This is a genomic window from Seohaeicola saemankumensis (genome assembly GCF_021021435.1).
In the GTDB taxonomy this organism is placed as follows: domain Bacteria; phylum Pseudomonadota; class Alphaproteobacteria; order Rhodobacterales; family Rhodobacteraceae; genus Seohaeicola.
Map to the genome: position 1 here is coordinate 1 of NZ_JAINWI010000016.1, position 57,671 is coordinate 57,671.

Below are 57,671 nucleotides of genomic sequence, written 5' to 3' on the forward strand. Positions count from 1 at the left end.
TCCTGACGGAATGGAACGAATTCCGCGCGCTGGATCTGAAAAAACTTGCTGAAGCGATGTCTGTGCCGCGTCTTGCTGACCTGCGGAATGTCTACGCAGCAAAGGATGTTGAACGCGCAGGGTTTGACGCGTATGCGGCCATAGGACGACCAAACCTGGTTTCTAAATTTTCTGCAAGACAATCGTACAATAAGGAGAACTTAAGTTGAAGATAAGCAACCGGAAACGTATTTTGGTTACTGGGGGGGCTGGCTTCTTGGGTTCTCATCTTTGCGAGCGTCTTCTTGCGCAAGGTCATGATGTTATCTGCCTAGATAATTTCTACAGCGGAACGAAAGATAACATTGTTCATTTGATTGGGAATCCACATTTTGAACTAGTCCGCCATGATGTAACTTTCCCTCTCTACATAGAGGTTGACGAGATCTTCAATTTGGCGTGCCCGGCATCACCCGTCCACTATCAACGAGATCCGGTGCAAACGACAAAAACATCCGTTCATGGCGCTATCAACATGCTGGGTTTGGCGAAGCGTACAAAGGCAAAAATTTTTCAAGCCTCAACATCGGAAGTTTATGGCGACCCCGAAATCCATCCTCAACCCGAGAGTTACTGGGGTAGAGTGAACCCGATCGGCATTCGTTCATGCTATGATGAGGGCAAACGCTGCGCCGAGACGTTGTTTTTCGATTACCATCGACAGCACGGCCTGGAAATAAAGGTAGCCCGTATATTTAATACATACGGTCCCAGAATGCATCCTAATGATGGCCGGGTTGTTTCGAACTTCATTGTTCAAGCGCTTCAAGGTGACGATATCACTATATATGGCGACGGTACACAAACACGATCATTCTGCTACGTCGATGATCTTATTGAAGGTTTTATACGCTTGATGGCAAGTCCATCGGATGTGACTGGCCCAATAAATATTGGGAATCCGAGTGAATTTACCATTCTCGAATTAGCAGAGGAAGTGTTGCGTCAAGTCGGCGGACCATCCAGGCTGAAACGTTTGCCATTGCCGCAAGATGATCCACTGCAGCGCAAGCCCGATATTTCGATAGCGAATAAAGTCCTAGAATGGGAGCCGCAGGTCAATCTTCAGGAGGGTCTCAAGCGAACGATAGAGTATTTTAATGGATTGTTAAGCAAATGATCGATTCTGCCCACAGTCTCGTTGTCGTTACGCCGGTATATGAGGACGTAGAGGCGAGCGCGCGCTTGTTCAGAGAGTTGCACAATCATTTTGGAGCATCGGTGTTCGTAGTCGCTGTAGATGACGGTTCAGTGCGTCAACCACTTCCTGTCACAAACTTGTCTGAGGCAGAGACTTCTGGCGTCATTTTAAAACTGCGCCGCAACGTCGGACACCAGCGCGCTATTGCAATTGGTCTTGGCTATGCGGCCGAACACATAGAAGACTCGCAGACAGTGGTGGTCATGGATTCGGACGGTGAAGACGTACCGTCAACCATTCCAAGTTTGTTGCAAGCCCTGAAGGATCCAGAGAGAGATGTCGTAGTCTCGCAGCGGAAAAGCAGAGTTGAAACGCTGAAGTTCAAAGCATTTTATGCTGTTTATAAGACGTTCTTTGGATTTATGACTGGGCGCAAGATCAGCTTTGGAAACTTCATGGCCCTGAAACCCCACGCGGTAAGGCGCTTGGTCGTCATGCAAGAACTTCCAATCCATGTCGCCGGCGCAGTTTTGGCTTCCAAATTACGGGTTGCGCCTGTGCCGATTGACCGTGGCCCTCGCTATGCGGGGCAATCGAAAATGAATTTTGTTGGCCTCGTCTTACATGGCTTCAAAGCGTTGATGGTATTTGCCGAAGACGTTCTGGTTCGGGTGGGAATTGCTTGCACAGGCATCGCTACGCTTGCATTTGGGGGAGCTAGCCTTGCTGTTATCTTGAAGCTCGTGGGTCTGTCGACACCTGGGTGGTTTTCTATCGCCTTGGGCATTCTTGTTTTGATTTTTCTTCAAACTGGCGCATTGGCCCTCATGACATTGATGCTGACGGGTGTGATGCGCAGTGGGTCTCTATCGCCAGTGCAAGGTTACAAAGACTATATAGAACAGATCATCGAAACCGCCCAAACTCGTCTATCGCGGACCAGGTTGGAGAGCCAACGAACATGATAAGGGGTCGGGAAGATGTGCTTCGGTATGTCATCAATGGATTGATAGCGACGGGCGTCCACTATGCGGTCTTGACGATAAACCTAAATTTCTTTGGATTTGCATCAGCAGGATTGGCCAATTTTGTAGCAGCATTTTTTGGTATAACAGCGTCGTTTCTCGGAAGCCGTTATTATGTTTTTCGGAGTACACAGGCCGATATATCCAAGCAGTTTTTCAAGTTTAGTGGTCTTTATGTAAGTATTGCCTTCCTGCATGGGACAATTCTTTGGCTTTGGACAGATAAGCTTGGCCTTGATTTTCGTATTGGCTTTTTGATCGCCACCACTTTTCAAGTGTCGATTTCTTATTTTGGCAACAAACTTTTGGTGTTCAAAACATGAAATTCGTTCGATCTCTTGCTGCGACATTTATTTTCCTAGCTTTGCTTGCCGCGATATATTCCGTGCACATCAATTATTTTCGCATCGACGTCGTTTTCTACGCAGCAATTTTCGATGGGATACTGGCATCAGCCCTCACTGCTCTGCTTCTTTGGACACTGAAATACTTTGACGTCTTTAGCAGTTTTGAGAAACTTCTATTGCTCCTGCTATGGATGATATCCAGCTACGCGGCGGCAATTTCTGTGCCAACCGTCATTGATCGGTCGCTATCCTTTTATATTCTTGAAAAACTTCAGCAACGTGGAGGAGGCATCCAGCAGAGCAGTTTTGCCCAGGTGTTCACACAGGAATATATGGTCGAACACAGATTGGTAGATGTGCGCCTGACGGAACAAATTGAATCAGGGACAATTACTATTAACGAAGCTGGCTGCGTTTTGTTAACTGAAAAGGGGCAGCGGATCGCTAGTTTTGGACGTTACTTCCGTACAAACTGGCTACCCAAAAGACGTCTATTGCTGGGCGAATACAGTGACGATTTAACAGATCCGTTTCGGAATAGTCAAATCGACCCTGGCTATAGTTGCACCGACGAAACCGTATTGGAATCCGGGCAGTGACTAAATTTGCCACAAAACTTTTTTTTCCAATCTTTGTGTTTCTTGTCGCTTTTTTTCTTGTTCCTTGGCAACATTTTGACGGTTTCAACCGTATACCTGGAGATATTGGCGATGCCAGACTAAACAACTATTTTCTAGAGAACATTTACTTGTTCTTAAGCGGTGCTTCATCTTCTTTGTGGCATCCATCTTTCTATTATCCGTTTCCTTGGGTTTTAGGATTCTCTGATAATTTATTTGGATCATCGCCGGCCTATATTTTGGCAAGGTTCTTCGGGGCTCCTGCTGATACTGCTTTCCAAATCTGGTTTATGTTTGGATACGTTGTGAATTTTGGTGCCGCTTATTGGGCGCTAAGACATCTTGGTGGGACTGAAATTGCGGCTTCAGTGGGTGCATTAATTTTTGCGTTTGCCTTGCCATCAATGGCCCATATGGGTCACGCACAACTACATTACCGTGCGGGTATTCCGTTGGCGCTGCTATTTTTTGTTGAATTCCTCGCACTGCATCGCTGGAAAGCCCTTTTAGTATCCTTTGCGTGGCTCGTATCGCAATTCTACGCGGGCGTCTACATGGGCTTTTTTGCGCTGTTGATGATGATGCTCGCGATGATCGTGCACTTTGTCATGGCACGCGTGGCACCTGTACCCATAGCTTTTCGCACAGAGCTCGGGAAATTCTTCGAAAGTTGGAACACGTTGAGTAGTCCGCACAAAAATGGTTTGATTTTTGGTTTCGCGGTGCTTGTTGGGGCATTGTTGCTTCTATTCTGGCCTTACCTCCAGGTTACAAAACTTTATGGAGGCAGTCGCAGTTGGAGCGACATACGGACGATGCTACCGCGCCCACAGAGTTACATCCTGTCTGACCAACACTTTATTTGGTCGGTGTGGGGCGATGGCGCATTTCCCGAACTTCCTATGCGTCATGAACATCAAATGTTTGTTGGAATGGTCCCGCTACTACTGGCAATTGCAGGCTTGATCATTGCAGTCCGGCATAGTGTCCCAAGAGTGATATGGTTGCTCGTTGGTTCTATGGGCGCGATCATCTTAGTGACACTGAATATCGGTGGGTTCAGTTTATGGTATCTTTTTCACGGCCTACCACTCGCTTCAGCCATTCGCGCTATGACGCGCTTCGACCAAGTGATCCTCTTTCCGATCGCGGTGCTAGCAATGATCGCAATAGATTACCTGCGTCAACGTGTTGGCATTCGAGCAACCTTCGCTATCAGTTGTGCGCTGATATCACTCTGCATAGCCGAGATGATGAATTACAATCCCGGAACGAGCGCCAAATCCGAATGGCGAGACCGCTCGGTGGCAGTTGAGGCGTTCTTTTTGGACAAGTTTCCGGAAGGTGTTTCGCCAGAAGCCGTTATCTTCATCGCACAAAGAGACGGACCGTTTTACGCTGATGAGTTAGACGCCATGTGGTTGGGACTCCGAAGGGGTGTAGCCACTATGAATGGCTACACAGGGAACCTACCACCAGGAGCAAGCTGGTCCTTTGGTTCAGACTGTTACGAGATTGCGAAAAGAATTGCCGGCTACCAAAGACTTTTTCCAAGTGAAACATCCGATCAAGACTACAAGACAATGGCGGCTGCGGTAGTTCCAGTTGGTTTCGACACGTGCAATCAAGAAATATTCGATGCTCCTATCACCGTCACTCCCCTTGCAACCGAATATAGTCCAGAAGAGGTTCGAGACTTAACTTACACGGTAACTTGGTTCCAAACCGATAGCAGAGCAGTGGTTACTTTGAAGAACGCCGGACAGCACATGTTCGCGGCGGGAGTTTCACCAGAGGGACGGGCATTGCGGCTATCGTGGCGTTTCCTTGACGCCAATGGACAGCCGCTGTCAGGTTGGGAAAATCGAAAAGATCTGCCTTACGACATTCTTCCGGGAAATAGCGTGGATATCTCAGTGCCGTTGATTGTTCCGACAGGCGCCAGAGAGCTGGAGGTGTCGATGGTCCAAGAAGGGGTATTTTGGTTCCATGACAGTTTTGTAGGTATTGAACCAGCCAAGGCTTATGGTAACTAGTGCTTTGCAGTCTTTTGTGTAAAACATATTCCACATAAACAAAGCATGCTTCCAATTGCCATAGGTCGTAAACATAATACCTTGGAGTTATACATTCTGAAATTTAGCCGTAGAGTGGCTCTTTTAACTTAGTTGAAACGCAAAAACACAGAGAACTTTTTAGTAGTCGAGAAGTGAGGTATAATCTATTTACTTCTAGGGGGCGTTACAGAGAAACCATGAGTCACGGATTAAAGTTGATTTCGCTTCTAAAAGCGCATTTGCGATCTGATATTTTCTACCGTCTTGTCCTGGCTATGCTTTTACCCCTTTTAGCTTTGTCCTTTGTATTGAGCGATATTCGTCAGCCAATGTCGGATGGTTATTTAAGATTTGAAACATTCAAATCGCTTTGGGAAGCACCTATCTATAGCAAGTACTCAACAGTTCAACCAATAATAGCTAAGATACTGGATGACCTGCTCAGGGTCTTTGATCCAAGTATAGCTGTGGATTTTGTTCCCAAATTTTTTGATTTGTTTTTGGTCTTGATTTTCCTCGGCGTTTCCTTAGTGTTTTTTAATCGATCAGTTAATATACTTATGCTGGGATCTCTACTTCCCTTATCGATGATGACTCATTATTTTGGGCAATTTTTCTCAGAAATCACTAGTTCAACGTTAATCGCGCTCGGCTTTGTAATTTTTAATACCCAACCTAATCGTCTAGGAACCATTCTGGGAAGCCTTATAGCAGCAATAGGTTTAGCAAATTGGAGTGTACTTCTAGCCCCCACAAGTATTGTCTTTCTAGCTTCAGTTGTTGGTGTTTTTCTGAGACAGAAGGATAGCATTAATTTTTCAATATTCATTTTTCTTTCTTTGTCTTTTGGTGTTGTGCTCGCTATAGGAGATCTTGTTTTAAAGTCGCAGCTTCTTGATAATCCGTACAATTCATCAAGTGAAGCAGGCTTTACGACAGTAATGCCATATTCTGGGCTGCCTGGTTTTAGTCATCCCGTTTTGCTTGGGCTGTTAGGTAGCCTATTCTCTTTCGGAAAGAGCATTTTCCTATTCAATCCATTCGTTATATTTCTTTTTATTCGTCAATACGATTATAAGATTTTTTCCTTAGCCTTCCTTTTTACAACTCTTATAATATATAGCCAATGGTGGGCATGGTATGGGGGATTCAGCTTTGGAACCCGATTCTATATTTTTACCGTAATCCCTTCTATCTATGTTTTTATAGATGGCCTCCGCGATGAAAATCGTCAATGGAAATGGCTTGAGATATTTGTACTTGGTTGGGCTTTTTGGCTTGCTATTTGTGGAAAATACTTTGGATTGGACGCTACAGCGGGTATTTGTGCTGCAAACGATTACGCACTCGAAGCTTATTGCTGGTATGTTCCTGAATTCACACCGTTAATAAACCCGTTTGTAACTTATGGAATTGGCGGAATTATTGAGTATCTGTCTTGGATAGACTATTTTTATTTTTTGACTATGGTAACTGGCTACCTGCTGCTAACCAAGGTCAGGACAGGGTTGCCCCCTGAAACAAGACACTGACTTAAGCTGCGGTTTACAGTTTGCTGATCTTCAACACGAAGGAGATTAGCCATGGCGAAACGAAAACAGCACGCCCCCGAGTTTAAGCATAGGTGGCGCTGGACGCCCGGAAGGGCGAGGAGACCGCTGCCGAGTTGGCAAGCGGGTTCGAGGTTCATGCAACGATGATTAACCATTGGGGACGCGCCCTGGGCGAGGACGCATGAGGCGTGTTCGAACGAGGTGATTTTCCCTTACTAACTGGTCCGCGCCTATTGTTAGGAAACGGAGGATCAAAGACGGGAATCAAACGATACAGGCCGGAAGAGATTGTCACGAAGTTGAGGCAGGTTGAAGGGCTTTGCGGCCAAGGCATGCCGCGGATTGACGCCATCCGGCAAGTTCAGATTACGCAGCAGACGTTCTACCGCTGGCGCAAGTAGTATGGCGGCATGGGAACCGACCAACTGAAGGAACTCAAACAGCTTCAGAAAGAGAGTGAGCGGCTGCCCAGGGCGGTGTCGGACCTGACGCATCCCTTGGCCAGCATCGGGGCCACGCAGAGACGACGCCCGTTGGCCGTGCCGATGAGGGTCGCCTCGTTACCGACATGATCGAACTGGTCCGGCAATTTGGCCGCTTCGGATATCGGCGGATCGCGGTTTTACTTCGAGATGCTGACTGGCAGGTGAACGACAAGCGTGTCGAACGACTATGGCGACACGAAGGGTTGAAAGTGCCACTGAAACGACTCAGGAAGGGGCGGCTCTGACTGAGTGACGGTTCATGCGTCCGGCGGCGACCGGAGTATCGCGATCACGTCTGGTCCCATGACTTCGTTCATCATCGCACAGATGACGGAAGAGCGTTCAGGACACTCAACATCCTGGACGAACATGGCGGCGAATGCCTGGCCATCAGGGTGAAGCGGAAGCTGAACGCAACCGAAGTGATCGATGCTCTGACGGACCTGTTCATCCTGCGTGGCGTGCCAGTATATATTCGTTTCGGCAACGGCCCCGAGTTCGTTGCTCAGGCCGTGAGGGACCGGATCGCCGCTGTTGGTGTCGGGACTGCCAACATCAAGCCGGGATCATCTTGGGAGAACGGATATTGCGAAAGCTTCAATGCACGCGTCAGGGACGAACAGCTGAACGGCGCAATCTTCTTCGCGCTCTGCGAAGCTCAAATCATCATCGAAAATTCAAGGAAACACTACAACACCAAGCGTCCACACAGCGCACGGCGCTACCGCCCACCGGCCCCGGAAACCATCATCCCGATGGCGCCAAGGCCGATCATGCACTAACAATTGCACCGGACCACTCAAGTAGGGCTGATCATCCCTAAGCCAGAGAGTCTTTCTGGCACTATCAAGGTGTGACTGGTCACCTTCTACACCCACCAAACTTTTTTCCAGTCTGCTTCTTGTGGCAACAACGCCCATATTGTTCAACTAGCAACCCCATCCAAGCTCAACGATCTGATAGACTTTTGAGCCGTGCTCACGCTGAAAAGCGCCGAAGCCCACTCCGCCACATCAGCGTGCCAATTACCTGGGCTTAGAGGAGTCTCTATCGTGCCCACCATGGGCTGCAAAATTGAAGGCATGATTTCTGGCGGTGTCCTGACGCCAGGAAAATGTGATACGATGTCCTCTGACGCGATCAAAGTCGCCCGTGTATACTTGCGGATGAGTTCTTTTGCATCAAATAAACTATAATAGGTCCATAAGAAGTGATGCGGGATGGGCTCAGGACCTGCCAGCATTCGACTGAGCTAGCGTACTATGCGTCTGCGAAGTTTACGGAGCATTCTAAATACACAGTCCAACTTTCGTAGCATTTTTATAGCAACTACAAATACATGATCTACTTGCGACCCTCTGCAGTCCACTTTTCAATAACGGACATCAATTGTTCTGCACTTTGCGCCCAAGTCAACCATGGTAAATGATCGGATTTCACATGAAGGCCATTTTGCCAATTCGAAAGCCAGAGCTCAACCGCAGTAGTAATGTTCTCTGCGTCCTTACCCGAGAAATAACTCGCGTGATCACCTGCAACTTCGCGAAAAACGGGAATGTCACGGGCGATTATAGGTAGCTTGTGCTGCGCAGCTTCAATCAAAGGCAGTCCAAAACCCTCGCCTTCGCTTGCCGCAATAAGACATGTGCTGGCAGCATAAATCTGTTCAAGAAACTCGTCACTCGCCTGATCTGGCCAGAAAAGCCGTTTCCCGCGTTCTGGATGGCTTCGTAATTGCTTCGCCAGATCCGCGACGTTCCATCCCTCTTTGCCAACAATCACCAAGTTGGCATCCGTTCCACGGGACCATAGCAACTCAAATGCTTTCAGTACCTGGCGATGGCCCTTGCGAGGTTCGACTGTTCCTACCATGAGGAAGGTTGGTCTTTTTTCGCAATTCGAAAGGATGTTGTTGGCTTCCGGTGTTTGCCCGCTTGAAGGTGCTGTGCTGCATATATCAGCGCCCAAGTGGAACCAAGAGACCTTAAAAGAAGGCAAAACATCCTTCTTGTTTCGATCAAACCATACGCGTAAATCATCTGCGACAGATTCTGAAATACAGATGGCACCATCATAAGACACGACGTTCTGAATCCACGGTTCGTACCACTTTTTTGCATCAGGAAAAAACTCGGGAAGTTGGATTGGCAGCATATCATAAACAACATGGAAGACTTTTACGCCCCAGCGATGCACGCGATCTAGCTCTCGTTTAGCGGCCTCACTCCTATGGCCGTCGAGGTCGAGGCCAAGAAATATATCGTCATAAACGGGATCAATTGGTAATTTTGATGTCGAAGCTGATTTGTTTTTCGAAAGATTGTCAATTAACTTACATGCAGGCTCGTATCGCCCGTCAGGTCTGTGCCTGACCGGGACAACTTGGAATCGCCCATCGATCCCGTTCAAAAGTTCGACGAGGGTCGCCCGGACGACACGTTGAATTCCGGTTTCCGCATCATGCTGTGCCAAAATACTGACATCAACATACAATGTCCGAACTGGTTTATTGGCGACAAAAGTTTTTGCCAGTGCATCTGCGAGTGAAACGAGTGTATTTTTTGACGCGATGCGGGACAACGCAGAGGCCAAATCATCAATAAGGACTTCGTGCGCGATAGAGAACTGGCTGTCATCTCTTGAAGAAAAGACTCTTTCTAATTCATGAATGGTTTTTTCTGCCGATATATCCCAGCTAAAACTTTTTGATCTCCTTAACCCATGTTCTTCAAGTTCACCACGAAAGACGTGGTCAGTTAGTACTTTCTCTATTTTTTCTGACAAGGATGATTGGTCATTCGGATCGAACATTGCATCTTTCCGTCCCACAACCTCAGGAATACTTGAAGTGTTGGACGCTATGACAGCTTTACCACATTGCATTGCTTCAAGTGCGGGCAAGCCAAATCCTTCATGGAGACTTGGAAAAATGAACGCTGTAGAAAGATTGTAGAGTTGCGTGAGTTCCTGATCATTTACGTAACCAGTTACAACAAGACTTTCTTTTACTAGCCCTTCGTTTTTGGCAATATCAAAGAGGCGCCTTCTGTCTATCTCTGAAGTTTTCCCTACAATAGCAAGCTGAAAATTGTCTCTTACTCGTTCAGGCAAAGCTGCAAAAGCCGCGATCATCACTTTGATGTTTTTTCTAGGATCCAGACCTCCAGTATACATCAAAAAGCTTTTTGATATCCCAAACTTTTTCAAACAATGATCAGCATCAGATTTTGACAGTGACAGAGGTTTGAAGGATGGGTTTGCAGCCGCAGAAATGTTAGAAATTTTGTTTTGGTCCCACGGCAGCATCTCTATAGCTTCTTGACATACAGACTCTGATATTGCCAAAAGGTGATCGGCTTTTTTCAAATATGACAACTTTTCCGCATACCATTGGGCAACATTCTGATCGCCTAGGTAGACCTTCGAGTTCATCAAAGGGATTAGATCATATAATATCACAACGGTAGGCGCGTTTGATATCTTAGTGATACTTGTATGGCCGTTGTCATATGCGCCTTCAAACAGACTTGTCACGAGAACGACATCGGGTTCGAGAGTTGCGATAAAAGTCTCTCGGATCAGTTCCGCTTCCTTCCGTCTTTCTGCGTTTCGAGTATCTGTGCCTTCTACTGGCCCGGGAGCTGTCCAGAGCCTGATAGCGGAATTTGGAAGGACGCCATGAAACTTGGCACGGAGATCCATTATAGTTTCGGGAAACATATCGCTTAGTGCGATGATCACTTCATGGTTGCCGCGATTACGGGCTACGGCCAAAGCCAATTCAAGCGAATATCGTCCTATTCCACGATATCTGCTGAGGCCTTGCGCTCCCTGTAAATCAACGACAATACGCATTATCTACCGCTCATTTTTCGATTTTAGCAAGGACAGGAAATGGAGACCTCGCTCAGTCAAACTAGCCTCGGTCACGACAGTAGACGAAAATGCCACCGCTCTTGGCAAAGCTCTATATTCATCGCTTTCCATCCAGCGCATAAAAGCCGCGCGTGGTCGTCCGTCACTGTGCAATACCCATTTTTTGAACATCCCTCTGGGTTTGCCGCTGGAATGAAACAACAGGCGCCTAATCGGTTTTTTGGGACGTCCTGAGGCACGAAAGAAAAGTCGGTGCCACATCGTGCGAGTTCGGTAAAACTCCAGCTTGTCTTGTAGCACGATAATTTCTCGAGATAACTGAGACAGGTTTGCGTTCACCTTCTCTATCTCACGCCGTGCGGCTTCGCGATCACTAACAAGTTTTTTTTGCAATTCAATAAATGGAGCCAATTGAAAATCGTCAAACACATTGGGAGGCGTCGAAAAAGCCGCCTGTAACTCAGCATGTTCTTTCGCAACGTAAAATCTGTTCAGCCCGTCCCGATATGCCAACAGATAGTTTGCGCCAAGCAGAATATCCTCCCATTCGTCATGGACCTCGCGCTGACTAAGCGGGAAGGTTGCTTCAACGACTACGATCCACGGCCGGCATTCGGTCCAGGACATGCCCCGTAAAACTGCGGCTTCGTTGCCTTCAACATCTACTTTCAAGAAATGAACTGATTGCTCGCTGGGGACGGACTCTTTCCAGATAGTGGATAGAGTTTTAGCTTGAACATCAATTGCTTCAGAGCGCCAACCCGCCGCTTGGTGCGTTTCAGCTATATCATTTTGAAGGGTAGTGAGACCTGTGTCCTCGATTATGTTTAATTTCAAGATCTGATTTGTATCACTAACCGCCAGCCCGAGATTGATATCTTCAGTGCGTCTTTGCTTCAATTCAGAAAGGTATTTCGGATTGGGTTCGATATTTATTCCCCGCCATCCGCGATCGTAGAATGCACGGGTTACACTATGTATTTCCGGTGAAAACGCACCGACATCTATGTAGAAGCCCTTCTCGACATGTTTTAGCGCGCGCCAGAGCATTACGTCTTCGTAGTTCTGGGCGTATGAAATGAAGGTCAAGATAGTCTCCAGATATTGTTGGCAGGCATGAATTGAACGGCGGCAGAGCAACCTTCGCGCATCGTGATCGTTTTACCTGTTACTTTCTTCTGACTTTAACCATGATCCCAGCACGTCAGCGAGAGTTTCTTGTATTGTGCGAGTGGGAACCCAAGCAATCGCTTGCGCCAATGCCGTTGTGCTGCCCACAATTCTTGGCAGATCGCTTGGCCTTTGACGATCAGGGTCCAGCTCTACCCTCACAGGAACGCCCGCCAGTGCGATAAGCTTGTCCAGTATGTCACGCATGCTGTGCCCATGTCCCGATGCAATATTGTAGATGGCCCCTGTTTCAAGATGGTCGCTGCGTTCGACGAGTGTCGTGTAGGCCGCGACAACATCACGGACGTCGAGAAAATCCCTGATAGCGGAAAGGTTTCCAACCCTCAGAACAGGCTCCTGCAGGCCGGCACTGATGCGGGCCAACTGGGCAGCAAAGGCCGGAACGACGAAATCTTCTGTCTGTCCTGGCCCCGTGTGATTGAAGGGGCGCAGACGGATACATTTAAGTCCTTCGCCAGCCAGAACGCCCAAAGCCATATCGCCGGCTGCTTTGGTCATGGAATAGGTATCCATCGGTTCCAGCCGTGTTTTCTCATCGACCAGGTCGACTTCGAGCGCCGCCTTGCCATAGATCAGGCCGGAACTGACATGAAACAACCAGCTTCCAGGCATTTCTTCACGGATCACTTGCCCTAACCGTTCTGGTGCAAGGGCGTGCAACTCCCACGCAAGCGCGGGGTCGCGCCTTGCGGCAACCGGCGAGGCGATACCGACAAGATTGATAACATGTGTCGGCTTTTCACGCAGGATAACAGCCCGAACAGCCTCGGTATCGGTGATATCCAGAGGCAGTAGCGCGGGATCCTGCGGCTTGCGTGAGGTGTTGACGACACGCACCGATGCACCGAAACGATCCAAAAGGGCCTTTTGGAGGTGGGTTCCAACAAACCCACCGCCACCGAGAATGAGGACGCATCTGTCGGTTGACATATGCTTACAGTTTCTCGCGCTGTTTGATGCGTTCCAGATCGGCTTCAAGCATTTCCGACACAAGCTGTTCCAGCGTGCATTCTGCTTCCCAGCCGAGTTTGGCCTTGGCTTTCGAAGCATCCCCCAGAAGCACATCGACTTCGGCGGGGCGCATGAAGCGCGGATCAACCACAACATGGTCTTCCATGGTCAAACCGGCTTGCGAGAATGCGAGAACACAGAAATCGCGGACAGAGGTCGTGCGACCTGTTGCGATCACATAATCATCGGCTTTCTCCTGTTGCAGCATAAGCCACATGGCGCGCACGTAATCACGGGCGTGGCCCCAGTCGCGGGTTGCGTCGAGATTGCCCAAGGCGAGCTTCTCCTGCAGACCAAGCTTGATCCGTGCAACCCCGTCGGTGATTTTGCGTGTGACAAACTCGATGCCGCGCAGCGGGGATTCATGGTTGAACAGAATGCCGGAAGAGGCATGCAGGCCGAAGCTTTCGCGGTAATTGACTGTCATCCAATGCCCGTAAAGCTTGGCAACAGCATAGGGCGATCTTGGATAGAACGGCGTTGTTTCGGATTGGACGGACTCCTGAATGAGACCATACATTTCGGATGATGAAGCCTGATAGAAACGCGCTTCGGGGGCTTCAAGGCGCACGGCCTCTAGCATGTTATGGGCGCCCATGGCCGTCACCGAGCCTGTCAGCAAAGGCTGTTGCCATGATGATTTTACAAAGGATTGTGCCCCAAGATTGTAAATTTCGTCTGGTTTGACATCGCGCAGGATGCGGATGAGGCAGGACAAATCCGTCAGGTTTCCGTCATGAACCTGGATTTGACCGTCAATACCTAGCCACCGCAAACGTGCATCCACAACATCAGCCGATGCGCTGCGCCGCACTATACCGTGCACCTCATAGCCTTTGGATAGTAGAAGCTGTGCAAGATAGGCACCGTCCTGCCCCGTCAAACCGGTGATAAGCGCGCGTTTTGTCATTCTCGTTTTCCTCTGATTTACCAAATCGGCCTGTTCTGTTGTCTGGCCGTAAAGGTCTCACCGCTACGTCATGTTTGACACTTAAAGGGCCGTCAAATTCTTACCGGTGAAACTGCATTCCATACTTGAAGTGTCGTTGTTACAGATTGCTCAACCGCGCGCGTACACATCCTCGTAGCGCACGATGTCATCCTCACCTAGATAGCTGCCGGTTTGCACCTCGATCAAGACCATCGGCACCTTGCCGGGATTCTCCAGACGGTGAACGGCGGCGAGCGGGATGTAGACGGATTCGTTCTCGGTCAGCAGGCGCACGGTGTCGTCTACCGTCACGCGGGCAGTGCCTTGCACGACGATCCAGTGCTCGGACCGATGGAAATGGCTTTGCAGGCTGAGGGCTGCACCGGGATGCACGACGATGCGCTTGACCTGAAAACGGTTGCCCATGGCGATGCTTTCGAAATAGCCCCACGGCCTGTGATCGCTTGAGAATGTCGTCGCCTGTTTCGCCTCGCGTGCTTTCAGCGCCTCGACCGCATCCTTGACGCGCTGGCTGTCAGATTTCCGCGCCACCAGCACGGCGTCGGGCATGGCGATGGCGATCATGTCGTCAAGACCGATCCCGACCAGTTCCAGCCCGTCAACCTCGGACCGCAGCAGGCTATTCGTGCAGTCAATCGCGGTGGCATGGTCGGACACCACATTGCCTGCCGTATCGGGATGGCTTTCCTGATGCACAGCTTCCCAACTGCCAAGGTCGGACCACGTTGACGTATAGGGCATGACAGCCAGATTTCCGGCCTTTTCCATGATGGCATAGTCGATGGACTCGCTGCGGGCGCGGGACCACGGCTCTGCAGCCAGTCGCGAGAAGCCAAGATCGTTCTGTGCCTCTGTGACCGCAGGCTGCACTGCCTCAAGAATATCCGGCGCATGTTGGCGGAAAGCATCCAGCAGGGTCGATACCTTGAACAGGAAGATCCCCGCGTTCCACAGATACTGGCCAGACGCGATCATCTGGGCCGCTTTCGCGCTGTCGGGTTTCTCGACAAAGCGGGCCAGCGGTTGCGGCGACGTGGCGTCTATTGCCGCACCCTTGGCCAGTTCCAGATAGCCATAGCCCGTCTCGGCACGGGTGGGCAGGATGCCGAATGTCACCAGTTGGCCCTCATCCGCAGCCGGAACAGCGGCTGACACCGCGGCCCCGAAAGCGGCTGTATCGGCGATGATATGATCGGAGGGCAACACCAGCATCAGCGCATCAGGGTTGCTTTGCTCAAGCCAGATCGCTGCGGACAGAACGGCGGCAGCGGTATTGCGCGCCTCGGGTTCGATCAGGATACCTGCAGGGGTTACTTCGACAGCGGCGAGTTGTTCGACGACGAGGAAACGGAAAGGTTCACCGGTTACTACAAGCGGAGCCGCAAACTCTGGTCCGGTGCAGCGGGTCGCTGATGACTGGAACAGGCTCTCTTCGCCCATGAGCTTGGAAAACTGCTTGGGAAAGCTTTTGCGGGACAATGGCCAAAGCCGTGTTCCGGCTCCTCCGCACAAAATAACGGGTGTAATGGTCTGGGACACTGTTATGCGATCCTTTGTCTTGCTGGGTGGTGCCGAGCCTAAATTCGAAACTTCTCATCTATTGATACACAGAAAATCCGTGTTGACAGGGGCTTAGACGATCAGTTTCGATGCTTCTAGCAAAAGTTGCGATTTGTTGAGATTTCATACAATTCTTGCCTATCTACAACGCACCCTCACGGCCAGTCGGCATAGGATTGAGACACGCGTGGCCCCTGTTTGTCTTCGGCGCTGCGGGCCTGGCGGCGCCAGGTGCCGGGGGGGAGGCCGCGCAGGGATTTGAAAAAGCTGCTGAAATGCGCGGCCGAGCGGAAGCCCAGAAACTCGGCGATCTGGTCCAGTGTCAAGGAGGAGCGTTCCAGCAGCACCTGCGCCTCGTATCCCAGCCTTTCATGGATCAGCCGCAAAGGTGGCTTGCCAAGGGTGCGCTGACAGATATCGTGCAGGCGGTCGGTCGAGGTGTTCAGCGCGTCGGCATAGCGTGCGACCGTCCAGCGGTCGCGGAAATGGGTTTCAAGCGTCTGGCGGAACTGTTGCAGGATCAGCGAGGTACTGGCCCCTGCCTGACGCAGGTCATCCGGCCGCGCGGCATGACGCCAGAGCATGACCAGCATGACGCGCACCTGCGCTTCGATCACTGTGGCGGAACCCGGCGCATTGCCAGCGGCCTCGCGCAGGATCAGATCGAAACAGGCGGCGATATCGCGGTGCAGGGTGGTGCGTTCTTCTAAGGGCAGATGGATCGCGCGGGAGGCCAGAACGCGCAAATCCGCCGCCTCGGGTTTGACGCCGATCGCGTTGGCAAGGGCGGTTTCGCCCATCACCAGATGCCCGCCTACCGTGCCTGCACGGGCGCGTATCCGTTGGCTGCGATGCCATGGTAGCCACAACAGGGCCGGTCCTGTGACAGTGGTCGATCCATCCTCGCGCGTGATCACCGCCTGCCCGCTATCCAGCAGGATCACCCACCAGCTGCGGACATGCAGATCCACCAGCCCGCCCAAGACCCTGTCCTGTAGCCCGCATTGGATGACCTCGGCGTGGAAAGGGACCGGTTGCGGCCCCTTTCTTGAGGGGAGTTGCGATGGTTTTGCGGAGGCTTGGGTCTGGATCGGGCTCATTTCGCCAGCTTTTCATAATTTTATCCCAGAAATCTACATTTTTATAACCTGAACGGCTGTTACACCTATTGCCAGAGAGAAAGAGGCAGGCGCGCCACATTCAGCCGGGGAGGGCTGTGCGCGTCGGATGCCCTTGGGGAGGATCTAATTTTGGACGCGGAACGGGTCTTTGACAGCCCGTCCGGTGCCGCACCCTTTCGGGTGGTGGAGGCCGGACAGAATGCGGCAGAGGCAGCGGCAAATGCTGCGGCAGCCGCATTCTGGGACTGGTCCGCACGTCCCGCTGACGACCGTGCGGCGCATCTGTTGCGGATGGCGGATGCGCTGGATGCAAACCGCGCGCAACTGGTGGATCTGGCCGCGCAAGAGGTGGGGGCCGCCCCCGCTTGGACCCAGTTCAACATCGACATTGCCCTGCGGATTCTGCGCCATGCCGCGACCCTGCCTGCTTTGCTGGCGGATCGCGAGGTTGCCGCGTCCGAGGCCGGATGTGCCGCGATCCTGCGGCGGCAGGCTGTGGGCGTTGTTCTGGGCATTGCGCCGTGGAATGCGCCTGTGACGCTGGCAGTGCGGGCCATTGCGACGCCCTTGGCCTGCGGCAATACCGTTGTGCTGAAAGGCTCCGAGCATTGTCCCCGCACACATCGGGCCGTGATCGACATTCTGAACGCTTCGGGCTTGCCGGGAGGTGTTGCCAATGTAGTGACGCCCTTCCCGACCAGTCGGAACAGGTGGTCAACCGCCTGATCGCGCATCCAGCTGTGCGGCGGGTGAACTTTACCGGATCGACCCGCGTGGGGCGGCAGGTGGCCATCACAGCAGCGCGGCATCTGAAACGTTGCGTGCTGGAACTCAGCGGCAAGGCCGCGCTGATCGTGCTGGAGGATGCCAATCTGGATGCCGCTGTCGAGGCGGCAGCGCATGGCGCCTTCTTCAATCAGGGCCAGATCTGCATGTCGACCGAACGGATCATCCTTCTGGATACGATTGCGGACGCGTTTGTTGCGAAACTGGTGGCACGTACGCAAGAATTGCGCGCGGCCGATCCGCGCCGCGAAACGGCCGCTTTGGGCACGCTGATCCATGCCGCCGCCGCCGAACGTGTCGCCGCCCTGATCCGCGATGCGCAGGACAAGGGCGCGGAACTGCTTGTCGGTGGCCATGTCGAAGGCGCTGTGATGCAGCCCGCTGTCGTGGATCACGTCGCATCCAACATGGCGATCTATCACGAGGAAAGCTTTGGCCCTGTCGCCTCGATCCTGCGGGTGCGCGACGAGGACGAGGCGCTGTCGATTGCCAATGACACCGAATACGGCCTTGCCTCGGCTATCTTCAGCGGCAACCGCGACCGCGCCCTTGCGCTTGCGGCACGGCTGGAAACGGGGATCTGCCATATCAATGGATCAACCGTCTATGACGATGCAGCCATGCCCTTTGGCGGGATGAAAGCCAGCGGCTATGGCCGTTTCGGGGGCGAGACCGCCTTGGACGAGTTCACTGAATTGCGCTGGATCGCCCTGCATCCCGAAGGCAAGCGCCATCCTTTATGAACAGATGCCGCCAAGAGCATCGACACGCCCACGACAACCCCACACACCTTGGAGGAGGATCACCATGAAACGCAGAACTGCCCTGAAATTCGCAGCCGCCCTTGCGCTGACGACCAGCCTTGCCACGGGCGCTGTCTGCGCCGAGACCATCAAGATCGGCGCGGCTGCCCCCAAGACCGGCCCGCTGGCAGGTGGTGCCGCTGTCAGCCAGTGGCCCAATGTGACCCTTTGGGCCGCGCAGGTGAACGAACGTGGCGGGCTCAATGTTGGCGGCACGATGATGCCCGTCGAGATTATCGAATATGACGACCAGACCAATCCCGGCGAGACCATCAAGGCGATCCAGCGTCTTGCCACGCAGGACGAGGTCAACTTCATCGTCTCGCCCTATGGCACGGGTCTTGTTGTGGCCGCCGCCCCGATCTTTGCGCGCTACGGCTATCCGCTGATTGCGGTGTCGGCCATCACCGACCAGCAGCCGGCGCTGTCCAAGCAGTTCCCCGATATGTTCTTCACGCTGGGCACCACATCGGCGCTGGCCGAGGATACTGTGAAGATCCTGACCGACATGCGTGAAGCCGGTCAGCTTGGCAACAAGATCGCCATGGTCAACGTGGCCGACGCTTTCGGCATCGAGTTGGCAGACGTGGCGCGTGGCAAATTCAACGAAGCAGGGTTCGAGATCGTCTATGACTCCTCCTATCCGCTGGGCACGCAGGATCTGTCGCCGGTGATTAAGGGCGCGAAAGCGGCTGCACCGGACGCGTACGTAGCATGGTCCTATCCGCCGGATACCTTTGCGCTGACCGAACAGGCGGTGATCGAGGATCTGCAGGTGCAGGCCTTCTATACCGCCGTGGCAACCCCCTTCCCCGCCTTTGGCGCGCGCTTTGGTGCGGCGGCCAATGGTGTGATGGGGCCGGGCGGTGTGAACGTGGACGATGCGAGGTTTCAGGAATACGCCAAAGCGCATGAGGCCGTGACAGGCGCCAAGCCGGATTTCTGGGCATCCGCCACAACCTATGCCTCGCTGGAAATCTTTGAACAGTCGATCGAGGCGGTCGGACTGGATCGCAAAGCCGTGGCAGACCATCTGCGGACCGGCACTTTCGATACGGTGCTTGGCCCGATCAGCTTTGACGAGAACAACAACAATCAGGCTTTCTGGACCGTTGGCCAGTGGCAGGACGGTGTGTTCAAGGGCGTCGCCTCGCGCAATCGCGACGGGTCTGTGCCTGTGATCCTCAAGGATGGCTGGCAGTAATCTGTGACAAGGGGTGCTCCGGTAAGGCCGGGGCACCTTTTCAGGCGGTGCAAGACGCAGGAACGGAACGCGGATGGATATTCTGATCACAGGGCTTTTGCTGGGCGGCACCTATGCGCTGATCGCGATGGGGCTGAACCTGCAATATGGCGTGGCCCGCATCATGAACCTTGCCAATGGCGAGATGCTGGTGGCGGGCGGTTTCGCGGCCTTCTGGATGTATACCGCCGGTCAGATCAGCCCCTTTCTGACGATCTTTCTGCTGGCCCCGCTGACCTTTGTGCTGAACTGGCTGATTTACCGCATCATGCTGCAACCGCTGGTGAAACGCGCCAAATCGCGCGGACAGCTTGAAACGGACAGCATCCTGGCCACTTTCGGTTTGTCCTTCGTGATGGTCGGGCTGATGCTGTCTGTCTTCGGCGGCGACTATTTCAACTATTCCTATCTGGCGCGGCCTATCGTGATCGTGGGCGATACTTTTGCCCTGAACCGCGTGGCCGCATTTCTGGCGGCTGTCGTGATCTGCGGCGCGCTTTATCTGTGGCTGAACCACAGCCGTGCGGGACTGTCGATCCGGGCGATTGCCGTGGCCCCCGACAGTGCGCGCCTTGTGGGGATCAACGTGACACATCTGGCAGCCTTGGCCTTTGGACTGGGGGGCGCTGTGACGGCTGTCGGCGGTGCGCTGCTATCGACCTATCTGACGCTGGATGCCTCGACCGGCGTGATCTTTACGCTGAAGGCGCTGATTATCGTGATCATGGGCGGCGTGGGCGATGTGCGCGGCACGATCATCGCGGCGCTGCTTCTGGGGATCGTGGAAACGCTGGTCGCAAGCCTGCTTGATCCCGGCCTGACGCTGGCCGCGGCCTATACGCTGTTCATCCTGATCCTGCTCTTCCGTCCGCAGGGCCTGTGCGGAAAGAAACCAACATGACCGGCACCGATATCCGCAATCTGATCCTGTCCGCCATTGCACTGGGAATTTGCGCGCTGCTGCCGCTTTCCGGCTCGGGCTACTGGCTGTCGATCGGTGTGACCATCGCGATGTTTACCGTGCTGGCCACAAGCTGGGCGCTGTTTTCGGGGCCGACGCATTACATCTCGCTGGCGACGGCGGCGTTCTTTGGGGTGGGCACCTATGTCACCGGTCTGGGGTTCGAGACCCTGCCCTTCTGGTCGCTGATCGGGATTGCCGGGGTCATTGGCGCGGTGCTGGCGGCGCTTGTCGGTCTGGCAACGCTGCGCCTGTCGGGGGTTTATTTCGTGATCTTCACCCTTGGTCTGGCCGAGCTTGTCCGGCAGGTGATTACGTGGTTCCAGAACAAATCCGGCCAGAAAGGTCTCTATGTCCTGACCGATATATCAGAGGCGGGCATCTACTGGATGCTGTTGTCGCTGGCGACCGCCGTGTTCCTGACCGGCTGGCTGATCGGACGCTCGCGTCTTGGTTTCGCGCTGCGGATCATCGGCGATGATGAAACCGTCGCGGTGCATTCCGGCATCAACTCGGCGCTGTCCAAGGTGCTGTTGTTCATGGTGCCGGGGTCGGTGGCCGCGATGACAGGCGCGATCCTTGCGCCGCGCTATGTCTATATCGAACCCAGCCTTGCCTTTGCGCCGATGCTGTCCTTTCAGGTCGTGATCATGGCGCTGCTGGGCGGGGCGGGGCGTTTGTGGGGCCCGCTTGTCGGCGTGATCCCGTTCACCCTGCTGTGGGAATCGATCTCGTCCAACTTCCCGCAGCAGACAACCTTGCTGCTGGGTGTGGCCTTCCTGATCATCGTCTATGCACTGCCGCGCGGCTTCGTGGGGCTGCTGGATGATCTGCGTCACCGCACCCGCGCCCGAATGGCCGAGGGCGTGGCATGAGCAATACAGTCCTTTCCCTGCGCGGTGTCACCAAGCGGTTCGGCGGTCTGGTCGCCGTGAATGCGATGGATTTCGACGTGACCGAGCATCAGGTCATGGGCCTGATCGGGCCGAACGGGTCGGGAAAATCGACCACGCTCAACCTGATATCGGGCGCTCTCAAGGTCTCGGGTGGTGAGATTTCACTGCGCGGCACGCCCATCACCGCCCTGCCCGCCGAACAGATCAACCGGCGCGGAATTGCACGCACTTTCCAGCTTGTGCGCCTGCTGCCGTCCATGTCGGTGCTGGAAAATGTGGTTGCGGGGGCCGTGTTTGGCCACAAGCGCCGTTGGGGTCAGGATGCGCGCCGCCATGCCGAAACCCTGCTGGCCCGAGTCGGACTGGAAGGCAAAGGCCATCTGCGCGTGGGGCAACTGACCTATATCGACACGAAACGCGTCGAACTGGCCCGCGTGCTGGCGAGCGATCCCAAACTTTTGCTGCTGGATGAATGGCTGGCGGGTCTGAACCCCAGCGAATTGCAGATCGGGATTACCCTGATCAAATCGCTGCGCGACGAGGGGCGCACGATCATTCTGGTCGAACATGTCATGGATGCGATCCGGTCGCTTTGCGACACTTGCGTGGTTATGGCCTCGGGCACGAAAATCGCCCAAGGCACGCCGCAGCAGGTGCTGTCCGATCCGGATGTGATCCGTGCCTATCTGGGGGATGACGATGTCTAGAACCGGAGGTCTTGAGGTCCGCAACCTGTCTGTCAGCTATGGCAAGCACCGCGCTTTGGAGGATGTGTCGATCACCGTCCGCCCCGGCGAGATCGTGGTGATTTTGGGCGCGAACGGTGCGGGCAAATCGACATTGCTGAAGGCGGTCAGCGGCATTTGCGAGGGCAAGGTCGCAGGCGCGGTCTTGCTGGAGAACGAGGAACTGACAGGCCTGCCCGCCAACCGTATCCTTGATCACGGGATCGCCCTTGTGCCCGAGGGGCGCGGCGTGTTCGGTGATCTGACCGTGCGCGAGAACCTGACGCTGGGCGCCTATTCCGCCCGTGCGCGCGACGACCAGGCCGCCAATCTGGAACGGGTGCATAGCCTGTTTCCCAAGCTGATCGAACGGCGGGGGCAGGTCGTGCGGACCATGTCGGGCGGCGAGCAGCAGATGGTCGCCATCGGGCGCGCCATGATGTCGAACCCGCAAATCCTGACGCTGGACGAGCCATCGCTGGGCCTGTCGCCACTGCTGTGCAAGGAGCTGTTCCAGAACCTCAAGAAAGTGCGCGATGTCGGTATCGGTATCCTGCTGGTGGAACAGAACGCCAAGCAAAGCCTTGCGATTGCCGACCGTGGCTATCTTCTGGAAAACGCCCATATCGTGCATGAGGACAGCGCCAAGGCGCTGATCAGCGATCCGGCGGTGCAGGCGGCCTATCTGGGCGCGGGTGGTGGTGCGGCGGCCCCGCAGATGCATGATGCAGCGCCAGAGGCTCAAGCCGTGGATGTGCCGACTATGCCGCAAGCAGGCTTTACCGTCAGGCCCCGCCCCTCGCAAACCGTGTCGGCGGATGCCGTGCTGGGCCGGTCCGTTGCCGATCTGGTGGCACAGGCCAGCCAGCGCCAGCAAAAGGCGGTCAGCGACAAACGCAACGCGCCCGCGCCCACCAGCGCAGCGGCGCAGAACGACCGGCTTGCCGCGACGCTGTCGGACATCGAACGCGCCGCCCAAGCCGCCCGCCGCCCGGGCGTGATCGAACGGAGCCACCCGCAGGATCACGCCGCAGCGCAAGCCCAACCGCAACCTGCCCCCGCGCCAAAGACCCCCGATGGCCCGCCCGTGACCATCGAGGTTTACCGCGCCCCCCGTGTCGAAGTCTGGCGCCGCAGGCCCGGTGCCGACCAGTTCGACCACTCCTAGGAGAAACAAGATGCTCGACTCGCACAGCATGAAAACCGTCAAGGGCATGTATATCGGCGGCAACTGGGTTGCCGGCCAAAGCAGCTTTGACGATATCAACCCCTCTGACGGATCGCTTTACGCCCGCATCCCCGATGGTGGCCGTCATGAGACCCGCATGGCGATCGAGGCGGCACAAGCCGCGTTTCCGGCATGGTCGACCCTGATGTTTCAGGAACGCGCCCATTACATGCTGAAAATCGCCGATATCTGGGAAAAGCGCGCCCCCGATTTCGTAGCCGCTGCACAGGTCGAGGGTGGCGGCTGGTTCGGCAAGGGCATGTTCGAGGCGGGTTATGTGTCAGAAGTCTTCCGCGCGGCGGCCGGTGTGCTTTACGGCAATATCGGCGAGGTGCTTCCCTCCGAGCATGGCAAATTCTCGACCGCTGTGCGCTATCCGATGGGTGTGATCAGCGTCATCAGCCCGTGGAACATGCCCGGTATCCTGACCGCGCGCGGCTTTGCCTTTCCCTTGGCGGCAGGCAACACAATCGTTCTGAAACCTTCCGAGGATACGCCCTATGCAGGCGGGCTTTTCTTTGCCGAGGTGCTGGAAGAGGCAGGCATCCCCAAGGGCGTGTTCAACGTCATCACCTGTAGCCGCGACCGCGTGCAGGACATGGGCGACGAGATGATCGAGAACCCGCTGGTCAAGGGCATTTCCTTCACCGGATCAACCCCCGTGGGTCGCCAGATTGCGGCCAAGGCGGGCGCGCATCTGAAAAAATGCTGCGTTGAACTTGGCGGCAAGGACAGCCTGATCGTGCTGGAAGACGCCGATATGGAGCGCGCTACAAGTGCGGCCAGTTTCGGCAGTTTCATGCATCAGGGCCAGATTTGCATGAGCGTGGAAAAGGTGCTGGTGCAGGAAAGCATCTATGCCGATTTCCTGCGGCAATTCGTGGCCCGCGCGTCGAAGCTGAAAACAGGTGATACCAAAGACAAGGCCAATGTGATCGGTCCCCTGATCAACGAACGGCAGGTCGCGCGGGTCAAGCACCAGATCGAGGATGCTTTGGCCAAGGGCGCCAAGGCCGTGTTGGGCGGCCGCGTCTGGGACCGCTACGTGGAGCCTACGATCCTGACCAACGTCACCCCCGACATGGATGTCTGGCGCGATGAAACATTCGGCCCTGTCGCCATCGTCGTGCCGTTCAAGACGGATACCGAGGCGATCGCCATGAACAATGACACCGAATACGGCCTGTCCGCCGGTATCATCACCCGCAACGAGGAACGCGCCCTGCGGATGGCGCGGCATCTGGAAACGGGGATGTGCCACGTCAACTGCTCGTCCATCAATGACGAACCACACGTGCCCTTTGGTGGATCAAAAGCCTCCGGCCTTGGGCGGCATGGTGGCAAGTGGTCGCTTGAGACTTTCACCGAAACGCGCTGGATCACGCTTGACCGTGGCCACCGCCCCTATCCGCCGGTGTTCTGATGGCTGCGTGGGAGAAAAGCCCCCTTCTGAAGGGCAAGGTGATCGTTGTGACCGGATCGGCCAGCGGCATCGGGTTTGAGACTGCGCGCCTGTGCACCGCAATGGGCGCGACCGTGCTGGGCGTCGATGTGACCAAGCGTTTTGACCATGTCGAGGAGTTCTACCGCGCCGATCTGACCGACGGGCGCACGATTGACGCGCTGGTGGATGCGCTGCCACAGGGGATCGACGGGATCGCCAATATCGCGGGCCTGCCGCCGACAGCCCCTGCCGACAAGGTGCTCAAGGTCAACCTGTTCGGGCTGAAACGCCTGACGCTGGGCCTGATCCCCAAGCTGAACGATGGTGCATCCATCGTGAATCTGGCGTCATTGGCGGGGTTCGGCTGGCCGCAAGCGGTGCCCGCGATCCGCGCCAGTGAAAGCGTGGATATCGACGATGTGACCTCCTTCATGGCGCAGCATGACATCACCAATGCCGGCGGGCGCAGCTATTTCTTTTCCAAGGAAGCGCTGATCGCGTGGACGCAGCAAAACCGCTGGACATGGCGGGATCGCGGCATCCGCATGAACAGCGTCAGCCCCGGCCCTGTGGATACGCCGATCCTTGGCGACTTCATCGAAACCCTAGGCACGCGCGCCGAGGAAGACATGCGCGTGATGGACCGCCCCGGACGGGCCGATGACATTGCGCCGGTCGTCGCTTTCCTGCTGTCGGACATGACCACTTGGGTCCGTGGCACCAATATCCCAGTCGACGGGGGCATGTCGTCGAACATCCTGTGCGAAATGCACGGGCTTATCTGAAGGAGAGGCTGATATGTCTGCTTTGGGCTGGATCATTGTCCTGATCATCATTGCCGCAGCGCTGATCGTGCTGGCCGCATGGTTCTATGACCGCGCCACGAACGAGGTGGCCTTGGTGAAAACCGGCATCGGCGGGCGGCGCGTCATCATTGACGGCGGCACATTGGCCCTGCCCTATTTCCACGAGATCACGCGCGTCAACATGCAGACGATCCGCATGACCGTGTCTCGCACGGGCGAGGCCGCACTGATCACCAAGGACCGTCTGCGCGTCGATGTGGGGGCTGATTTCTATGTCTCGGTGACGTCACAGGCCGATACGATCACCCGTGCCGCCCAAACCCTTGGCAAGCGTCTGTTCCAGCCCGACCAGTTGCGCGGGCTGATCGACGGGATGATGATTGACGCGCTGCGCTCGGTCGCGGCCCGTCTGACGATGGACGAGTTGCACGAGAACCGCGCCCAGTTTGTCCGCGAGGTGCGCGAGGGTCTGGCCGAGGCGATGGCGAATTACGGCTTGCAGCTTGATTCAGTCTCGCTGACAGCCCTCGACCAGACGCCGTTTTCCGCGCTGGACGAGAATAACGCCTTCAACGCGGTTGGTATGCGTAAACTGGCCGAGGTGATTGCCAAATCCAAGAAGGAGCGCGCCGAAATCCAGAGCGAAAGCGATGTATCCGTGCGCCGCGCCGCGATGGAAGCGGCCAAGCGCAAGCTGGAGATTGATCTGGAGGAGCGCCGCGCCGAGATCGCGCAAGGCCAAGAGATCGAAACCCTTCTGGCCGCGCAACTGGCCGAAGTGGCGCAGCGCAAGGCCGATAGCGAACGCACCGCAGCACAGGCCCGCATCCGTATGGAGCAGGATATTCAGGCCGCCGATATCGCCCGCGAACAGGCGATCCGCGTGGCCGAGATCGCGCAAAGCCGCGCGTTGGAGGATGCCGAGAGTGACCGTCAGATCCAGATTTCCACCAAAAGTCAGGAAGAAAGCCGCGCGCAGGCGCAGGCTGACACCGCCCGCGCCGAAGCTGTCACCGCGTCCGAGGCCGTGCAGACCGCCCGCGCCATGGCCGAGGCCGAGCGCCGCCGCGCATTGGCCCTGATCACCGCGCAGGAACAGGCCGAAGCCGCCGCGAAACGTGCCGAGATCGCTGCTGCATCCGACAAGGCGACCGCCGCTGACAAGGCCGATGCCCGCCGCGCCGAGGCCGAGGCGACCAAGACCGTGGAACTGGCGAAGGTCGAAGCCGAGCGTGCGCGTATCGATGCCGAGAATTCCCGCTCGGACGCAATCATCGCGATGGAACTGGAAAAAGCGCGACTGGAAGCGATGCCGCGCATTCTGGCCGAGATGGTGCGCCCTGCCGAGAAGATCACCGGCATCAGCATTAACCATCTGACCGGTGTCGGTGGCACGCGCGGCGACGGGTCCGACCGCCCCGCCTCACCCGTCAATGCCACGGTGGATGCGATCATGGATATGGCGGTGCAACTGCCAAGCCTGCAAAAACTGGGCGACCAGATCAGCGCCAATCTGGCCCAAGCCAGCGGCAAACCCAAACCGCACGACTGATCCTGGCAGCATGACAAGCAAAAGCCCTGCCGGATCACGGCGGGGCTTTTTGCATTCAGTCCTCTGCCCACTTGCGAAGTGGCGTTGTAAATGTGTCAAACGACGGCTATATTGTCGTCAAATGACATAAGCTGGTGAGGATACCCCATGAGCGCGCTTGACGCCTATATCAACCCCGAACAACTCCCCAGTTCAGAGGCGGGGCGGATTGGATTGATCCTTGGCCTGACAACCGAGGAGCCGATGACCGATGTCGCGTTGGCAGGCAAGGTCGGCGAAGGGTTGCTCCCTGCCGCGGCTGACAGACTTGCGGACTTTCTGGGTCGCGGGATGGTTGTCGGACAGATCATTCCCGAAGCAACGCTGCGCCGCGCCAGAAAAGACCGCAAGGTTCTGCCGCGCGAAATGAGCGAGCGACTTTATGAGATGAGCCGTGTCGTCGATGCTGTCGCGCGCGCCTATCACGGCGATCAGGATGCCGCGCACCGTTTCCTGACGACGCCACATCCGCTGCTGGATCATCAGGCTCCCTTGGATCTGGCGCGATCAAGTTCCGCTGGGGCCGATGCCGTCCTGAACCTGCTGCGTCGTGCCGAGGCAGGCTTTGCCCTATGAGGCACAGGAAACTTCCCGAAACGTGGAAGACCTACCGGATCGGCGATCCTGACGGGATATGGCCGATCTGGGACTCAGGTGGCGCAAGGCGCGCTTCAGGCCGATGGCACGAGGCAGGGGCCGATGTAATCTATGCCTCACGGACCTATTCCACGGCAATGTTGGAAAAACTGGTGCATTACAACGGCGCTTTGCCGCCCAATCAGCATTTTCTGGAAATCACGGTTCCCGCTGGTCTGTCCTATGAGGTCGTCAACCCCGATACAATTCCCGGCTGGGCCGCTGCTGATGGAAATGTTGCGCGGCGGCTTGGCACGGCGTGGTATAAAGAAACACGCGCGGCGATGCTGGTGGTGCCATCCGTGGTCGCACGCATGGAATTCAACGTTGTTTTCAATGCCGCACATCCGGAATTCCCGATGATCAAGCCGGGGCTTGAAATACCAGTCTGGTGGGACAAGCGGTTGTTTGACATCACGAAACGCTAAACCTGGCCGACTGGCCTATTCCTGCGACAGGCTGGCCAGATAGACCATATCCGGCCCGAAAATCCGGTCGCTATGTTCAGCCAGATAGATCTTCATCCACGGCGTGAAGCGTTCGGGCCAGCGCGCGACCTCGGCTTGCAGGTCCTGATAGTTGACCCAGCGCACCTCCATCACCTCGTCGGAGTTGGGGGTTACACTCAGCCCTTTGTCGGCGCGCGCCAGATAGATATCGACCACCTCGTGCTCGACCATGCCGGCCCCCACATCGGCGCGGTATTCCACGCAATCGCGATGTTCGGGATGCAGGCCGGTGATGCCCAACTCCTCGCGCAGGCGGCGCGTGGCGCAAACCTCCGGTGCTTCGTCCCAGTCGGGATGGGTGCAGCAGGTATTCGCCCACAGGCCCGGCGTGTGATATTTGCCCAGGGCGCGCCGCTGGATCAGCACATCGGTGCCACGGATCACAAAGACCGACACAGCCTTGTGACGCAAACCGCGCTTGTGCACTTCCAGCTTGTCGACGGGGGTCAACTCGTCATTGACCCAGGCGGGGATCATCAGGCTCATACGCGGTTCGCCGGAATAAGACGCGTCAGATGCGCGAGGTTTTTCAGGCCGATCTTGATATGCGCCATCGGCCTTGCACGCACCAATTTCTTGTTCATGTAAGCCTCGAATGTCAGGCGCTGCACATCCACATCATGGCAGAGCGATACAAACCGCTCGCGCCGCTCGTCCGACCTATAATAGGCATTCTGCATCGAGGCCAATACACGGAACACCATCTTGTGATCCTTCATGAACAATTGCCGCGCCAGCCTCAAGTCGCGCGCGCGACCCGTTGTCAGGCAGGCCGCCGCTGCCGTGGCCGCAACACGCCCGCCAACCATGGCATAGAATATCCCCTCGCCCGAAGACGGTGCCACAACACCTGCCGCATCGCCCGCCAGCAGCACATCGCTGCCATTGTCCCAGCGGTCCAGCGGTTTGAGCGGGATCGGCGCGCCCTCGCGCCGGATCGTTTTGCAATCGCTCAGGCCCGCCGCGGCGCGCAGATCGGCGGTTGCCTGCTTCAGATCGACGCTGTCCACCTCGGTGCCCATGCCGATGCTGGCGGATTTGCCATGCGGGAAAATCCAGCCGTAAAAATCGGGCGAAATCGCGCCGTCATAGATCACATCGCAGCGTTCGGGGTCATAGATCGCGGTTTTGGCAGGGGCCTCGATAATCTCGTGATAGGCCAGAACGTATGGGATCTTGTCACCGCCCGGCACTTCGGTGCGCCCCACCTTCGATCGCGCACCATCCGCGCCGATCACCAGCTTGGTGGTCAGGGATATCTCTTCGCCCGTGGCCTTGTCGCGGTAGATGACATGCGTGCCGCCTGCGTCGCGCTTGATCCGCAGATAGGTGCCCGTCAACCGCGTAGCCCCGGCATCTGCCGCGCGCACCCGCAGGAACTCGTCGAAATGTTCGCGGTCCACCATGCCGACAAATCCGTTCTCGATCGGGATATCGACCTTGCGTCCCGTGGGCGAGATCATGCGCGCGGTCGTGATCTTGGCGACGATCTGGCTGTCCGGCACATGAAAATCGGCGATCAGGCGTGGTGGAATGGCCCCGCCGCAGGGCTTGATCCGTCCGGCCCTGTCCAGCATCGCCACCTTGAAACCCGACCGCACCAGATCTTCGGCGGCAGTGGCACCCGAGGGGCCAGCGCCCACAACGACGACATCATACATTCTCATTCTCCCGGAACCAGTTGAGCGCCACCTCGGCGGCTTTCCATTATGCGTGTCGCCATGAACGCGGCGGCCAGAAACAATGCGGCTTCCGCTACGAAAACAGCACCGAATGCAGGCGCATCCTGACCAAGCAGTGCGCGCAGCGCATCGACCAAAGCTGCCCCCAGCAATCCGCCAAAGCCCGCCGCAATCGCTTGCGCGGCCCCCCACAACCCCATCCGCGTGCCCTCGCGCGCGCCGCGCCCCTCACCGGCCAGCGCCATCATCGACCCGATAGCCGCGACCGCAAACATGCCGTTGAAGAAACCCAGCGCCACGACGACCGGCACCAAGGGCGCGCCCGGTCCCATCGGACCAAGCAGCGTCAGCATGCCAAGGCTGGCCGCCGATCCAAGACAGCCCGCCACGACCCATGCGCGCAATGTGCCGATCCGCAGCCCTGTCGCGGCAATGCCCACGATCAGCATACCGATAAACACGCCACCATTCTGCGCGCCCGACAACGAGGTGGATTGCCCCGGTGTGAAACCGAAAACCAGACCGGCATAGGGTTCAAGGATCAGTTCCTGCATGAAATAGGCGGTCATCGACAAAAAGACGAACAGCGTGAACATGCGCGCCTTGGGTTCGCCCCAGACCTCGCGCAGGCCCTGGACAAACGGCATCTCGTCGGGTTCGGGTTGGGCATCCAGACCGCGTTCCACACGCCAGATTGCCAGCGTTGTCAGCACCACGGCTCCGCCTGTGACGATGGCGACAATCCGCATCAGCAACGCATGGCTATAGGGATCAAGATTGGCCCCCACGGTGCCCGCTGTTGCGGCAATGCCGAAAATCATCATCAGCCAAGTGATCGTTGCCGCCGCCGCACGGCGGTGCGGGGCGGTGGCCGTAGCCAGCAGCGCCAGAAGCGAGGTGCCCGAGGCCCCTGCCCCCAGACCGATCATCGCATAGGCCAGCACGGATACGGCAAGACCGGCCATGAAACTCGCCTCAAGCAGCGGTATCGCCATCGCTGCGGTAAAAGCCCCGCCTGCAAGAATCGCCATGCCCCCGATGATCCACCGCGTGCGGTTGCCCGAAGTGTCGGACCGGTAGCCCCAATTGGGCCGCGTGATCTGGATGCCATAGTGCAGCGCCACCAGAAACCCTGGCAGCAGGGCAGGCAGCGCCAGTTCCACCACCATCAGGCGGTTCAGGGTCGATGTCGTCAGAACAACCACCGCACCAAGGCACATCTGCACCAGACCAAGGCGCACAATGGACAGCCAAGAAAGCGTCACGGCAGCACCTCCAGCGTGCGGATGGCAAAGGCGGCAATCATCATGCCGCCCACGTAAAGCATGACGCCCGTGCCATTATACCATGGCGCGCGGCCCTTGGGATCGGTCAGCAGCACCCGCATCGCCCAGAGTTGCAGCGCCAGCACCGCGACAATCGCCAGCGCGTGCAGCGGTCTGTCCCACATGAAAAGCAGCGCGATGACCATTGCTTGCGGCAGGGCCATGACCCAGCAGGCCAGCCTTGCGGCGCGTTCCGGCCCCATTGTGACGGGCAGCGAATTCACCCCCATCTGGCGGTCGCCTTCCAGCGCCTTGAAATCGTTCAGTGTCATAATCCCATGCGCGCCAATCCCGTAAAGCAGCGCAATCACCACCACCGCCAGCGATGGCGAGCCCGCACTCAGCACAGCGGCGCCTGTGAACCATGGCAGGCTTTCATAGGACAGCCCGACCAGACCCGGCCCCCACCAGCCCGACCGCTTCAGGCGGACGGGTTCGGCGGAATAGGCCCATGCGGCCAGCACACCCACGACGGTTGCCCCGAAACCCCAAGGCCCAAGCTGCCAGCCGACCAGCAGCGACAGCGCCGTCATCGCCAGCGCGATCCACAGACCCCAACGGCCGGGAATACGCCCTGACGGGATCGGGCGGTCTGGCTCGTTGATGGCGTCAACGTGGCGGTCACACCAGTCATTTGCGGCTTGCGACATGCCGCAAACAATCGGACCAGCCAGGATGACGCCCAGAAGCACCAGCCCCCATTGGCCCGAAGGCGAAACACCCGAGGATACAACACCGCAGAGATAGGCCCACATCGGCGGAAACCATGTGATCGGTTTGATCAGCCGCAGCATCGCCGCCGGTTCTGGCATAGTCCGAATGTGTAAGGTTTGGTTTACAGTCATGTGTCAACTATGGCATTACATTGCGAGTCGACGCAAGAAAAACAACGGTCTGGAATTGCCTATAAATGTCGCATGAAGCGGATGGATTCAGCGTGCGGGGCAGCAGCCCTCAGTCGTCGCCGTCTTTGCTCAGAAGCCCGTATTTCCGCAGCTTCACGTAAAGGCTCTGCCGTGACAGGCCCAGCATTTCGGCGGCGGCCACACGGTTGTTGCGTGTCAGGGTCACGGCGGTCTCGATGCACATCTTCTCGACCACATCGGTGGTCTCGGCCACGATCTCTTTCAATGTCGCGGACCCGACCAGCTCCATGACGTTGTGTTGCGATCCCTCGTCCACCGTCGCGGCAGGCTTGCGAACCGCATCGACACGGCTGACATCGCGCATCACGAAACCGATAGACGGGTAGGAACGGTCATTCAGCCATGTTGTCGCCACTTCGATAGCGACCTTGCCACCGTAGTCATTGATCAGTTGTGTGCCATACATCCGCATATTGCCGGACCGCTGGGCATTGTCGATCAGCACATTCAGGTCGATCTGCCCGCGCGCCATGAAATCGCCAAGGCTGCGCCCCTTCACATCCGACATATGCGCTGCATCCGCCAGATTCAGGAAACTGTCATTGGCCGAGGCGATCACGCCCTTACTGTCGGTAAAGACAACCGCATCTGCCCCGCTGTGATAGAGCGTGGACAGGTTCATCGCCAGTTGGTCCTCGACCACGCGCGCATCCTCACCGGGATCAAGGCGGCAGATCAGGATACGTTCGCCACCTGCGCGAAAGACCGTCGGCGTCAGGGTCACACGCTTGCGGCTACGCCTTGTCTGGATTTCCAGATCCGAGACCGCCTCGGAAATTGCCAGATTGACCAGCGATTCCACAAATTCGCCGCTCCGCTTGTCCTTGAACTCCTGCGCGAAGGTCGCGCCTGTCAGATCTTCGCGCGACGCCCCCAGCAGGCTGGCTGCCGGATCGTTGATATCCTTGATCCGCCCCGTCCCGACCGAGACAAAGACGATAGCATCCCGCGTTGTCGCCAGCAGCAGCCGATAGCGGCTGTCAAACTCGCGCCGCGCCTCATAGCCGCGTTCCAGCGCCATTTGCGCCTGCACCAGATGTTGTTGCGTTTCTGCGATCAGCCGCAGGTCGCGCCCCAGCATCAGGATCTGGCCATCCGTGCCAATCCGGTGGAAGCTGTAGCGGATCGGGAATTCCCAGACGGCATTGTCGGAATGGTTCAACTCGACCGGGCGCAGGTTCTCGTCGCTGTCGATAAAGCGTTTCACCGCGTTCTCGAACTTGGGCACGCTTTCCGGTGTCAGGAATTGCTGGATACGCCGCCCTTCCCAGTGGTCCAGATTACCGTAGGAGCTGTCATTCTCGTTGATCAGCACCGACTGGATCAGGCAATCGCGGGAAATCACCAAAGCAATATCCGAAGCTGCCGCCACAATGCTGCGGAGAAATTCAGGTTCGATCAAGGGAACCGATCCGCTGGACCAGAAAGGAGAACCGCTTTTTGTCATCTATTCCGCCACAAGCCGTTTGTCGACCGAGCGTGTATCGAAATGCTTGAGGGCAAGTTGCAAATCATTCGTCGCAAGGTCCACGCCGGTTCTGGTCTGGGCATCCGAAACCTGTGTGAGGATCAGACCACCAAGGATCATCGGTGGTGCATTTCGAACAGTCATTCTAATGTGTTTAACGAATTCGCTTATCGGATCAAGTGCTTGTGATCGCGCACAGGAAAACATGATCAGATCGTACCAGTCCTGCCGCAGCGCCTTGCGCATATCGGTCATCGTCACGCCGGTGATCACGCGCACCGAATGGCCGTCATGGCGCAGGCGCGCGGCAATGGTGGCCATGCCCAGCGTGTGCAGATCATTGTCGCAAATGACCAGAAGGACACCAAGCTGTTCCGACCCGCGACGCGGCACGATGCTGTCGCTCCAGTCCGAGGACAGCATCCGCACCATGTCCTGCAACCGCGCAGAGGCCGTGGTGACCTGTGCGAAACTTTTGTCGTCCTGATCCCACTGGCAACCAAGATGGCGCGCAGCCTCAGGGATGTAGCATTTGATGATATCGAGGTCCGACAGATGGGCGCGACGCAACATGTCCAATGCTGCCCCGGTATCGAAACCGCGCGGATCGCTGATTGCGGCCAGCAGCCTGTCGATGATCGCATCGCACAAAAGCGCCGTCTCCGCCGTGCTGCGCTGGCGCAACACCGAGATGACGCGGCTAGCCAGATCTCCGACCTGAAACATCCCCTTGAGCGCAGAAACCTGCGCGCCTGAGGTGTCGAGCTGATTGGGTCTTCTGGACATCTGCCCCCCGCGACCTGTCTCGAAAGGCGCGCCACCGAGCGCGATGCGCCCAAACTGAACCTTCACAGGGGATATTGTCCGGTTTTGGCGGGCAAATGTCAAAGATAATTGACAGTCCGGCTCTTTTTCGCGGCTGCCCGCTGCGTATCGCCGCGTGAAACATTTGTTTTTCATTGTTTATAAGGACTTTTTCAAAAGAGTAAGCCTAAATTGACAGCATTCACCTTACAGTCCCGTTGTGTAAGTTTTAGTTGACACTTTTATTCTGACGCCGTTACTTTGGACATAACGCAACCGGATGGAGTCGGACATGTCGCAAAGCCTTAGAGGCAGATCAGACCGGACCGGCCTCTATACCGAGGCAGAGCGTCTGCGTCGGGATGCGACGGTCTGGACGCTGGTGCAGGGCGTTTTGGCGCCCCTCCAGTTTCTGGTTTTCCTTGTCTCTCTGGGGCTGGTGATCCGCTACCTGACAACGGGTCTGGGATACGAGATCGCGACCCTGTCGATCGTGGTCAAAACCGGCTTTCTGTTTCTCATCATGGTGACCGGCGCGATCTGGGAAAAGGTGGTCTTCGGACAGTATCTTTTCGCCCCGGCATTCTTCTGGGAAGACGTGTTCAGCTTTGCCGTCATCGCACTGCATTCTGTTTATATTTGGGCACTTTACACCGGATCATTGGCCCCTGTGGACCTGATGATCCTCGCCCTTGCAGCCTATGCCGCCTATATCATCAACGCGGGTCAGTTCCTGCTAAAATTGCGGGCCGCGCGCCTGCAGGCAGAGGGGGCCATATGACCCTGAACCGCCCCCTTCCCGTGACCACCGGATGCCGCGAAACACCCGTGCTGAAACAGCGCGGCCAGCGCGAGGTTTTCTGCGGTCTGACCGGCATCATCTGGCTGCACCGCAAGATGCAGGACGCCTTCTTTCTGGTCATCGGTTCGCGCACCTGCGCCCACCTTTTACAGAGTGCCGCAGGGGTGATGATCTTCGCCGAACCGCGCTTCGGAACAGCGATTCTTGAAGAGACTGACCTTGCGGGAATGAAAGATGCGCAGGACGAACTGGATTCGGTCGTGGCAAAACTTCTGTCACGCCGGCCTGACATCAAACAACTGTTTCTCGTCGGTTCCTGCCCCTCCGAAGTGATCAAACTGGACCTGTCCAAAGCGGCAGAACGGATGACACAGACCTATGCGCCGCATGTGCGCGTGCTGAATTTCTCGGGCTCCGGCATTGAAACCACCTTTACCCAGGGCGAGGATGCCTGCCTTGCCTCGATGGTGCCGGTGCTGCCCGCGACCGAATCGCGCGAGCTGATGCTGGTGGGCGCGCTGCCCGATGTGGTCGAACAACAGGCGGTCGGCCTGCTGGAGCAGATGGGCATTGGCCCGATCCGCGTTCTGCCTGCACATCGCGCTGCCGATCAGTTCGGTGTCGGTGCCAATACGGTATTCGCGCTGCTGCAACCCTTCCTTGGCGACACCCATGCCGAGCTTGAACGCCGTGGCGCGCGCCATATTCCGGCCCCCTTCCCCTTTGGCGAGGAAGGCACAACCGCTTGGCTGGCTGCTGTGGCCAGTGAATTCGGTGTCACACAAGAGGTGTTCGACCGCGTCACCGCCGCCCCCCGTGACCGTGCCCGCCGTGCCGTGGCGCAAGCCTCGGAAGGATTGCGCGGCAAGTCGGTGTTCTTCTTCCCTGACAGCCAGCTTGAAATTCCGCTGGCCCGTTTCCTGACCCGCGAATGTGGCATGACCGCGATCGAGGTTGGCGCGCCCTATATCCATCACAACATCGTCGGCCCCGATCTGGACCTGCTGGCGGAAGGCCCGGTGCTGAGCGAGGGGCAGGATGTCGATCTGCAACTCGACCGCTGCCGCGCCGCCCGCCCCGATCTGACAGTCTGCGGCCTTGGCCTTGCCAATCCGCTTGAGGCTGAAGGTCTGGCGACCAAATGGGCGATCGAACTGGTCTTCACACCTGTGCATTTCTACGAGCAGGCCGGCGATCTGGCGGGATTGTTCTCGCGGCCCCTACGCCGTCGCGGTCTTCTGAAGCTGGAGGCGGCAGAATGAAGCTGACCGTCTGGACATATGAAGGCCCGCCCCATGTCGGCGCGATGCGTGTCGCTACTGCGATGAAGGGCCTGCACTACGTGCTGCACGCCCCGCAGGGCGATACCTATGCCGATCTGCTGTTTACCATGATCGAGCGGCGCAACCATCGCCCGCCGGTGACCTACACGACCTTTCAGGCGCGCGATCTTGGCTCTGATACGGCACAACTGTTTCAGGATGCCTGCCGCGATGCCTATGAGCGGTTCCAGCCCGAGGCGATCATCGTCGGCGCCTCCTGCACCGCCGAGCTTATTCAGGACGATCCTGGCGGCATGGCCGAAACCATGGGTCTGCCGGTGCCAGTGATCGCGCTGGAATTGCCCAGCTACCAGCGCAAGGAAAACTTCGGCGCGGACGAAACCCTGTTCCAGATCGTGCGCCATCTGGCCAAGCCGGTTGCCAAAACCGACCGGATCACCTGCAACCTGATCGGGCCGACCGCCCTTGGTTTCCGCCACCGCGACGATATCGAGGAACTGACAGGCCTGCTGTCCGACATGGGCGTCGATGTGAATGTCTGCGCGCCGATGGGGGCCACACCGTCCGACATCGCCCGCCTCGGGGCCGCGCATTTCAACGTGTTGATGTATCCCGAAACAGGCGAAAGCGCCTGCCGCTGGATGGAGCGGGATCTGGGTATACCGTTTACCAAGACCGTGCCGATCGGTGTCGGTGCCACCCGCGATTTCATCGCGGAAGTGGCCGCGATCACCGGCCTCTCGCCCAAGATCGACGAGGCCCGCCTGCGCCTGCCGTGGTATTCGGCATCCGTGGACAGCACATATCTGACCGGCAAGCGCGTGTTCCTGTTCGGCGACGGCACCCATGTGAAGGCCGCCGCCCGCATCGCCCGCGACGAGATGGGGTTCGAGGTTGTGGGCCTTGGTTGCTACAACCGCGAGATGGCGCGCGATATCCGCGCCACCGCCAAGGAATTCGGCCTGACCGCCCTGATCACCGAGGACTATCTTGAGGTCGAAGCCGCTATCGAAGCGCTGGCCCCCGAGATGATCCTTGGCACCCAGATGGAACGCCATATCGGCAAGCGTCTGGGTATCCCCTGCGCAGTCATTTCCGCACCCGTCCATGTGCAGGACTTCCCCGCCCGCTACAGCCCGCAGATGGGGTTCGAGGGCGCGAATGTGATCTTTGACACGTGGGTTCATCCGCTGGTCATGGGGCTGGAAGAGCACCTGTTGCATATGTTCCGCGACGATTTCGAGTTCCACGACGCGGCCGGCGCCAGCCATCATGGTGGCAAGGCCGTAGCCGCGCCTGAGGCTGAATCAGAGCCTGTAACCGCCGCCAACAGCGACGCCACAGCCCCGCAGACGGGCGAGGTGATCTGGCTGTCGGATGCGGAGCGCGAGTTGAAAAAGATCCCCTTCTTCGTACGCGGCAAAGCACGCCGCAACACCGAGACATTCGCCCAGCAAAAAGGTCTGCAAGAAATCAGCGTTGATACGCTTTACGAGGCAAAAGCCCATTATGCGCGATGACCGGATGATAAAAGGCCCGCTGCCGGGCTACAGGGTCGTGATCCTGACGCTGGACAGCCACGCCGCTGGCCCCTGCGCCCGCGCTGCCGAGCGTTTGTCGCGGGATTTCCCCGGCCTCTCGCTCAGTGTCCATGCTGCTGCCGAATGGGGTGAAAGCCCCGCGGCGCTTCTGGCCGCAAAACAGGCCATCGAGACCGGCGATATCGTCATCTCGAACCTGCTGTTCCTTGAGGAACATATCAACGCGATCCTGCCCGCGCTTCAGGCGCGCCGCGATCATTGCGACGCGATGATCGGTGTCATTGCAGATGCCCAGATCGTCAAGCTGACCCGCATGGGCACGCTGGACATGGCCAAGCCTGCCTCGGGCGCGATGCAACTGATCAAGAAACTGCGCGGCACGTCCAAGCCTTCGTCCGAAAGCGGCGAGAGCAAGATGAAGATGCTGCGCCGCCTGCCGCGTATCCTGCGGTTCATTCCCGGCAAGGCGCAGGATCTGCGCGCATGGTTCCTGATCATGCAATACTGGCTGGGCAGTTCCGACGACAATATCGAAGGCATGGTCCGCTTTCTGATCTCGCGTTATGGCCGCGTGGATCAATGGCGCGGTGCGCCGGCGCCTGCCCCGCTGGAATACCCCGATTGCGGGCTTTACCACCCCGATCTTGAAAGCCGGATCACGACCGATCCTGCCGATCTGCCCGCACCGACAGCACCCGTTGCCACGGTGGGTGTGCTAATGATGCGCAGCTATGTGCTGTCATCGGATACCGCGCATTATGATGCCGTGATCCGCGCTTTCGAGGCACGCGGGTTGCGCGTGATCCCTGCTTTTGCCGGTGGTCTGGACGGTCGCCCCGCGATTGATGCCTATTTCACCAAGGACGGTATCGCGCAGGTGGATGCGCTTGTGTCCCTGACCGGTTTCTCGCTGGTGGGCGGCCCTGCCTATAACGACAATGACAACGCGGTGAAGGTGCTCAAGGCGCTGGACGTGCCCTATATCGCGGCCCATCCGCTGGAATTCCAGACGCTGGGCCAGTGGGCCTCCTCGACAGGCGGTCTGGGTCCGATCGAGACAACGATGCTGATCGCGCTGCCGGAACTGGATGGCGCAACAAACCCATCCGTCTTTGCCGGACGCCACGGGCAGGACGGCTGCAACGGTTGCGCGCATATGTGCCGCAACACCGCTGCGGCCAAGCAGATGTCGCCTTGTATTGAGCGGATCGAGAAACTGGCGCTGCGGGTCGAAAAGCAGGCTCTGTTACGGCGAAGCACGGCAGCCGAGCGGAAACTGGCGATCGTCCTGTTCGGCTTTCCGCCGAATGCTGGCGCGGCTGGCACTGCTGCATATCTCAGCGTGTTCGAATCGCTGCACAACACCCTGCATGCGCTGGCAGCACAAGGCTATGACCTGACCCCGCCCGCCACGGTCGAGGAATTGCGCGAGGTCGTCCTGCAAGGATCGGCCCGCCAATATGGGCAGGAGGCGAATGTCGCCGACCATGTCAGCGCAGACCGGATCGTCGCGCAGACCCCGTGGCTGTCCGAGATCGAAGCTGCATGGGGCCCTGCCCCAGGCCGCGTGCAAAGCGACGGGCGCGGCGTCTTCGTGCTGGGCGCGCAATTCGGAAATGTCTTTGTCGGGCTGCAACCCACATTCGGCTACGAGGGCGATCCGATGCGCCTGCTGTTCGAGCGCGGTTTTGCACCGACCCATGCTTTCACCACCTTCTATCTGTGGCTAAAGAACAATTTCAAAGCCGATGTGCTGCTGCATTTCGGCATGCATGGCGCGCTGGAATTCATGCCCGGCAAACAGGCGGGCGTCAGCGGGGCCTGCTGGCCCGACCGTCTGATCGGCGATATGCCGAACGTGTATCTCTACGCCTCGAACAACCCGTCCGAGGCGACGCTGGCCAAGCGCCGCACCGGTGCCGTGACCATCACGCATCTGACGCCCCCGCTGGCCGCGTCTGGCCTTTACAAAGGTCTGGCCGAACTCAAGGACAGCCTGACGCGCTGGCGCGCGATGGCCCCCGACGCGGAAGCCCGCGAGGAGCTGGAATTGCTGATCGCGGAACAGGCCCGCGCCGTGGATATGAGCGAGGTCGCCCCCGCCGCGCTGTGGCTGCGCCTGCTTGAAACCGAAAACGCCCTGATCCCTGACGGTCTGCATGTGCTGGGTCGTCCGCTCAGCAACCTGGCGCGGATCGAATATCTGCGCGTGATGGCCGATTGCGATGCCGAAACCCATGCACGGGTCGAGGCGCTGCTGAAACAGGATCACGAGATTCCCGCCCTGCTGCGCGCGCTTGAAGGCCGCTTTACACCGCCCGTTGCCGGTGGCGATCTGATCCGCTCGCCCGATGTGCTGCCGACGGGGCGCAATATCCATGCCTTCGATCCGTTCCGCATGCCTACGGAATTTGCTTGCCGCGAAGGTGCAAAACAAGCTCAATTGCTGCTGGATACGCATAAATCCACGCCGCGCACCGTGGCGATGGTGCTATGGGGCAGCGACAATATCAAATCCGATGGCGGCCCGATCGCACAGGCGCTGGCGCTGATGGGCGCGAAGCCGCGCTTTGACAGCTTTGGCCGCCTGTCGGGTGCCGATCTGATCTCACTGGCCGAGCTGGGCCGCCCGCGCATCGACGTGGTAATGACCCTGTCGGGCATCTTCCGCGACCTGCTACCCTTGCAGACCAAGATGCTGGCGCAGGCCGCCTTGCGTGCCGCCCAAGCCGACGAGCCGCTCGAGATGAACTTCATCCGCGCCCATGCGCTGGCCTATGCAGCCGAAATGGGCAGCGATCTGGAAACCGCCGCCCTGCGCGTGTTTTCCAATGCCGAGGGCGCTTATGGCTCGAACGTGAACCAAATGGTCGACAGTTCGGCCTTCGGGCAAGAGGACGAGTTGGCCGATGCCTATGAGGCGCGCAAAAGCTTTGCCTATGGTGTGTCCGGCAAGGCCACGCAGAACACGGCGCTGCTGCAAAAGGCGCTGAAAGATGTCGATCTGGCTTATCAGAACCTTGAATCGGTCGAATTGGGCGTCACCACTGTGGACCACTATTTCGACACGCTGGGCGGCATTTCCCGCGCGGTAAAACGCGCCCGCGGCGGCACCGAGGCGGCTGTCTATATCAGCGACCAGACCCGCGGGGCGGGAAAGGTCCGCACGCTTCAGGAACAAGTCGCGCTTGAGACCCGTTCGCGTGCGCTGAACCCGCGCTTTTTCGAGCCGCTGCTCAAGCACGGGGCCGAAGGCGTGCGCCAGATCGAGGCGCATGTAACCAACACGATGGGCTGGTCGGCCACGACCGGACAGGTCGAGCCTTGGGTCTACCAGCGGCTAAGCGAGACCTTCGTTCTGGATGAGGTGATGCGCAAGCGTCTGGCTGATCTGAACCCTGTCGCCTCGAGCCGTATGGCCAACCGCCTGCTGGAAGCCAGCGACCGCGCCTATTGGACACCCGACGCCGCAACACTGGCCGCATTGCAGGCGGCTGCGGATCAACTGGAAGACCGGCTGGAAGGGATCGCGGCAGAATGAAACGCGCGCTGACCAGTCAGACGATATCGCAGTGGGGGCCAGCCCCCACATCCCCGGAGTATTTCCGGCAAAGAGAAACAGGGCAAACCGCCCAGTTTGAAAGGAGGCTCTCATGAGCCCACGTGACGAAATCCCCAGCCTGCGCGGACTGGATGGCGACGGTTCTGTACAAGTGCATCAGGACGCCGACACAAAGATCGAGGGAGCCAAGGTTTTCTCGGTCTATGGCAAAGGCGGGATCGGCAAATCGACCACGTCGAGCAACCTGTCGGCGGCGTTTTCCAAACTGTGCAAGCGCGTGTTGCAGATCGGATGCGATCCCAAACATGACAGCACCTTCACCCTGACCGGCACGCTGGTGCCGACAGTGATCGACATTCTCAAGGATGTGGACTTCCATTCGGAAGAACTGCGCCCCGAGGATTTCGTCTTCGAGGGGTATAACGGCGTCAAATGCGTCGAGGCGGGCGGACCGCCTGCGGGCACCGGTTGCGGCGGCTATGTCGTGGGCCAGACAGTGAAACTGCTCAAGCAGCATCACCTGCTGGAAGATACCGATGTGGTGATCTTCGACGTGCTGGGCGATGTGGTCTGCGGCGGTTTCGCAGCGCCCTTGCAACATGCCGATCTGGCGCTGATCGTGACGGCCAATGATTTCGACAGCATCTATGCCATGAACCGGATCATCGCGGCGGTGCAGGCCAAATCGAACAACTACAAGGTCCGTCTGGCGGGCTGTGTTGCCAATCGCAGCAAGGATACCGACGAGGTGGATCGCTACTGCCGCACCGTGGGTTTCAACCGGATCGGCCATATGCCCGATGTGGATGCGCTGCGCCGCTCGCGTCTGAAGAAAAAGACCCTGTTCGAGATGCCCGATGACGAGGATATCGTTCAGTGCCGCGCCGAATACATGCGGCTGGCCGAGGCGCTTTACAATTCGACCGCCACACTTGCACCGGCGCCTTTGCCGGATCGTGAAATCTTTGAACTGCTCGGGTTTGATTGATGAGCTATGACCGCACCTTAAGTCGGGTCGAGACCTATTTCGACAAGACGGCGACCCGCACATGGGAGCGGCTGACCTCGGATGCGCCGGTATCACGCATCCGCGAGACCGTGCGGCGCGGGCGTGACGGGATGCGCGCGCGCATGCTGGCGCAACTGCCCGAGGACCTGCGCGGCGCGCGGGTTCTGGACGCAGGCTGCGGCGCGGGACAGATGACGGCGGAACTGGCCGCGCGCGGTGCCGATGTCATGGCCGTCGATATCTCGCCCTCGCTGGTCGAGATCGCGCGCAAGCGCCTGCCGGTCGATCTGGCAGGCCGCGTCACTTTCGCGTCGGGCGATATGCTGGCCGACACGCTGGGGCGCTTCGATCACGTCATGGCGATGGACAGCCTGATCTACTACAACGATGCCGATATCCGCAACGCACTGGAAACGCTGGCCAACCGGACCGCTGGTTCGGTTGTCTTCACCGTTGCGCCGCGCACCACGCTGCTGATGGGCATGTGGTATGCGGGCAAGCTGTTTCCCCGTTCCGACCGTTCGCCGGTGATGATCCCACATTCCCCCGCCACGCTGGCCCACGGCTTGCGCGGCGCAGGCCGCATCCGGGACCTGGGACGCATCTCTTCCGGTTTCTACATCAGCCAGGCGCTGGAGTTCTCGAAGTGACACGCAAGGACTGCCCTTTCCTGATACGCATGACAGCCAACATGCTGCCCTTTGCGGATGCGGCAAGTGCCGGTCTGCCGATGGCGCAACTGTTGCGTCTGTCACTGTTTCAGGTCTCGGTCGGGATGGCCTCGGTCATGCTTCTGGGCACGCTGAACCGCGTGATGATCGTCGAGTTGAACCTTGCCGCGATGATCGTGGCCTTCATGATCGCGCTGCCCGTGCTGATCGCCCCGTTCCGCGCGCTGTTGGGTTTCAAATCCGACACCTATCGCAGCGCCATCGGCTGGAAGCGTATTCCCTACCTCTGGTTCGGCTCTCTGTGGCAATTCGGCGGGCTGGCGGTGATGCCGTTTGCCCTGCTGGTGCTGGGCGGCGATGTTGTCCATGACATCCCCTTTGCGGGCGAGGTGCTGGCGGCACTTGCCTTTCTGATGACAGGTCTTGGCCTGCACATGACGCAGACCGCGGGTCTGGCCCTTGCCAGCGACCGCGCCGATGACGAGACCCGCCCCCGCGTGGTGGCGCTGCTTTATGTGATGTTCCTGCTGGGCATGGGCGCATCCGCGCTGATCATCGGGTTCCTGCTGCGCGATTTCACCAGCCTGACGCTAATCCGTGTGGTGCAGGGGGCCGCTGTGGTCGGTCTGGCGCTGAACATCCTTGCCCTGTGGAAACAGGAAGCCGTGCGCCCGATGACCAAGGAAGAACGCGAGGCCCCGCGCCCCAAATTCGCCGATGCCTGGGCCGATCTGATGAGAGGCGGCACTGCGGGCCGCCTGCTGGCCGTGGTGTTTCTGGGCACAATCGCCTTCAACATGCAGGATGTGCTGCTGGAGCCTTATGGCGGCGAGATCCTTGGTCTGTCTGTCGGTGCGACCACAACGCTGACCGCGATGTGGGCAGGCGGCGCACTGCTGGGCTTTGCACTTGCGGCACGGATGCTGTCGCGCAAGGCCAACCCCTACCGGATGGCAGGCGGCGGTATCCTTGCGGGCGTATCGGCCTTTTCCATCGTGATTTTTGCAGCCCCGATGAATTCGCCCACGATCTTCTTTGCAGGCGCACTGATGATCGGTTTCGGCAGCGGGCTTTTCGCAGTCTCGACCCTGATGGCCGCGATGGCGATGCCCGCGCAGGGGCTGGCGGGGCGCGGGTTGGCGCTTGGCGCATGGGGGGCAGCACAAGCCACGGCAGCAGGCAGTTCTATCGCCTTCGGTGGCGCGCTGCGCGACTGGGTCAACCACATGGCGCTGAGCGGCCAGTTGGGCGAAGCCCTGAACAATCCGGCGACAGGATATTCCGTCGTCTACCACACGGAGATTGCCATTCTCTTCATCACCCTGGTTGCTCTGGGTCCGCTGGTGCGGACTGTCTCGGCCAGATCCGACCAACCCGACCAAGGGCCGAACGGCATCGGCCTGGCCGACTTTCCAACCTGATCACAGCATCCCACGGCTTCCCTCAAGAGGATACGACCATGACAGAAACATTCTTCGGCGAATTCGATCTTGCCAGCCTTTCGCTCTGGCTTTTCTGGGGCTTCTTCGCCCTTCTCATCTTTTACATCCAGCGCGAGAACATGCGCGAAGGCTATCCGATGGAAGACGATGACGGCAATATTGCCGCCAATCAGGGCCTGTTTCCTGTGCCGGACGACAAGACATTCAAGCTGCCGCATGGCCGTGGCAATGTCACCGTTCCCAGCGGCCAGAACCCTGACCGCCAGGATATTGCCCTGCGCAAGACAGCGGCAGGCAACGGTTTCCCGTTCGAGCCGACAGGCGATCCGATGATTGACGGTGTCGGTCCCGCCTCGTGGGCACCGCGCCGCGATGTGCCGGAACTGGACGGCAAGGGTCACCCCAAGATCATCCCGATGGTCGCGACCGAGCATTTCCATGTCTCTGCCGGACGTGACCCGCGCGGTCTGCCTGTGCAGGCAGGCGATCTTGAGATCGTCGGCACCATCGTGGACATGTGGATCGACGAACCGGAACAGATGGTCCGCTATCTCGAGATCAAGCTTGATCCCGCATGGGGCGAAGGCACCCGTCTGGTGCCGATGACACTGGTCAAGATCAAGTCCGACCGCGTCAAGATCCACTCGATCTTCGGCAAGCACTTCAACAACGTGCCGAAAATCGCCTCGCCGCGTCAGGTCACCCTGCTCGAGGAGGACAAGATCTCGGGTTATTACGGTGGCGGCAAACTTTATGCCAGCCAGGACCGGCTCGAGCCGCAACTCTGATATCAAGGAAAGGGGTCCATCATGTCCCATGACGATTTTGACCAGGAGCCGGTAAAAGGCCTGCCCGAACTTCCGCCCGAGGGCGAGGTGATCCTGTGGCAAGGGCGTCCCGACTGGTGGGCCCTGACCAAGGAATCGCTGAACCTCTACTGGGTCGCTGCCTATTTCGTGTTCCTCGCCCTGTGGCGCTACACGGTGCTGAGCGATCAGGTCACCATCGCGCAGGCGCTCAGCGGGTCCAGCCCGTTTCTGGTGCTGGGCGCGATTGTCTGCGGGCTGCTGATGCTGACCGCCTTCATCCAGGCCCGCGCGACCGTCTACACGATCACCAACCGCCGCGTCGCCATGCGGATCGGGGCGGCGCTGACCGTGACGCTGAACCTGCCCTATACGCAGATCGCCAATGCGACACTGGACCTGCGCAAGGGCGGCACCGGCACCATCGCACTGGATCTGCTGGGTGATACCCGCCTGTCCTATCTGGTGTGCTGGCCGCATGTGCGCCCTTGGGTCATGCGCCGCACGCAGCCCGCGCTGCGCTGCATCCCTGAGGCCGCCAAAATTGCGGCGATGCTGGGCGATGCGGCGGAAAAGCGTGTCACAAACCCTGTCATCAGCCGCAAGAATGCGCCTGTCAGCCCCAATGCCGTTGCAGCGGAATGAGGATCAGACCATGACGATGCCCGTTCACCCCTACCGCGCCAAGCCCGAGGTCGAACTGATCCCGCGCTTTCTGGGCCGCACCCTGATTGCCGTGGTGCTGACCTGTCTGGCCTTGGTGACGATGGCCACCCTGACCAACCGCCCGCTGGAAGCGACGCCACCGGTGCTGCCGGTTGTGGCCGAACGCATGATCATCCTGTCCGGCGACATGAGCGGGGCTGCCCGCGTCATGGATACCCACGGACAGGTGATTGCCGAACTGACGCCCGAACAGGGCGGCTTTATTTCAGGCGTCTACCGTGTGCTGCTGCGCGAACGCACCAAGCACGGTGTCGCGCTTGACGCCCCTGTGCGGCTGGTCCGCACCGAAGGCAACCGGATTGCCATTTACGACGACACGACCAACTGGAGCGCCGACCTCATGGGGTTCGGCCTGACAAACACCAGAGCCTTCGCCAGGCTGCTGGATTGATATCGAAAAGGGAACCGATATGGGACTACTGACAAAAGAGGTTGAACACGCCCCCTGCACCGTCGAAGTGAGCCACAGGTTCGAAAGCCTGCATGCCCACGTGAAATTCAACAATGGCGCCGTGATCTATCCGGGTGATGAGGTCAAGGTGCACGGGCCGCAGATCATGGCCCCTTACGGCGAGGTGGTGATCGAGCAGCGCGATGCCACGATCTACCGCGCCAGCAAGGTCGAGCGGCTCTGGACACGTCTGACCGGTGATTTCGAGTTCATGGAATTGTGCGAATTCTCCTTCTCGGAAGAGGTGACACTATGAACATGCATTCCGCCGATGCCCGCACCGTCGAAGAAGCGCTTGCCACGCAAGAGGCCGCGCAGGAAAAATTCGACAGCGAAACCGCCACGCAAGTCGCCATGCAGGACACCCTGCTGACGCCACGCTTCTACACAACCGATTTCGACGAGCTTGACGCCGTCGATGTCAGCCCAGTTCGTGCCGAATGGGACCAGTTGATCGCCCAGATGCAGGCCGATCCTAACCGTGGCCATTTCAAGAAGAACGAGAACTGGGATCACGTCGACTGGGACGGGATGGAGCCGCAGTTGAAAAAGGAATTCCTTGATTTCCTGATCAGCTCCTGCACCGCCGAATTCTCGGGCTGCGTGCTTTACAAGGAAATGAAGCGGCGCGGCAGCAATCAGGACATCACGCAACTGTTCCAGTTGATGGCCCGCGACGAGGCACGCCATGCCGGTTTCATCAACGACGCCCTGCGCGAAGCTGGCGTTGCGGTGAACCTCGGCTTTCTGACGCAGAAGAAGAAATACACCTATTTCCGGCCGAAATTCATCTATTACGCCACCTATCTGTCGGAAAAGATCGGCTATGCCCGCTATATCACGATCTTCCGCCATCTGGATGCGAACCCCGAATTCCGGTTCCACCCGATCTTCAAATGGTTCGAGGAATGGTGCAACGACGAGTTCAGCCATGGCGAGGCTTTTGCCCTGCTGATGAAGACCGACCCTAAACTGACCAGCGGAATCAACGTTCTGTGGATCAAGTTCTTCCTCACGGCGGTCTATTCCACGATGTATGTGCGCGATCACCAGCGGCCCGCTTTCCACAAGGCGCTGGGTGTCGATCCCGACTGGTATGCCCATGAGGTGTTTACCAAGACATCGGCGCTGTCGCAGCAGATCTTCCCGATCACGCTGGATATCGAACACCCCCGCTGGCAGCGCGGTCTGGTGCGGCTGCAAAAGGCAAATGCCGATCTGGCACGTGCCAAGACACAGACCGGACTCGGGGCGGCGATCACACGCCTGACCTCGCAGGCCCGTGCCGCAGCGGCCTTTGTCTCGCTGTTCACGATCCCGTCGAAAAAGCATGCCGTTCCTGTGTCCACCCGGATGGAGCCCGCCTACTGATGTTCGACAATCCATGGATCGCAGGCCTTTCGGCCCTTTTCGTCTGGTGGTTCTCTACCGGTGTGATCCTGATGGCCGTGCGCTATGCCGACAGGCATGGCGCGCGTGCCTGCACTATCTCGACATGGGCGGCACTGCCGCTGTTCGGCCTCGGCCTTTACGGGCTTTACGCGACCTTTAGCGATACATCCGTCACAGGGGCCTATCTGGCCTTCCTGTCGGCGATTGCTGTCTGGGGCTGGATCGAACTGGCCTTTCTGACCGGCATCATCACCGGCCCGAATGCCCGCCCCTGCCCCGAAAAACTGCCCGAATGGGAGCGGTTCATTCGCGCATGGGGCACCATCGCCTATCACGAGATGCTTCTGGTCGCGACGATGATCCTGATCCTGCTGGTCGGCTGGGGTGCGGAAAACGCCTTTGGCCTGTGGACATTTGTTGTGCTGTTCTTCGCCCGTGTCTCGGCCAAGCTGAACCTGTTTTTCGGTGTGCCCAAGATCAATGTTGAATTCCTGCCAAGCGCACTGGCGCATCTACCCAGCCATTTCCGCCTGTCGCGGCTGAACTGGGTCTTTCCCTTCTCGGTCACCGCGCTGACCTTTGCCGCCGCCTGCTGGCTGGAACGGCTGTGGGCGGGGGAAACGGCAGGCGCGATCACCGGCTTCACATTATTGACCGCCATCACCGCACTGGCCTTGCTGGAGCATTGGCTGATGGTGCTGCCGCTGCCCGACGAAAAACTCTGGCGCTGGATGTTGCCCGCGCCCAAACCCGCTCACCCCAATACCCTACCCCTTGAAAAGACATAAGACATGAGGACGCCCATGGACTACGACGCCCTGTTTCAAAGCCAGCTCGACGCATTGAAGGCCGAAGGCAATTACCGCATCTTTGCCGAGCTCGAGCGCAAACGGGGCCAGTTTCCGCGCGCGATCAGCCATGGCGAGAATACCCCCGATCAGGTCACCGTCTGGTGTTCCAATGATTACCTTGGCATGGGCCAGCACCCCGTCGTGATCGACGCGATGAAAGCCGCCGTGGACAGTTTTGGCGCAGGCGCTGGCGGCACGCGCAACATCTCGGGCACCAATCACGCGCATCTGCTGCTAGAACGCGAGTTGGCCGATCTGCATGGCAAGGAATCGGCGCTGCTGTTCACCTCGGGCTATGTGTCGAATTGGGCAGCACTTGGCACATTGGGCGCGCGCCTGCCCGATTGCATCATCCTGTCGGACGAGTTGAACCATGCCAGCATGATCGAAGGCATCCGCCACAGCCGCGCGAAAAAGGTGATCTGGAAACATAACGATCCCAAGGATCTTGAGGCGAAACTGGCCGCCCTGCCCGCCAACGCGCCCAAAATCGTCGCCTTTGAAAGCGTCTATTCGATGGATGGCGATATCGCCCCCATCCGCGAGATCGTGGAAGTTGCCGAGAAGTACGGTGCCATGACCTATCTGGACGAGGTGCATGCCGTCGGCATGTACGGCCCGCGTGGTGGCGGTGTCGCCGAACGCGATGGGCTGATGGACCGCATCACCCTGATTGAGGGCACGCTTGGCAAAGCCTTTGGCGTCATGGGCGGCTATATCACCGGCTCGGAAGCGCTGTGCGATTTCATCCGCTCCTTTTCAAGCGGGTTCATCTTCACCACCGCCCTGCCGCCCGCTATCGCTGCCGCCGCGCGCGCCAGCATCGTGCATCTGAAAAACTCCAGCGCCGAACGTCTGGCCCAGCAACAGCAGGTTGCACGCCTGCGCGCCATGCTGGACCGCGCCGGTATCCCGCATCTGGACAATGACAGCCATATCATTCCGGTGATGATCAAAGACCCTGTCAAATGCCGCCAGTTGGCGGATATCCTGATGCAAGATTTCGGCATCTATGTGCAGCCGATCAACTATCCGACCGTGCCGAAAGGGACCGAGCGTTTGCGCTTCACGCCCTCGCCCTTCCATTCGGATGCCGATATCGACCATCTGGTTGCGGCCCTGACCACCTTGTGGAAACGCTGCGCTATCGCGCATGCCGTCGCCTGACGACAGGGCTTTTGCACAAGACCACCCCGCGCATTTGCGGGGCGGTCCTAGCATCAGTTCTCAACTGTTCTGCAAATAGGCCAGCATGGTCTCGGCACCCGATACCTTGACCGGCACGCCGGCGGGATTGTCGCGCAAGCCCGCTTCGGCAAAGATCTTTTCGATCCGCCCGTCATCCACCAGCATCGAATAGCGCCAGCTTCGCATCCCCAACCCTTGGGTGGAGCGGTCGACAAGCATCCCCATCAGGCGAGTGAAATCGCCGTTGCCATCCGGCAGCATAAACACGTTTCGGATGCCGAGTGATTTGGCCCATTGATGCATGACAAACGCATCGTTCACGGCCAGACAGACAATCGTGTCGATTCCCGCCGCGATAAAATCGTCAAAGTGGCGCTCGTAGCCCGGCAGATGGCTTTCGGAACAGGCGGGCGTGAAGGCACCGGGTAGCGCAAACAGCACAACGCGCTTGCCTGCAAAGATGTCCTTGCCCGTGATCGTCTTCCATTCGAACGGATTCTCACCCCCCAGCGCAGGGTTTCGCACGCGCGTCTGAAAGACGGTCTCGGGCACGATCTGTTGCGTCATTCTGATTTTTCCTTTGTCACCATATTGAATGAAATCATGGGATTGCCCGTGGCACGCAACATACCTGCTGCACTCGCGCGGCGTGAATATACAAGTGCCTGACATGTATCTTTCATGGCTTGCCCCTTGCAATCGCCACGTTAGCTGGACACAAAACACTCCGACGACAATCATGCAAGGGAAGAGGCTGATGGCAAAACTGGCATTTCTGGGACTGGGCGTAATGGGGTATCCGATGGCAGGCCATCTGGTCGCCAAAGGGCATGAGGTCACAGTCTACAACCGCACCGCCAAAAAGGCCGAGGCCTGGGTCAAGCAGCATGGTGGCGCGATGGCGACAACCCCGCGCGAAGCCGCCGAGGGTGCGGATTTCGTGATGGCCTGCGTGGGCAATGACGACGATCTGCGCGCTGTCTGCACAGGCGATGACGGCGCCTTTGCGGGCATGACCAAGGGTGCGATCTTTGTCGATCACACCACGGTTTCCGCAGCCGTGACCCGCGATATGTTTGCGGCAGCACAGGCCGCAGGGCTTGGGTTTGTGGATGCGCCGGTATCGGGCGGGCAGGCAGGGGCCGAAAATGGTGTCTTGTCGGTCATGTGTGGCGGGGTGCAGGCGCAGTATGACGCGGCAGAGCCGGTGATCGCCGCCTATGCCCGTATCTGCCGCCGGATCGGCGACAGCGGCGCAGGCCAGATGGCCAAGATGTGCAACCAGATCGCGATTGCCGGTCTGGTGCAGGGCCTGTCCGAGGCGCTGCATTTTGCCGAGAAAGCAGGGCTGGACGGTGCAGCCGTGGTCGAGGTGATCAGTCAGGGGGCCGCAGGCAGTTGGCAGATGTCGAACCGCTATAAAACCATGCTGGACGACCATTTCGAACATGGTTTCGCAGTGGACTGGATGCGCAAGGATCTGGGCATCTGCCTTGATACCGCGAATGAGACAGGGGCCAGCCTGCCTGTGACAGCGCTGGTGGACCAGTTCTACAAGGATGTGCAGAAAATGGGCGGCGGGCGTTGGGATACATCCAGCCTGATCCAGCGCCTTCGCAAGATGGGCTGAACAGCCCCGCTGCCCGTTCCCAGGACCCGTTCAAAGGACAGACCGATGGCCAAGCCGAAACTGCTGATCACGCGCAAACTGCGCGGCGATGTCGAGGCGCGTGCCGCGCGCGACTATGATGTTATGCTCAACCCCGATGACAAGGTGTTCTCGACCGACGAACTGGTTGCGGCCTGCCGCAAGGTGGATGCCGTTCTGCCCTGTCATTCCGAGCATTTCAGCGCCGAAGTGATCGACGCCATCGGCCCCGGTCTCAGGATCATCGCCAACCATTCGGTGGGCACCGATCACGTCGATCTGGCCGCAGCGAAGGCGGCAGGGGTCGTGGTGACGAACACGCCCGATGTGCTGTCGGACGCGACGGCAGAAATCGCGATCCTGTGCATGTTGGGGGCTGCGCGTCGCGGGGCCGAAGGCGATGCGATGGTCCGGTCCGGCCAGTGGAACTTCTGGTCGCCCGCCTTCATGGTGGGTCGTCAGGTCACCGGCAAACGGTTCGGCGTGCTGGGAATGGGCCGCGTGGGGCAGGTCACGGCAGATCGTGCGCGCGGCTTCGGGATGGAAGTGCACTATCACAACCGCAGCCGCCTGCCCGCGCATCTGGAAAAGGGCGCGGTCTTCCATGACACGCTGGAAAGCCTGCTGGCCGTATCGGATGTGCTAAGCCTGCATTGCCCTGCCACGGCGCAGAACAAGGGAATCATCAACGCCGATACGCTGGCCCTGCTGCCGGACCGCGCCATTATCGTGAACACCGCCCGTGGCGCACTGATCGACGAGGATGCGCTGGTCGCGGCACTCCGGTCGGGCAAGCTCTTTGCGGCGGGGCTGGATGTGTTCCAGACAGAACCGGGTGGAAATCCGGCACTGTCGGCCTTGCCCAATGTCTTCATGTTGCCGCATATCGGCTCGGCCACGGAAGAAACCCGCGATGCGATGGGCTTCAGGGCGCTTGATAATCTGGATGCGTTCTTCGCCGGACAAGAACCCGGCGACCGGGTGGCATGATCGGCCCTGCGAGAGCGTGAAACGGAAATCTGGTCAGGTTTTCTTACCAGCTATTGCATTTTTGGTATTCCGATTTAGGATGGGGGTCGATTGCATGTCGCACTAAGCGACTTCATCGTCTGGGAGGACACCAATGACTGATACACGTGATGCAGCGCGGCTTTCGCGCCGTTCTTTCCTGCGCAAGGGTGCGCTTGGCGGGTCTGCCGCAGCAGCCAGCGCGCTTGCTGCCCCTGCTGTTCTGGCCCAAGCGCCGATCGTAATGAAGATGCAGACGTCGTGGCCGGCGTCGGACATCTGGATGGATATGGCGCGCGAATATACCGCCCGCGTCGAGGCTATGTCGGGTGGTCGTCTGACCATCGACCTGCTGCCCGCCGGTGCCGTTGTCGGCGCGTTTCAGGTCATGGACGCTGTGCATGACGGCGTGATCGACGCCGCGCATACCGTGCCTGTCTACTGGTACGGTAAATCCAAAGCCGCGTCGTTCTTCGGCACAGGTCCGGTTTTCGGCGGTTCGGCCACAACCATGCAGGCATGGTTCTATCAGGGCGGTGGTGCGGAATTGTACCGCGAACTGACGCAGGACATCCTTGGTTTGAACGTGATCGGCATGATGGGTATGCCGATGCCCGCGCAGCCCTTCGGCTGGTTCAAATCCGAAGTGAACACCGTCGCCGACCTTCAGGGTTTCAAGTACCGCACCGTGGGTCTGGCGGCTGACCTGCTGCAAAGCATGGGTATGTCCGTGGCACAGCTTCCCGGTGGCGAAATCGTCCCCGCGATGGAGCGTGGCGTGATCGACGCATTCGAATTCAACAACCCCTCCTCCGACCGTCGTTTCGGCGCGCAGGATGTGGCCAAGAACTACTACCTGTCATCCTATCATCAGGCGTCCGAATCCTTCGAATTCCTGTTCAACCGCGACTTCATGGAGGACCTGCCGGAAGATCTGCAGGCGATCCTGAAACATGCGGTCGAAGCTTCGTCCACCTCGAACACCGCTCTGGCGATGCGCGAGTATTCCAAGGATCTGGCAGAGTTGCAGACCGATGCCGGCGTGACCGTGCACCGCACCTCGAAGGACATCCTTGCCGGACAGCTGGCCGCATGGGATACCCTGATCGCGGATCTGGAAACCGATCCCTTCAACAAGAAGGTCATGGACAGCCAGCGCGCGTGGGCCGAACAGGTCGCCTATTACGAGCTGATGAACGCACCCGATCTGGGTCTGGCGTTCGAGCACTATTTCCCGGGCAAGCTGAAACTCTAATCAGCCGGAAGGCGCAGGTGACCCCTGCGCCTTCCTTCGCCTGTGACGCGTCCCGCACGGAGTTTGCGTAATGCTGAACTACATCCGATTTGCCGACAGTCTTTCAGCATGGTTCGGCAAGGCCTTTGGCTGGCTGGTCATCCTGATGACGGTCGGAATGAGCTATGAAGTCATGGTTCGTTACCTGTTCAACCGCCCGACACCTTGGGCATTGGATATCAGCTTTATCATGTATGGTACGTTGTTCATGATGGGGGGTGCCTATACCCTGTCGCGTGGCGGCCATGTGCGAGGCGATTTCCTGTATCGGCTGTGGTCCGACCGCACGCAGGCCAAGGTCGACCTGACACTCTATGTGCTTTTCTTCTTTCCCGGCATTTTGGCGCTTGTCTTTACTGGCTGGAAATATGCCAGCCGGTCATGGGGCTATGCCGAGGTTTCGGTCAACAGTCCGGCGGGCATTCCAATCTACCAGTTCAAGACCGTCATTGTCGCAGCAGGTATCCTGTTGCTGATTCAGGGCGTCGCGCAGGTTTTCCGCTGCATCATCTGCATCCGCGAAGGCACATGGCCCCCGCTGGCATCGGATGTCGAGGAAACCGAGACACTCCTGATGAAAGAAATGGCGCAGAAACAACCTCAAGACCAGCTCTGATGGTCTGACGATCAAGCCACCCTTTCCTGACCTTCCAGTTTTGGAGTCCATGCCGTGACCGATCCCCAGATCGCCTTGACCATGCTTGGCATCTTTATTTTCTGCGTGTTCCTTGGGTTTCCCATTGCGTTCACTCTTATGGCCATCGGCATCGCATTTGGCTATTACGCCTATTTCGAGCCTTCCCGCATGTGGCGCGCCTTCAACCGGCTGGAAGAAGACGCCGGATGGTGGGATTCGACACGGTTATGGATCGAGGGGTTTTATAACAACCGAATATTCGACCTTTTTGTGAACCAGACCTACACGGTCATTTCCAACGAGGTTCTGACCGCGATTCCGTTGTTCCTGTTCATGGGCTACATCGTCGAACGCGCGAATATCGTGGACAAGCTGTTCAGCACGCTGGCCGTGGCCACCCGCAACGTTCCCGGATCTCTGGGTGTGGCCGCGCTGATCACCTGCGCGCTGTTTGCTACCGCCACCGGCATCGTCGGCGCAGTTGTCACCTTGATGGGCCTGCTGGCGCTGCCGCAAATGCTCAAGATGCGCTACGATCACAGCTTTGCCACCGGCATTATCTGCGCGGGCGGCACCCTGGGCATCCTGATCCCGCCCTCGATCATGCTGATCGTCTATGCGGCCTCCTCGGGTGTGTCGATCGTGCGGCTTTACGCGGCCGCGCTATATCCCGGTCTGGTGCTGGTAGGTTTGTATCTGACCTACATCGTTGTCCGGTCGATCCTGCAACCGTCTTTGGCGCCCAAGCCCACCAAGGAAGAACTGCCCGAAGTGCCGCTTGGCAAGATGCTGTGGATGCTGGCAACCAGCTTCCTGCCGCTGGCTATTCTGATCCTGTCGGTGCTGGGCTCGATCCTGTTCGGTCTGGCAACCCCGACCGAGGCGGCATCCATCGGCGCCTTGGGCGGCATCGTGTTGGCCATCGCCTACCGCGCGATGACCTTCGACCGCTTGCGCGAAAGCGTCTATCTGACGGTGCGAACCACCGCGATGGTCTGCTGGCTCTTTGTCGGCTCCTACACCTTCTCGGCCGTGTTCAGCTATCTGGGCGGGGAACATGTGATCGCTGAATTCGTCAAGTCGCTGGACCTGACGCCGATCCAGTTCCTGATCATCGCACAGCTGATCATCTTCCTTCTGGGCTGGCCGCTGGAATGGTCCGAGATCATCATCATCTTCGTGCCGATCTTCCTGCCGCTGCTGCCCTTGTTCGAGATTGACCCGCTGTTCTTCGGTGTGCTTGTCGCGCTGAACCTGCAGACCAGTTTCCTAACGCCACCTATGGCCATGAGTGCGTATTATCTCAAAGGGATTGCGCCACCGACTGTGAAGCTGACCGAAATTTTCGCGGGTGTGTTGCCCTATTGCGGGATGGTTTTGATCGCGATGGTGTTGATGTACAACTTCCCGCAAATCGTGTTCAGCCTGCCGGACGCCTTCTATGGCCCGCAGCGATAAGGCGCAGGCCATTCTGGGGCTGGGGGCGGTCGAACTCCGTGACCGCCTTACCTCGGGGGCATTGCGTGCCGTTGATCTGGTCGAGGCCTGTCTGGTAAGGATAGCCGAGGTTGAACCACAGGTCGGCGCTTGGGCATGGCTTGACGGTGACCATGCGTTGCAACAGGCGCAACGGCTGGATCAATGGCGTCAGTCCGGCAAACCCTTGGGCCCGCTGCACGGTCTGCCGATCGGGTTGAAAGACATCATCGACACGAAGGATATCCCGACCGAGAACGGCACCCCCATCGACGCAGGACGAGTGCCGTCTGAGGATGCGTGGATCGTGGCGCGTCTGCGCGCTGCGGGTGCGATCATCATGGGCAAAACGGTCACGACCGAATGCGCCTTCATGCATCCGGGCAAGACCCGCAATCCGCATAATGGCGCGCATACGCCGGGCGGTTCCTCGCAGGGGTCCGCCGCGGCTGTCGCGGCAGGCATGGTGCCCTTGTCGATTGGCACGCAAACCGGCGGCTCGCTGATCCGGCCCGCATCCTTTTGCGGGATCGTCGGCATGAAGCCCAGCTTCGGGTTGATCCCGCGCACGGGTATCCTGCCACAATCGCCCTTCCTTGATACTGTCGGCGTCTTCGCCCGCAGCATCGAGGATTGCGCCCTTCTGGCCGAGGTGCTGGCAGGTCACGACCCCGCCGACAGCGCGACAGCCCCGCTGCCAATGCCCCGCATGCTGGCGGTGGCGCAATCCAAGGCCCCTGTCACGCCTGTCTTTGCCTTTGCCAAACCGCCCGGCTGGGATCAAGCCGATCCGCAGATGACAGCCGCGATCGAGGAACTGGCCGAGGTTCTGGGCGACCAGTGCTTCGAGGTGCCATTGCCCGGCCTGGACGAGGTTGCTGCCATTCGTCAGCGCATCAACTTCGCGGAAATGGCAAAATGCTATTATGGGTTGGAACGGCGCGGGCGTGATCTGATGTCGCCCAAGCTGACAGCCGCGATTGACGAAGGCAAAACCGTTCTGGCGCGCGACTATATCGCGGCGCTTGACTGGCGCGAGGTAATGACCGCCGGTCTTGATGCCATTTTTGCCC

The 57,671-nt window shown here is 58.2% G+C and carries 51 protein-coding genes and 2 pseudogenes (1 of these 53 running past the window's edge); 40 read left to right on the forward strand and 13 right to left on the reverse strand.

Annotated elements, in window-relative coordinates:
* From K7H22_RS14795 to K7H22_RS14830, 8 genes and pseudogenes are all read left to right on the forward strand, one after another.
* Positions 1–209: pseudogene (locus K7H22_RS14795) on the forward strand (hypothetical protein); the annotation flags it as partial.
* 2 nt (positions 210–211) lie between these two features.
* Entirely contained in the window at positions 212–1,159 is a 948-nt protein-coding gene (locus K7H22_RS14800) for a UDP-glucuronic acid decarboxylase family protein (protein WP_230801802.1), read from the forward strand.
* Entirely contained in the window at positions 1,156–2,145 is a 990-nt protein-coding gene (locus tag K7H22_RS14805) for a glycosyltransferase (protein WP_230801652.1), read from the forward strand. Before K7H22_RS14800 ends, K7H22_RS14805 begins: the two co-directional genes overlap by 4 nt.
* Before the next feature lie 17 nt (positions 2,146–2,162).
* Positions 2,163–2,528, forward strand: coding sequence for a GtrA family protein (locus K7H22_RS14810; protein ID WP_230801653.1), 366 nt, complete (start codon positions 2,163–2,165; stop codon positions 2,526–2,528).
* The gene (locus K7H22_RS14815; RefSeq protein WP_230801654.1) at positions 2,525–3,151 is read left to right on the forward strand and encodes a hypothetical protein; all 627 of its coding nucleotides are present in this window, start codon (positions 2,525–2,527) and stop codon (positions 3,149–3,151) included. Before K7H22_RS14810 ends, K7H22_RS14815 begins: the two co-directional genes overlap by 4 nt.
* Positions 3,148–5,208 (forward strand): hypothetical protein, encoded by a 2,061-nt coding sequence (locus tag K7H22_RS14820; protein ID WP_230801655.1) that lies wholly within the window; start codon positions 3,148–3,150, stop codon positions 5,206–5,208. Before K7H22_RS14815 ends, K7H22_RS14820 begins: the two co-directional genes overlap by 4 nt.
* A gap of 218 nt (positions 5,209–5,426) precedes the next feature.
* Positions 5,427–6,761 (forward strand): hypothetical protein, encoded by a 1,335-nt coding sequence (locus K7H22_RS14825; RefSeq protein WP_230801656.1) that lies wholly within the window; start codon positions 5,427–5,429, stop codon positions 6,759–6,761.
* A gap of 254 nt (positions 6,762–7,015) precedes the next feature.
* A pseudogene (locus K7H22_RS14830) lies at positions 7,016–8,049 on the forward strand (IS3 family transposase).
* Between the two features lie 562 nt (positions 8,050–8,611).
* Here the strand turns inward: K7H22_RS14830 and K7H22_RS14835 are convergent.
* The 6 genes from K7H22_RS14835 to K7H22_RS14860 all read right to left on the reverse strand — a co-directional run bounded on the left by K7H22_RS14835 (position 8,612) and on the right by K7H22_RS14860 (position 16,957).
* Positions 8,612–11,122, reverse strand: coding sequence for a glycosyltransferase family 4 protein (locus K7H22_RS14835; protein WP_230801657.1), 2,511 nt, complete (start codon positions 11,120–11,122; stop codon positions 8,612–8,614).
* 3 nt (positions 11,123–11,125) lie between these two features.
* A complete protein-coding gene (locus K7H22_RS14840) occupies positions 11,126–12,232 on the reverse strand; it encodes an FkbM family methyltransferase (protein ID WP_230801658.1) in 1,107 nt (368 codons plus the stop codon).
* 72 nt (positions 12,233–12,304) lie between these two features.
* Positions 12,305–13,384, reverse strand: coding sequence for a GDP-mannose 4,6-dehydratase (locus K7H22_RS14845; protein ID WP_330165857.1), 1,080 nt, complete (start codon positions 13,382–13,384; stop codon positions 12,305–12,307).
* On the reverse strand, positions 13,269–14,255 hold the full coding sequence (gmd, locus tag K7H22_RS14850; protein ID WP_230801660.1) for a GDP-mannose 4,6-dehydratase: 987 nt from the start codon (positions 14,253–14,255) through the stop codon (positions 13,269–13,271). Before gmd ends, K7H22_RS14845 begins: the two co-directional genes overlap by 116 nt.
* Positions 14,256–14,405: 150 nt before the next feature.
* Entirely contained in the window at positions 14,406–15,836 is a 1,431-nt protein-coding gene (locus K7H22_RS14855; protein WP_230801661.1) for a mannose-1-phosphate guanylyltransferase/mannose-6-phosphate isomerase, read from the reverse strand.
* 176 nt (positions 15,837–16,012) lie between these two features.
* Positions 16,013–16,957 carry a helix-turn-helix domain-containing protein gene (locus K7H22_RS14860; RefSeq protein ID WP_230801662.1) on the reverse strand — a complete coding sequence of 315 codons (945 nt, stop codon included), beginning with the start codon at positions 16,955–16,957 and terminating at the stop codon, positions 16,013–16,015.
* A gap of 150 nt (positions 16,958–17,107) precedes the next feature.
* On the opposite strand from K7H22_RS14860, the gene K7H22_RS20085 reads away from it, so the two are divergent.
* The 12 genes from K7H22_RS20085 to K7H22_RS14915 all read left to right on the forward strand — a co-directional run bounded on the left by K7H22_RS20085 (position 17,108) and on the right by K7H22_RS14915 (position 28,525).
* Positions 17,108–17,704 (forward strand): aldehyde dehydrogenase family protein, encoded by a 597-nt coding sequence (locus K7H22_RS20085; protein ID WP_269063136.1) that lies wholly within the window; start codon positions 17,108–17,110, stop codon positions 17,702–17,704.
* Positions 17,689–18,507: an aldehyde dehydrogenase family protein gene (locus K7H22_RS14865; protein WP_330165854.1), complete on the forward strand. Its 819-nt coding sequence runs from the start codon at positions 17,689–17,691 to the stop codon at positions 18,505–18,507. Before K7H22_RS20085 ends, K7H22_RS14865 begins: the two co-directional genes overlap by 16 nt.
* Before the next feature lie 64 nt (positions 18,508–18,571).
* A complete protein-coding gene (locus tag K7H22_RS14870) occupies positions 18,572–19,771 on the forward strand; it encodes an amino acid ABC transporter substrate-binding protein (RefSeq protein ID WP_230801663.1) in 1,200 nt (399 codons plus the stop codon).
* Positions 19,772–19,844: 73 nt separating this feature from the next.
* Positions 19,845–20,711 (forward strand): branched-chain amino acid ABC transporter permease, encoded by an 867-nt coding sequence (locus tag K7H22_RS14875; RefSeq protein ID WP_230801664.1) that lies wholly within the window; start codon positions 19,845–19,847, stop codon positions 20,709–20,711.
* Complete coding sequence (locus K7H22_RS14880) at positions 20,708–21,646, forward strand: branched-chain amino acid ABC transporter permease (RefSeq protein WP_230801665.1); 939 nt, start codon at positions 20,708–20,710, stop codon at positions 21,644–21,646. Before K7H22_RS14875 ends, K7H22_RS14880 begins: the two co-directional genes overlap by 4 nt.
* Positions 21,643–22,374 (forward strand): ABC transporter ATP-binding protein, encoded by a 732-nt coding sequence (locus K7H22_RS14885; protein ID WP_230801666.1) that lies wholly within the window; start codon positions 21,643–21,645, stop codon positions 22,372–22,374. Before K7H22_RS14880 ends, K7H22_RS14885 begins: the two co-directional genes overlap by 4 nt.
* Complete coding sequence (locus K7H22_RS14890) at positions 22,367–23,560, forward strand: ABC transporter ATP-binding protein (protein WP_230801667.1); 1,194 nt, start codon at positions 22,367–22,369, stop codon at positions 23,558–23,560. Before K7H22_RS14885 ends, K7H22_RS14890 begins: the two co-directional genes overlap by 8 nt.
* Positions 23,561–23,570: 10 nt before the next feature.
* On the forward strand, positions 23,571–25,043 hold the full coding sequence (locus K7H22_RS14895) for an aldehyde dehydrogenase family protein (RefSeq protein WP_230801668.1): 1,473 nt from the start codon (positions 23,571–23,573) through the stop codon (positions 25,041–25,043).
* Positions 25,043–25,849: a coniferyl-alcohol dehydrogenase gene (locus tag K7H22_RS14900; protein WP_230801669.1), complete on the forward strand. Its 807-nt coding sequence runs from the start codon at positions 25,043–25,045 to the stop codon at positions 25,847–25,849. The genes K7H22_RS14895 and K7H22_RS14900 overlap by 1 nt, the downstream gene beginning before the upstream one ends.
* 13 nt (positions 25,850–25,862) lie before the next feature.
* Entirely contained in the window at positions 25,863–27,422 is a 1,560-nt protein-coding gene (locus K7H22_RS14905; RefSeq protein ID WP_230801670.1) for a flotillin family protein, read from the forward strand.
* A 147-nt stretch (positions 27,423–27,569) separates the two neighbouring features.
* Positions 27,570–28,037, forward strand: coding sequence for an antitoxin Xre/MbcA/ParS toxin-binding domain-containing protein (locus tag K7H22_RS14910; RefSeq protein WP_230801671.1), 468 nt, complete (start codon positions 27,570–27,572; stop codon positions 28,035–28,037).
* A complete protein-coding gene (locus tag K7H22_RS14915) occupies positions 28,034–28,525 on the forward strand; it encodes an RES family NAD+ phosphorylase (protein ID WP_230801672.1) in 492 nt (163 codons plus the stop codon). The genes K7H22_RS14910 and K7H22_RS14915 overlap by 4 nt, the downstream gene beginning before the upstream one ends.
* A 15-nt stretch (positions 28,526–28,540) precedes the next feature.
* Here K7H22_RS14915 and idi read toward each other — a convergent pair whose 3' ends face one another.
* The 6 genes from idi to K7H22_RS14945 all read right to left on the reverse strand — a co-directional run bounded on the left by idi (position 28,541) and on the right by K7H22_RS14945 (position 34,793).
* Positions 28,541–29,092 carry an isopentenyl-diphosphate Delta-isomerase gene (gene idi / locus K7H22_RS14920; protein ID WP_230801673.1) on the reverse strand — a complete coding sequence of 184 codons (552 nt, stop codon included), beginning with the start codon at positions 29,090–29,092 and terminating at the stop codon, positions 28,541–28,543.
* Entirely contained in the window at positions 29,089–30,267 is a 1,179-nt protein-coding gene (locus K7H22_RS14925) for a geranylgeranyl diphosphate reductase (RefSeq protein ID WP_230801674.1), read from the reverse strand. Before K7H22_RS14925 ends, idi begins: the two co-directional genes overlap by 4 nt.
* 2 nt (positions 30,268–30,269) lie before the next feature.
* Complete coding sequence (locus K7H22_RS14930; protein ID WP_230801675.1) at positions 30,270–31,553, reverse strand: BCD family MFS transporter; 1,284 nt, start codon at positions 31,551–31,553, stop codon at positions 30,270–30,272.
* The gene (gene chlG / locus K7H22_RS14935) at positions 31,550–32,458 is read right to left on the reverse strand and encodes a chlorophyll synthase ChlG (protein WP_230801676.1); all 909 of its coding nucleotides are present in this window, start codon (positions 32,456–32,458) and stop codon (positions 31,550–31,552) included. The genes K7H22_RS14930 and chlG overlap by 4 nt, the downstream gene beginning before the upstream one ends.
* Positions 32,459–32,567: 109 nt before the next feature.
* Entirely contained in the window at positions 32,568–33,986 is a 1,419-nt protein-coding gene (gene ppsR, locus K7H22_RS14940) for a transcriptional regulator PpsR (protein WP_230801677.1), read from the reverse strand.
* On the reverse strand, positions 33,987–34,793 hold the full coding sequence (locus tag K7H22_RS14945) for a cobalamin B12-binding domain-containing protein (protein ID WP_230801678.1): 807 nt from the start codon (positions 34,791–34,793) through the stop codon (positions 33,987–33,989). It abuts the gene before it with no gap.
* Positions 34,794–35,103: 310 nt separating this feature from the next.
* On the opposite strand from K7H22_RS14945, the gene bchF reads away from it, so the two are divergent.
* The 14 genes from bchF to hemA all read left to right on the forward strand — a co-directional run bounded on the left by bchF (position 35,104) and on the right by hemA (position 50,514).
* Complete coding sequence (bchF, locus tag K7H22_RS14950; RefSeq protein ID WP_230801679.1) at positions 35,104–35,592, forward strand: 2-vinyl bacteriochlorophyllide hydratase; 489 nt, start codon at positions 35,104–35,106, stop codon at positions 35,590–35,592.
* Complete coding sequence (locus K7H22_RS14955; RefSeq protein ID WP_230801680.1) at positions 35,589–36,875, forward strand: ferredoxin:protochlorophyllide reductase (ATP-dependent) subunit N; 1,287 nt, start codon at positions 35,589–35,591, stop codon at positions 36,873–36,875. The genes bchF and K7H22_RS14955 overlap by 4 nt, the downstream gene beginning before the upstream one ends.
* Entirely contained in the window at positions 36,872–38,416 is a 1,545-nt protein-coding gene (gene bchB / locus K7H22_RS14960) for a ferredoxin:protochlorophyllide reductase (ATP-dependent) subunit B (protein WP_230801681.1), read from the forward strand. The genes K7H22_RS14955 and bchB overlap by 4 nt, the downstream gene beginning before the upstream one ends.
* A complete protein-coding gene (locus K7H22_RS14965) occupies positions 38,406–41,978 on the forward strand; it encodes a magnesium chelatase subunit H (protein WP_230801682.1) in 3,573 nt (1,190 codons plus the stop codon). The genes bchB and K7H22_RS14965 overlap by 11 nt, the downstream gene beginning before the upstream one ends.
* 112 nt (positions 41,979–42,090) lie before the next feature.
* Complete coding sequence (bchL, locus tag K7H22_RS14970) at positions 42,091–42,987, forward strand: ferredoxin:protochlorophyllide reductase (ATP-dependent) iron-sulfur ATP-binding protein (RefSeq protein ID WP_230801683.1); 897 nt, start codon at positions 42,091–42,093, stop codon at positions 42,985–42,987.
* Positions 42,987–43,658, forward strand: coding sequence for a magnesium protoporphyrin IX methyltransferase (gene bchM, locus K7H22_RS14975; protein WP_230801684.1), 672 nt, complete (start codon positions 42,987–42,989; stop codon positions 43,656–43,658). The genes bchL and bchM overlap by 1 nt, the downstream gene beginning before the upstream one ends.
* 29 nt (positions 43,659–43,687) lie before the next feature.
* The gene (locus tag K7H22_RS14980) at positions 43,688–45,100 is read left to right on the forward strand and encodes a PucC family protein (RefSeq protein ID WP_230801803.1); all 1,413 of its coding nucleotides are present in this window, start codon (positions 43,688–43,690) and stop codon (positions 45,098–45,100) included.
* Between the two features lie 38 nt (positions 45,101–45,138).
* Positions 45,139–45,909: a photosynthetic reaction center subunit H gene (gene puhA / locus K7H22_RS14985; RefSeq protein ID WP_230801685.1), complete on the forward strand. Its 771-nt coding sequence runs from the start codon at positions 45,139–45,141 to the stop codon at positions 45,907–45,909.
* Between the two features lie 21 nt (positions 45,910–45,930).
* A complete protein-coding gene (gene puhB, locus K7H22_RS14990) occupies positions 45,931–46,572 on the forward strand; it encodes a photosynthetic complex putative assembly protein PuhB (protein WP_230801686.1) in 642 nt (213 codons plus the stop codon).
* 10 nt (positions 46,573–46,582) lie between these two features.
* Entirely contained in the window at positions 46,583–47,044 is a 462-nt protein-coding gene (puhC, locus tag K7H22_RS14995; protein WP_230801687.1) for a photosynthetic complex assembly protein PuhC, read from the forward strand.
* A gap of 19 nt (positions 47,045–47,063) precedes the next feature.
* On the forward strand, positions 47,064–47,360 hold the full coding sequence (locus K7H22_RS15000) for a hypothetical protein (protein ID WP_230801688.1): 297 nt from the start codon (positions 47,064–47,066) through the stop codon (positions 47,358–47,360).
* A complete protein-coding gene (acsF, locus tag K7H22_RS15005) occupies positions 47,357–48,475 on the forward strand; it encodes a magnesium-protoporphyrin IX monomethyl ester (oxidative) cyclase (RefSeq protein ID WP_230801689.1) in 1,119 nt (372 codons plus the stop codon). The genes K7H22_RS15000 and acsF overlap by 4 nt, the downstream gene beginning before the upstream one ends.
* On the forward strand, positions 48,475–49,284 hold the full coding sequence (puhE, locus tag K7H22_RS15010) for a putative photosynthetic complex assembly protein PuhE (RefSeq protein ID WP_230801690.1): 810 nt from the start codon (positions 48,475–48,477) through the stop codon (positions 49,282–49,284). The genes acsF and puhE overlap by 1 nt, the downstream gene beginning before the upstream one ends.
* A 15-nt stretch (positions 49,285–49,299) precedes the next feature.
* Positions 49,300–50,514 (forward strand): 5-aminolevulinate synthase, encoded by a 1,215-nt coding sequence (gene hemA / locus K7H22_RS15015; RefSeq protein WP_230801804.1) that lies wholly within the window; start codon positions 49,300–49,302, stop codon positions 50,512–50,514.
* A 60-nt stretch (positions 50,515–50,574) separates the two neighbouring features.
* Here hemA and K7H22_RS15020 read toward each other — a convergent pair whose 3' ends face one another.
* Positions 50,575–51,102, reverse strand: coding sequence for a peroxiredoxin (locus tag K7H22_RS15020; protein WP_230801691.1), 528 nt, complete (start codon positions 51,100–51,102; stop codon positions 50,575–50,577).
* 190 nt (positions 51,103–51,292) lie between these two features.
* On the opposite strand from K7H22_RS15020, the gene K7H22_RS15025 reads away from it, so the two are divergent.
* From K7H22_RS15025 to K7H22_RS15050, 6 genes are all read left to right on the forward strand, one after another.
* A complete protein-coding gene (locus K7H22_RS15025) occupies positions 51,293–52,165 on the forward strand; it encodes an NAD(P)-dependent oxidoreductase (protein WP_230801692.1) in 873 nt (290 codons plus the stop codon).
* A gap of 45 nt (positions 52,166–52,210) precedes the next feature.
* Positions 52,211–53,173, forward strand: coding sequence for a 2-hydroxyacid dehydrogenase (locus K7H22_RS15030; RefSeq protein ID WP_230801693.1), 963 nt, complete (start codon positions 52,211–52,213; stop codon positions 53,171–53,173).
* Positions 53,174–53,306: 133 nt separating this feature from the next.
* Positions 53,307–54,446 (forward strand): TRAP transporter substrate-binding protein, encoded by a 1,140-nt coding sequence (locus tag K7H22_RS15035; protein WP_230801694.1) that lies wholly within the window; start codon positions 53,307–53,309, stop codon positions 54,444–54,446.
* Positions 54,447–54,516: 70 nt separating this feature from the next.
* The gene (locus K7H22_RS15040; RefSeq protein WP_230801695.1) at positions 54,517–55,101 is read left to right on the forward strand and encodes a TRAP transporter small permease subunit; all 585 of its coding nucleotides are present in this window, start codon (positions 54,517–54,519) and stop codon (positions 55,099–55,101) included.
* Between the two features lie 54 nt (positions 55,102–55,155).
* A complete protein-coding gene (locus K7H22_RS15045; RefSeq protein ID WP_230801696.1) occupies positions 55,156–56,580 on the forward strand; it encodes a TRAP transporter large permease in 1,425 nt (474 codons plus the stop codon).
* On the forward strand, positions 56,564–57,671 hold the 5' portion of the coding sequence (locus K7H22_RS15050; protein WP_230801697.1) for an amidase. The gene runs 251 nt beyond the window's last position; the window shows 1,108 of its 1,359 coding nt (coding positions 1–1,108); its start codon is at positions 56,564–56,566; its stop codon lies beyond the right edge, outside the window. The genes K7H22_RS15045 and K7H22_RS15050 overlap by 17 nt, the downstream gene beginning before the upstream one ends.

Coding starts and splice junctions, on each gene's coding strand:
- K7H22_RS14805 (WP_230801652.1), top strand. CDS start 1,156: ATGATCGATTCTGCCCACAGTCTCGTTGTCGTTACGCCGGTATATGAG.
- K7H22_RS14815 (WP_230801654.1), top strand. CDS start 2,525: ATGAAATTCGTTCGATCTCTTGCTGCGACATTTATTTTCCTAGCTTTG.
- K7H22_RS14825 (WP_230801656.1), top strand. CDS start 5,427: ATGAGTCACGGATTAAAGTTGATTTCGCTTCTAAAAGCGCATTTGCGA.
- K7H22_RS14835 (WP_230801657.1), bottom strand. CDS start 11,122: ATGCGTATTGTCGTTGATTTACAGGGAGCGCAAGGCCTCAGCAGATAT.
- K7H22_RS14845 (WP_330165857.1), bottom strand. CDS start 13,384: ATGCTTCGAAAGCCAAGGCCAAACTCGGCTGGGAAGCAGAATGCACGC.
- gmd (WP_230801660.1), bottom strand. CDS start 14,255: ATGACAAAACGCGCGCTTATCACCGGTTTGACGGGGCAGGACGGTGCC.
- K7H22_RS14860 (WP_230801662.1), bottom strand. CDS start 16,957: ATGAGCCCGATCCAGACCCAAGCCTCCGCAAAACCATCGCAACTCCCC.
- K7H22_RS14870 (WP_230801663.1), top strand. CDS start 18,572: ATGAAACGCAGAACTGCCCTGAAATTCGCAGCCGCCCTTGCGCTGACG.
- K7H22_RS14875 (WP_230801664.1), top strand. CDS start 19,845: ATGGATATTCTGATCACAGGGCTTTTGCTGGGCGGCACCTATGCGCTG.
- K7H22_RS14880 (WP_230801665.1), top strand. CDS start 20,708: ATGACCGGCACCGATATCCGCAATCTGATCCTGTCCGCCATTGCACTG.
- K7H22_RS14885 (WP_230801666.1), top strand. CDS start 21,643: ATGAGCAATACAGTCCTTTCCCTGCGCGGTGTCACCAAGCGGTTCGGC.
- K7H22_RS14890 (WP_230801667.1), top strand. CDS start 22,367: ATGTCTAGAACCGGAGGTCTTGAGGTCCGCAACCTGTCTGTCAGCTAT.
- K7H22_RS14895 (WP_230801668.1), top strand. CDS start 23,571: ATGCTCGACTCGCACAGCATGAAAACCGTCAAGGGCATGTATATCGGC.
- K7H22_RS14900 (WP_230801669.1), top strand. CDS start 25,043: ATGGCTGCGTGGGAGAAAAGCCCCCTTCTGAAGGGCAAGGTGATCGTT.
- K7H22_RS14905 (WP_230801670.1), top strand. CDS start 25,863: ATGTCTGCTTTGGGCTGGATCATTGTCCTGATCATCATTGCCGCAGCG.
- K7H22_RS14910 (WP_230801671.1), top strand. CDS start 27,570: ATGAGCGCGCTTGACGCCTATATCAACCCCGAACAACTCCCCAGTTCA.
- K7H22_RS14915 (WP_230801672.1), top strand. CDS start 28,034: ATGAGGCACAGGAAACTTCCCGAAACGTGGAAGACCTACCGGATCGGC.
- idi (WP_230801673.1), bottom strand. CDS start 29,092: ATGAGCCTGATGATCCCCGCCTGGGTCAATGACGAGTTGACCCCCGTC.
- K7H22_RS14925 (WP_230801674.1), bottom strand. CDS start 30,267: ATGTATGATGTCGTCGTTGTGGGCGCTGGCCCCTCGGGTGCCACTGCC.
- chlG (WP_230801676.1), bottom strand. CDS start 32,458: ATGACTGTAAACCAAACCTTACACATTCGGACTATGCCAGAACCGGCG.
- ppsR (WP_230801677.1), bottom strand. CDS start 33,986: ATGACAAAAAGCGGTTCTCCTTTCTGGTCCAGCGGATCGGTTCCCTTG.
- K7H22_RS14945 (WP_230801678.1), bottom strand. CDS start 34,793: ATGTCCAGAAGACCCAATCAGCTCGACACCTCAGGCGCGCAGGTTTCT.
- bchF (WP_230801679.1), top strand. CDS start 35,104: ATGTCGCAAAGCCTTAGAGGCAGATCAGACCGGACCGGCCTCTATACC.
- K7H22_RS14955 (WP_230801680.1), top strand. CDS start 35,589: ATGACCCTGAACCGCCCCCTTCCCGTGACCACCGGATGCCGCGAAACA.
- bchB (WP_230801681.1), top strand. CDS start 36,872: ATGAAGCTGACCGTCTGGACATATGAAGGCCCGCCCCATGTCGGCGCG.
- K7H22_RS14965 (WP_230801682.1), top strand. CDS start 38,406: ATGCGCGATGACCGGATGATAAAAGGCCCGCTGCCGGGCTACAGGGTC.
- bchL (WP_230801683.1), top strand. CDS start 42,091: ATGAGCCCACGTGACGAAATCCCCAGCCTGCGCGGACTGGATGGCGAC.
- bchM (WP_230801684.1), top strand. CDS start 42,987: ATGAGCTATGACCGCACCTTAAGTCGGGTCGAGACCTATTTCGACAAG.
- K7H22_RS14980 (WP_230801803.1), top strand. CDS start 43,688: ATGACAGCCAACATGCTGCCCTTTGCGGATGCGGCAAGTGCCGGTCTG.
- puhA (WP_230801685.1), top strand. CDS start 45,139: ATGACAGAAACATTCTTCGGCGAATTCGATCTTGCCAGCCTTTCGCTC.
- puhB (WP_230801686.1), top strand. CDS start 45,931: ATGTCCCATGACGATTTTGACCAGGAGCCGGTAAAAGGCCTGCCCGAA.
- puhC (WP_230801687.1), top strand. CDS start 46,583: ATGACGATGCCCGTTCACCCCTACCGCGCCAAGCCCGAGGTCGAACTG.
- K7H22_RS15000 (WP_230801688.1), top strand. CDS start 47,064: ATGGGACTACTGACAAAAGAGGTTGAACACGCCCCCTGCACCGTCGAA.
- acsF (WP_230801689.1), top strand. CDS start 47,357: ATGAACATGCATTCCGCCGATGCCCGCACCGTCGAAGAAGCGCTTGCC.
- puhE (WP_230801690.1), top strand. CDS start 48,475: ATGTTCGACAATCCATGGATCGCAGGCCTTTCGGCCCTTTTCGTCTGG.
- hemA (WP_230801804.1), top strand. CDS start 49,300: ATGGACTACGACGCCCTGTTTCAAAGCCAGCTCGACGCATTGAAGGCC.
- K7H22_RS15020 (WP_230801691.1), bottom strand. CDS start 51,102: ATGACGCAACAGATCGTGCCCGAGACCGTCTTTCAGACGCGCGTGCGA.
- K7H22_RS15025 (WP_230801692.1), top strand. CDS start 51,293: ATGGCAAAACTGGCATTTCTGGGACTGGGCGTAATGGGGTATCCGATG.
- K7H22_RS15030 (WP_230801693.1), top strand. CDS start 52,211: ATGGCCAAGCCGAAACTGCTGATCACGCGCAAACTGCGCGGCGATGTC.
- K7H22_RS15035 (WP_230801694.1), top strand. CDS start 53,307: ATGACTGATACACGTGATGCAGCGCGGCTTTCGCGCCGTTCTTTCCTG.
- K7H22_RS15040 (WP_230801695.1), top strand. CDS start 54,517: ATGCTGAACTACATCCGATTTGCCGACAGTCTTTCAGCATGGTTCGGC.